This window comes from Marinobacterium weihaiense, from assembly GCF_019061305.1.
GTDB lineage: Bacteria > Pseudomonadota > Gammaproteobacteria > Pseudomonadales > Balneatricaceae > Marinobacterium > Marinobacterium weihaiense.
The window spans coordinates 1-57671 of sequence record NZ_JAHQZT010000004.1 but is presented as its reverse complement, the minus strand read 5'-3'; the positions used below and the strand labels follow the sequence as shown (position 1 = coordinate 57671).

Genomic DNA, 57671 nt, shown 5'->3' with positions numbered 1-57671 from the left:
CACCAGAACGGGTCAGCATGTCGGTGATTTCCAGAGCCTGCTCACCGGTATCCGGCTGTGACACCAGCAGTGCGTCCACGTCCACGCCCAGTTTCTCGGCGTAGGTCGGATCGAGCGCATGCTCGGCATCAACGAAGGCACAGGTCTTGCCCTGCTTCTGCGCTTGAGCGATGACCTGCAAGGTCAGGGTGGTTTTACCGGAGGATTCCGGGCCGTAAATCTCAACCACACGACCGAACGGCAGACCGCCGATGCCCAGTGCGATATCCAGCCCGAGCGAGCCGGTCGACACGGACGGGATGGCTTCACGGGGCTGATCCCCCATGCGCATGACGGCACCCTTGCCGAACTGACGTTCAATCTGTGACAGTGCTGCATCCAACGCTTTCTTTCTGTTTGCGTCCATCGGGAAACCTTTCATTGCCGAGGGTTAAAATACTGTATATCTGGACAGTATTATTTCACAGCCTGATCAAAATGCAACCTTTGCGACTCACCGTGGCAGGTAGGCCAACACCCCTTCCAGCGCCTGCTCAACTGCCTGTTGTCGAATGGCATCACGATCACCGCTGAAGAAGCTCAAACACGTTACCGTAGGATGCCCCGCAATCGCCCAGGCCAGCCAGACCGTCCCCACCGGCTTGTCCTCGCTACCGCCTCCGGGACCGGCGATCCCGCTGATCGCCACAGCAATATCGGCGTCACTGTTACGCAGTGCCCCTTCTGCCATTTGTGCCACGACCGGCTCGCTGACGGCACCGCTGCGTTCGAGCACCTCGGCTTCGACGCCGAGCATGCGCTGCTTCGCCGTGTTGGAATAGGATACGAAACCGCACTCGAACCACTCCGAGCTGCCGGCTACGGAGGTGACAGCCTGCGCGACCCAGCCGCCTGTGCAGGACTCCGCCGTTGCCACTTTCAGCCCCCGCGCCGACAGGGCTTCACCGACTTTCTGTGCCAAATTAATCATCTTGATGCTCCCGTGTCACGACTACGCAGGCCGTGCTCTTTGCCGTACAATCCTGCCATTAAACCCCCGAGCCGGACCCGATTCAATCCCTCGCAACAGGATGACTGCACCCGACATGTCTTCAGCAAGCAAAAGCACTCAGCACACCCCGATGATGCAACAATATCTGCGCATCAAGGCCCAGCACCCGGAGCAACTGCTGTTCTACCGCATGGGTGATTTCTATGAGCTGTTTTACGACGATGCCAAGAAGGCCGCTGCTCTGCTGGATATTTCCCTGACCGCACGCGGCAAGTCGGCCGGCGAACCCATCCCCATGGCCGGTATTCCCTACCACTCCGCCGAAAATTACATCGCCCGCATCGTCAAGGCGGGCGAGTCGGTAGTGATCTGCGAACAGGTGGGCGACCCCGCTACCAGCAAGGGCCCGGTTGCACGTGAAGTGGTGCGCATTGTCACGCCCGGCACTCTCAGTGATGAAGCGCTGCTGGATGAATACCAGGACAACCTGCTGATGGGCGTGGCTCGCCAGGGTAACCGTTACGGCCTGGCAATGATCGACGTCAGCTCCGGCCGCTTCAGCCTATTCGAGGTGGACAACGACGACGCCCTGCTGGCTGAACTGGAGCGCCTGCGCCCGGCTGAACTGCTGTATCCGGACGATGTCGCCATGCCGGATGCCTTGTGCCAACGCCCGGGTGCCCATGCCCGCCCGCCCTGGGACTTCGAGGCCGATACCGCCGAGCGCCTGCTGTGCGAGCAGTTCAATACCCGTGACCTGAACGGTTTCGGCTGTGACCACCTGAAACTGGCCATCTGTGCCGCCGGTTGTCTGCTGCAGTATGCCCGCGACACCCAGCGCAGCAGCCTGCCGCACATCCGCCGTTTGCAGGTCGAACAACACGACGAGGCCGTGATCCTCGACGCCGCCACTCGCCGCAATCTGGAACTGGACCTGAACCTGTCGGGCGGTCGCAGCAACACTCTGGCCTCGGTTCTGGACCGGTGCCGCACCCCGATGGGCAGCCGCCTGCTGCGCCGCTGGCTGCACCGCCCGCTGCGTGATCGCGCTGCGCTGGAGGCCCGCCAGGATGCCATCCGCTGGCTGCTGCGCCCGGACTGCAGCGACGGTATCGCTGAACAGCTCAAACCGATTGGCGACATGGAACGCATACTGTCCCGCGTTGCCCTGCGGTCAGCGCGACCCCGCGACCTGGAGCGCTTGCGCAATGCACTGGCCATTCTGCCGTCACTGCAGCAGTTGCTGGCCCGCAATGACTCGGATCGCATCCAGGCACTGGCCACCGGCATCGCCACTTTCCCCGAACAGGCCGACCTGCTCGCCCGCGCCATCATCGATGCCCCACCGGTGGTGATCCGCGACGGTGGCGTCATTGCAGCGGGCTACGATGCCGAACTGGATGAGCTACGCGGCTTGAGCGAGAACGCCGGCGACTTCCTCCTGCAGCTGGAAGCTCGTGAACGCAGCCGCACCGACATTGCTACCCTCAAGGTGGGCTACAACCGGGTGCACGGCTACTATATTGAAGTCAGCAAGGCTCAGGCGATCGACATGCCGGCTGAGTATATCCGTCGCCAGACACTGAAAAATGCCGAACGCTTCATCACCCCGGAGCTGAAGGCATTTGAAGACAAGGCACTGAGTGCCAAGAGCAAGGCACTGGCGCGCGAAAAGCAGCTGTACGAAGCGCTGCTGGAGCAATTGGCTGCCGACCTGGCTCCGCTGCAGGAAAGCGCCGCCGCCCTGGCCGAGCTGGATGTGCTCAACACCCTCGCCGAACGCGCCCTGAGCCTGGATTACCAGCGCCCCCAGCTGGTGGATGCCCCTTGCCTGAATATCGAGGGCGGTCGTCACCCGGTGGTAGAAGCGGTGCTGGACGGTCCCTTCGTGGCCAACGACCTGACCCTGGATCGCGACCGCCACATGCTGGTCATCACCGGCCCCAACATGGGCGGCAAATCCACTTACATGCGGCAGGCGGCGCTGATCACGCTGCTGGCCCATATCGGCAGCTATGTGCCGGCCCGTGCGGCCACCATTGGCATTGTCGATCGCATTTTCACCCGCATGGGCTCCTCCGATGACCTAGCCGGCGGCCGCTCTACCTTCATGGTAGAGATGACCGAAACCGCCAACATTCTGCATAACGCCACTGAACGCAGTCTGGTACTGATGGATGAAGTCGGCCGCGGCACCAGCACCTTCGACGGTCTGTCACTGGCCTGGGCCTGTGCCGAATTTCTGGCCCGCGAGGTGAAGGCCTTCACGCTGTTCGCCACTCACTATTTCGAGCTGACAAGCCTGCCAGAACGTGAAAACGGTGTCGCCAACGTGCACCTGACCGCGGTCGAGCACAACGACCACATCGTGTTCATGCATGAGGTTCAGGAAGGGCCGGCCAGCCAGAGCTACGGCCTGCAGGTCGCCCAGCTGGCCGGTATTCCGGCCGGCGTGATCAGCAGTGCACGAGACAAGCTGGTGCTGCTGGAGCAGGATAGCCGCGATCAGGGCGAGAAGGTCACGCGCAACCCCGAGCCAGCCCGAGTCCAGGAACCGGAGACACCTCAACAGGCTGACCTGTTTGTCAGCTATCAGCCGTCGGCAGCCGAGCGCCAGCTGCAGGAACTGAATCCGGATGACCTGAGTCCGCGCCAGGCTCTGGAGCAGTTGTACGCCCTCAAGGCACTGCTGACATGAACGCGCGCAAAGGCCGTTGCGCGCACTATACTGCACTCAGACCGACGCCAATGGGAGGCTGAACGATGACTTACATCGTCACTGACAACTGTATCCGCTGCAAGTACACCGACTGTGTCGAGGTCTGCCCGGTGGACTGTTTTTACGAGGGACCGAACTTTCTGGTGATTCACCCGGACGAGTGCATCGACTGCGGCCTGTGCGAACCTGAATGCCCCGCCGAGGCCATACTGCATGAAGACGACCTGAGCCCCGAGCAGGACCGCTTTTATGCCCTGAATGCGGAACTGGCCGAGGTCTGGCCCAACATTACCGAACGCAAGGCACCGCTGCCGGATGCCGAGAAATGGGACGGCGTGCCGGACAAGCTCCAATACCTGGAGCGCTAAACCGGCACGCCACCGCACGGGTGCAGACCTGCTATTGCAGCAGGTCTTCGCCGGTCAGTCCGTTCTTCTCGACGATCTCACGCAGCTTGCGCAGCGCTTCGACCTGTATCTGGCGGACCCGCTCGCGGGTCAGGCCGATCTCCTTACCGACCTGTTCCAGGGTACTCATTTCGTAGCCGCGCAGGCCAAAGCGACGTGACAGCACGTCGGCATGCTTGTCCGGCAGCATGTCGAGCCAGCGATTCAGGTTGCCGCTGATATTGTTGTTTTGCAGCAGAGTTTCCGGGTCGGCCGCCTCCTGATCGGCAATCGTCTCCAGCAGGGGCTTGTCCGCCCCCTGCCCCGCCGGCACATCAACCGAGCTGACGCGCTCGTTGAGCCCCAACATGCGCTCGACATTGGCTACAGGCTTGTCCACCAGCGCCGCGATCTCTTCCGCCGTGGGTTCGTGATCCAGCTTCTGCGCCAACTCGCGGGATGCCCGCAGGTAGACGTTGAGTTCCTTGACCACATGGATCGGCAGGCGGATGGTGCGGGTCTGGTTCATGATCGCCCGTTCGATGGTCTGACGAATCCACCAGGTGGCGTAAGTGGAAAAGCGGAAGCCACGCTCGGGGTCAAACTTCTCGACCGCACGAATCAGGCCTAGGTTGCCCTCTTCGATCAAGTCCAGCAGGGTCAGACCACGATTGATATAGCGCCTTGCTATCTTCACCACCAGGCGCAGGTTGCTTTCAATCATGCGCTTGCGCGCCGCTTCATCGCCCCGCAGCGCCTTGCGCGAGAAGTACACTTCTTCTTCTGCACTGAGCAGTGGCGAGAAGCCGATCTCGTTCAAGTACAGCTGGGTGGCATCCAGCGAACGCGCGTTGACCAGATCCTTGTGAGCCATGGACCCCCGACCGCGCCCGCTATTGATGAATTCGGGCACCTCGTCCGCGTCATTGGCGTCAGTCTCGGTATCCTCTTCATCCTCAAGGTGTTCAGCAGAATGCAGCTCCTCCGTTTGCTGCTCGTCATACTCGCTGCTCTGAGCAGAGTAGCGAATCTCTTTACCTACGGTTTCCATCATCTTCACCCCCAGGTAGTCGGAACAGACGGTTCTGCTCCGCTTCGCTCCGGTTATTATTGTTATTACCGCTTCGGCAAGTAGCCCAACGGATCAACCGGATTGCCGTCACGCCGAATCTCGAAATGCAGCATCGTTCGGGTGGCGCCGGTCTTCCCTATTTCGGCTATTTTTTCACCAGCTTTAACCTTATCACCCTCGCGCACGAAAATGCGACTGTTATGTGCATAGGCACTCAGGTAGCGTTTGCTGTGATTGATGATCACCAGATTGCCGTATCCGAGTAGACCATTGCCCGCGTACACGACGTCGCCCGGCGCCGCAGCCTTGACGGCATCCCCCTTGCGACCGGCAATGTCGATTCCCTTGTTGGCCGGCTGACCACGACCGAAGGCCTGTACAATCCGACCCTGATAGGGCCATTGCCACTGTACCGCCGTGCTGGATGACGCACCGGAAGTAGAAGAAGGACGACCGGGCGGTTTGGCTGCCGGTGGCGGAGCTGGCCGTGACGCTGGCTTCGGCATCGCTGCCACGGGCTTGTCGGGGCCGACAGTTGCGGATGGGCGGGAAGACAAACGGGCGGGGGGGCGCAAGCGCAGTCGCTGTCCCGGGTAGATATAGTCCTGGCTGCGGATACCGTTCCAGCGGGCAACCTGACGATAGTTCAGGCCATAACGGAAGGCGATGGAGTATAAGGTATCACCGCGACGAACCTTGTAACTGGAGGGTGCCGGCCCCTTGACGCGCGCACCCAGAGAGCGCTCGTCAACCGGCGCATAACCGGTCGAACAGCCACCCAGCAACAAAACCAGGCAGGTCAGCACAAGCAGCAGACTTTTCGGCACTCCTGCCCTCCACTATCAGCCCTGCCGGCGATCCATAACCACTCCCAGCAGCGCTCCCAGCAGCATCAGTGCCAGTGCTGGCCACAGCCAGGCACTGAGGCCGGTCAATACTTCATAACTCCCCGGCAGCAGGTTATCCTGCAACAGGGGCACTTCACCACCCTGGCTGTCGATGGTGTAGGAACGAGTATATTTCCACGGCCACACCTTGTTCAGCGAGCCCAGCATGAAACCGCCCAGCAGTGCCAGAGTCAGCATGCGCTGATGGTGGAACGCCCAGCTCAAGACTCGTGAAAAACTCAACAGCCCGACCACGCAGCCGCCGGCAAACAGCAGCAGCGTGAACCATTCCAACCCTTTGATCGCTCCCATGATCGGCGCATACATACCCATCAGCAGCAGAATGAAGCTGCCGGAGATGCCCGGCAGAATCATGGCGCAAATGGCAATCATGCCGGCCAGGAACACCATCAACGACGTCGCCTCAACCATTCCCGGGGCCTGCTCGGTGATGACGAAAGCCAGCAGGGTACCGCCAAGGCAAGCAGCTACCAGGTTGGTATTCCAGCCACGGACATGACGCAGGACACTCCAGGTCGAGGCCAGGATCAACCCGAAGAAAAATGACCACAGCAAGATCGGGTAGGTGTCCAGCAAGTAGAGTACCAGATGCGAGATGGATACCAGGCTAAGCAGAATGCCGCTGAACAGTGCCAGAAGAAAGTTGCCATTCACATACCGCCAGCAGGATAGCAGCCCTTCACTGAACAGGACCCGAATTGCTTCCGGGTTGAACTGTTTCAGGGTATCGATCAGCTCTTCGTAAATACCGGTAATGAAGGCGATGGTGCCGCCCGACACACCGGGTACGGCATCCGCTGCTCCCATCATCATGCCTTTGCCGGCCAGCAGCAGATAGTCCTTTTTACTTCGCACGCAGCATCCTCATCCATCAGCGTACCGTGCCACCCAGCAGGGGCACAAAACGCACGCTTTCCAGTACTTCAGTTTCGAACCCGGCTTCGCTGGTCCGGGTAATGCGTTTCAGGGTCTGATGCTCATCCCCCACGGGAATCACCAGCCGCCCGCCCACGGCCAACTGTTGCAGCAATTCATCCGGCACCTCGCGCGGCGCCGCTGTCACCAGGATGCCATCAAAGGGCGCCTTGTCCGGCCACCCCATGCCACCGTCCGTGTGACGCAACATGATGTTGTGCAGCTTGAGCCGCTGCAGACGCTTGCGGGCACGTTCCTGCAGCGGCCGGATGCGCTCGACACTGAACACTTGATCCGCCAGGCGTGCCAATATGGCCGTTTGATAACCGGACCCGGTCCCCACCTCAAGCACGCTGTTCACCGGACCCGCCTCCAGCAGCAGTTCCGTCATGCGCGCCACGATATAGGGCTGAGAGATGGTCTGGTTGTAGCCGATCGGCAGGGCGGTGTCTTCGTAGGCACGATGGGACAGTGCCTCGTCGATAAAGATATGCCGGGGTATGTCGATCAGCGTATTGAGCACGTCCTCGTTGAGAATGCCCTGTTCGCGCAAGCGCTGCGCCAGGCGCTCGCGGGTGCGCCGAGACGTCATGCCGATCCCCTGCAGGTCCATATCGATCACATCAGATCCTCCAGCCACTCGCCCAGGTTGTCCATGCCGGAATAATGAGTCATATCGATCTGCAGCGGCGTGACCGATACAAAGCCGTTTTCCACCGCATAAAAGTCGGTCCCGGGCTCGTCATCCGCAGCCGCGCCTGCACCGGCGATCCAGTAGCGGGTTCGGCCACGGGGATCCTGCACCTCGACCGGCGGCTCGGCGCCATGACGATGTCCCAGGCGGGTGACATGAATGCCCTTGATTTGCTCCAGCGGCAGATCGGGCACATTGACGTTCAGTACCGTGCGCGGCGCCACCACCAGGCTGTCCAGCTTGCGCAGCAAAACCGCCACGACTTCAGCCGCCGTTTCGTAATGCTGCGGATGAAAACTGTGCATCGATACGGCGATGGGCGGCAGACGACAGTGACGTCCTTCGGTGGCCGCAGCAACCGTGCCGGAATAAAGCACGTCATCCCCCAGGTTGGCGCCGGCATTGATCCCGGACACCACAATGTCCGGCTTGCGGCCATCCGTAAACAGCCCCGAGCCGCCCAGGTGGACACAATCGGTCGGAGTACCGTTGATACCGTAATAGCCGCTGCTGTGGTGATGGGCCTCTAGCGGGCGGTCCAGTGTCAGTGAGTTGCTGGCACCGCTGCGGTTACGGTCGGGGGCAACCACACAGGTAGCATGATCTTCGGCCAGTCGCTCGGCCAGGATTGCCAGTCCCGGTGCATATACACCGTCATCATTGGATATCAGAATCTGCATGTCGGTTCTTCTTGGTTATGTCGACTCGTTGGCGGCCTGGGTCCATTGGCACAGTTCACGCAGCACGCTGGTGGCAAAGGCTCCGGCAGGCAGTTCAAAACTCAGACACCACTGGTCTTCGGCTTCCGCTTCAGCGTGCAGACCCTGCGGTAACAGACGCAGGGCTCGCCGCTCCTGATTCAGCCCCAGGCCAGCCAGCCCTTCACACATGGATTCCCAAGGGGCCAGCACCGCGTGTTCGAAGTCCCGCGCCTGCGCCTCGGTCATCAGCTCGCCGCGCCCCCACATGGGACCGGTCAGATGCAGTTCGCCTCTGGCCAAACGCTCGCCAAGGTCCGGTTCGTCATTGGCCACGAAGCAGCTCTGGCGACCGTTCAGCATGAGTACATCCCCGGGCAGTATGCTGTCCCAATGACCCTGCTTGATACGGGCGCTGATGATCTGGTTGAACAGCCAAGACCGCAGGGCAGAAATGTACAGCCCCTTCTTGTGGCGTTGACGCTCGTGCAGGGTACCTGCCAACAGCGCCCGGCCCTTGACCAGATTACCACCATCAATGCCGAAACGCTGCTCGCCAAAATAGTTGGGCACGCCGGAGCGCACCTGCTGCAGACGCGCAGCAAAATCATCTGCCTGACTGAGCTTGCGCAAGCGAATCACGAAACGGTTGCCGGCCAACGCTCCCAGGCGCAGCTTGCGACCGTGGCGCACGGTGCGTAACACTTCGATGGTCTCGCCGCCGAACAGCGACCAGTTCAACGTACGTCCGATCGGCAGGCGCACACTGAACCACTGTTCGGTGACGGCATGGCGATCCTTTTTACCGGCATAGCCTACATCGCGCGGACTGACCTGACAAAAGCGGGCCAGCTGACGGGCCACCCAGTCGGTATTTTCACCAGTCTTGCGAATATATAGAAACAGGTGCTCGCCCTCGCCGTCAGGCTCAAAGGGCAGGCGCTCGAACACCTGAAAATCGTCCGGGGTCGCACGCAGCAGTGCCCGGGAATGTGGCTCGCCATACAGCCAGTTACAGGCGAGATCTGGATTCAACGTCTGGGAGTCTCCGGCTCGGGTTCAATTAGCTGATAGAAGGTCTCACCTTCACGAATCATGCCCATTTCACTGCGGGCACGCTCTTCCAGGGCGGTGAGTCCCTGCTTGAGGTTCTGAACTTCGGCCTCGAGGCGCCGGTTGCGTTCGGTGAGCTGCTGATTGGTCTGCTGCTGTGCCTGGATCTGTTCTTCCAACTGCCAGACCTGACGCAGGTTGGCCTCTCCCAGCCACAACCGGTACTGTAACCCGCCCAGCATGACCAATAATATCAACAACACCCAGCGATACACGCATTCACCTCTTGCAGCGGCACCCCAAAGTCAAAAAAGGGGGCTCAGAGCCCCCTTTTTATCACATTTTCAGAGAGACCTCGAAAAACGGCTTCGCAACTCACCGATCACCTCGACCGGTGCGGATGCACCCGCATGTCTGCGGGCCGCACTTTACGTTTCTCAGGTCTCTGTCAGGGCTCAGGCCTGACCCTTGATCTCTTTCAGACCGTTGTAGACCGCACCTGCGCCCAGCTCTTCGGCAATGCGCAGCAGGCGGTTGTACTTGGCTACACGGTCGGAACGGCACAGAGAGCCGGTCTTGATCTGGCCAGCCGCAGTACCTACCGCCAGATCAGCGATGGTGGTATCTTCGGTTTCACCGGAGCGGTGCGAAATCACCACCGTGTAACCGGCATCCTTGGCCATCTTGATCGCGTCCAGCGTCTCGGACAGAGAGCCGATCTGGTTGAATTTGATCAGGATGGAGTTGGCGATGGACTTGTCGATACCTTCCTTCAGAATCTTGGTGTTGGTCACGAACAGGTCGTCACCGACCAGCTGTACCTTGTCACCGATCTTGCGGGTCAGGCTGGCCCAGCCGTCCCAGTCGGATTCGTCCATGCCGTCTTCGATGGAGACGATCGGGTAGTTTTCGCACAGCTGCGCCAGGTAGTCGCCAAAACCTTCGGCATCAAACACCTTGCCTTCACCGGCCAGGTCGTACTTGTCGTCCTTGTAGAACTCGGAAGAGGCACAGTCCAACGCCAGGGTCACGTCGGTGCCCAGCTTGTAGCCGGCCTTGTCGATCGCTTCCTGGATCACCACCAACGCTTCTTCGTTGGACCCCAGGTTCGGCGCGAAACCACCCTCGTCACCGACCGCCGTGTTCAGGCCACGGGCCTTGAGGACCGCTTTCAGTGCGTGGAAGATCTCGGCACCACAACGCAGCGCATCCTGGAAGTTGTCGAAGTTCACCGGCTGAACCATGAACTCCTGGATGTCGACGTTGTTGTCGGCATGCTCGCCACCGTTGAGGATGTTCATCATCGGCACCGGCATGGAGAACTGACCGGCCGTACCGTTGATCTCGGCGATATGGGCGTACAGCGGAATGCCCTTCTCGGTTGCAGCCGCCTTGGCTGCCGCCAAAGAGACCGCCAGAATGGCATTGGCGCCCAGGTTGGACTTGTTCTCGGTACCGTCCAGCGCCAGCATGGTGTCATCCAGTGCACGCTGATCGGTGGCGTCCAGACCGGTCAGGGCTTCGCGAATCGGGCCATTGATGGCGGCAACGGCCTGCTGAACGCCCTTGCCCAGGTAACGGGCCTTGTCGCCGTCACGCAGTTCCAGCGCTTCACGGGAACCGGTAGACGCACCCGAGGGTGCGCAGGCTGTGCCCATCACGCCGGATTCCAGGATAACGTCGGCTTCGACGGTGGGGTTGCCACGGGAGTCCAGAACTTCGCGTGCCTTGATATTCGCAATCTGAGCCATTGTGCTTATGTCTCCAGTTAACTCGTAAAAAGGTTACTGCTGCGCCTGACGTGCCAGGGCGGCCTTGATAAATCCGGTAAACAGGCCGTGACCGTCACGCGGGGTCGAGGTGAATTCAGGGTGGAACTGACAGGCCACAAACCAGGGGTGATCCGGCGCTTCCACCACTTCCACCAGCTCACCATCAACAGAACGACCAGTGATTTTCAGGCCGGCCTCTTCCAACAGCGGTACGTAGTTGTTGTTCACTTCATAGCGGTGACGGTGACGCTCACGCACCTCGGTGCTGCCATAGGCCTCGGCCACCTTGGATCCCTCGGCCAGGTGACAGGTCTGGGCGCCCAGACGCATGGTGCCGCCCAGATCGGAATTTTCGCCGCGCACTTCCACTTCGCCGCTGCGATCGGTCCATTCGGTGATCAGGCCGATGACCGGGTGCGCCGACTGCTTGTCGAATTCGGTGGAGTTGGCACCTTCGAAGCCGGCCACATGACGGGCATATTCGATTACCGCGACCTGCATGCCCAAACAGATGCCCAGGTAGGGCACCTTGTTCTCACGGGCGAAGCGCACCGCTTCGATCTTGCCCTCGACACCGCGCTCGCCGAAGCCGCCCGGTACCAGAATGGCGCTGTAGCCTTCCAGAATCTGGCTGCCTTCGCGCTCGACACGCTCGGAGTCGATGTAGTCGATCTTCACCTTCTGGCGCAGGGCAATGCCAGCGTGGGAGATCGCTTCAATCAGGGACTTGTAGGCATCCAGCAGTTCCATGTACTTGCCGACCATGGCGATGGTGACTTCGCCTTCCGGGTTGAGGAAGGCATCGGCCACACGGTTCCACTCGCTCAAATCGGCCGGCTTGCAACTGATGCGGAAGCGTTCGGCAACAATCTCGTCCAGGTGCTGTTCCCACAGCATGGCCGGAATATTGTAGATGGTGTCGGCATCCGGCAGCGAGATGACCGCGCGCTCGTCCACGTTGGTAAACATGGCCACTTTCTTGCGTGAAGACTCGTCCAGCGGCTGCTCGGAGCGGCACACAAGGATATCCGGCTGGATACCGATGGAGCGCAGTTCCTTGACGGAGTGCTGGGTCGGCTTGGTCTTGGTCTCGCCGGCGGTGGCAATATACGGCACCAGCGTCAGGTGCATGAACATGGCGCGGGACGCACCCACTTCCACCTTCAGCTGACGCACAGCTTCCAGGAACGGCAACGACTCGATATCGCCCACGGTACCGCCGATCTCGACCAGCGCCACGTCGGCATCACCAGCACCTTCGATTACGCGGCGCTTGATTTCATTGGTGATGTGCGGAATCACCTGCACGGTGCCGCCCAGATAGTCGCCACGACGCTCCTTGCTCAGCACGTGCTGGTACACGCGGCCGGTGGTGAAGTTGTTGCGCTTGCTCATGGTGGTGCGAATGAAGCGCTCGTAGTGACCAAGGTCGAGGTCGGTCTCGGCGCCATCATCAGTTACAAAAACTTCACCGTGCTGGAAGGGGCTCATGGTGCCCGGGTCCACGTTGATATACGGGTCCAGCTTGAGCATTGTAACTTTGAGGCCACGGGCCTCGAGAATAGCCGCCAGAGAAGCTGATGCGATGCCTTTGCCCAAAGAGGACACAACACCGCCTGTGACGAAAATATAACGCGTCATGCGGAACCTGTCAGATCGAGATGTTGGGGAGGAGAAAACGTACTCAAGATGGGGTTGCAGCTTAGCAAAAAGCGCCCCCTAGGACAAACCAAAAGCGTCCCAATGCGGCATCAATCCATTTTCGATCCAGCCTTCCTCGCACAGGCACACGCCCGGCACGGCCACAATCTCCTGCTGCCGATATAAAAGCGGCTGCAACGGACGCTGCCAGGGCGGCACGCCGGCTTCCTGCAGCAGCTGCTTGAGACGCACCGAGCCGCCCCGCCCCAGTGGCCGCAGGCGCTCGCCACCCGCGCGCCCGGCCAGTGCGAGCCTGTCGCCCGGCACCAGCCCGCGTGGCGCCGGTAACCAGCTCAAGCGTCCCTGAGGCAGCTGCAGGGGCTCGCCTACACGCACATCGGCAGGATTCAACGACGGCGGCAGCGGGTCCGGCAACAGATACACACGCCGCCGATACCGCCGCAGCTGGTATCCCTGCAGACGCTCCACCGGATCCGCATCCGCCGCCGCCGACATCAGAGCGGACACCAGCGTCAGCAGACGGGTACGGCTCAGCCTGAGTCCGGTGACAGCATGAATCCAGTGATGCATCAGGTTGCGCTGACGCGGTGCCGACAATGCCTGCAGCGCATCCAGATCGAGCTGCCCCGCCGCCACCTGGCAATGGCGTCGATCCTCCTCGGCACGCTCGCGCAGCAGCAGATCAGCATCCTGCATCAGTGCGGCGGTATCCCGACAGCGCTGATGCAGGCTCGGCCAGCGCTGCAACAGCTGCGGCAGCACCCGCAGCCGCAGCCAGTTGCGATCATAATGATCCTGAGCGTTGGTCGGATCCTCCACCGGCTGCAGCCCCAGCTCGGCCGCCACCTGTTCCAGCCGCGCCCGCGGCTGTGCCAGCAGCGGGCGCACCAACCGCGCTTGCCCCAGAGGGCGGGTTTCGGGCATCGCAGCCAAGCCTGCTACACCGGCACCGCGCAGCAGGCGCAACAGCAGTGTTTCCGCCTGGTCATCGGCGTGCTGTGCCAGCAAAAGGCAGTCACCGGGTTCAAGCAGCTGCTCAAAGGCCCGGTAGCGTGCGGCCCGTGCACTGGCTTCAGAGGCCGAAGCGGGCGTGACCTGCACCTGGGTCAACGGAATGGCCAGGCGTCGGCAATGCAGGCGGCAGTGTTCGGCAAAATCGGCAGACGCGGGCTGCAGCTGATGGTCAACATGCACGGCTATTAACGGCTGCGGCAATTGCAGACGCGCGCAAAGTTCAAGCAGGAGGGATGAATCGAGGCCGCCGCTGAAGGCAATCACCCAGCGACGGACATCGGGCTCGGCCGCAAGGCGTGCCGCCAGCGCCGCAAGCAGATCGGGCAGCAAAGGCGCTGCCCGGAGAGGATCAGTCTTCGAAGACACCGTAGGACATCAGGCGCTCGTAGCGGCGCTCGATGAGGGCTTCCGTTTCCAGTTCGGACAGACGATCCAGGGTTTCCAGCAGATGCTTTTTCAGGTTAGCGGACATCAGTTCCGGGTTGCGGTGGGCGCCGCCCAGCGGCTCGCTGACCACCTGATCGACCAGCCCCAGCTCATGCAGGCGGTCGGAGGTGATGCCCATCGCCTTGGCGGCATCGGACGCGCGCTCGGCACTTTTCCACAGGATGGAGGCGCAGCCTTCCGGCGAGATCACCGAGTAGGTGCCGTACTGCAGCATCAACAGCTCGTCACAAACACCAATCGCCAGTGCACCACCGGAACCGCCCTCACCGATGACGGTGGAGATGATTGGCGTGTTCAGCTGCGACATCTTGGCCAGGTTGAAGGCGATCGCCTCGGACTGGCCTCGCTCTTCGGCGTCGATGCCCGGATAGGCCCCCGGCGTATCAATGAAGGTCAGCACCGGCAGCTTGAAACGTTCGGCCATTTCCATCAGGCGCAGTGCCTTGCGGTAGCCTTCCGGACGCGGCATGCCGAAGTTGCGACGTACCTTTTCCTTCACTTCACGGCCTTTCTGGTGACCGATCACCATTACCGGACGCCCTTCCAGTCGGGCCAGACCGCCCACGATGGCGGCGTCGTCGGCAAAGTGACGGTCGCCGTGAATCTCATCGAAATCGTCAAAGATGTGCTTGACGTAGTCCAGCGTGTAGGGGCGCTGCGGATGACGCGCGATCTGCGAAATCTGCCAGGCGGACAGATCCTTGAAGATCGACTCGGTCAGGCTGCGGCTTTTTTCCTGCAGCTTTTCCAGTTCATCGCTCAGGTTGAGCCCCGCCGTGTCCTCGTTGACATGGCGCAGCTCACTGATTTTGGCTTCCAGCTCGGCGATCGGCTGTTCGAAATCCAGATAGTTCGGATTCATGCGTGTCTGCTTCTGTTCAGTAACATGGGGCCCAAAGGCACGAAAAAATATGCGACGATTCTACCGTCTGCAGGCGCGGATCACCACCCTGTTCAGTCGTAACAGAGGCGGACGGCGTCGTTGCCGAACTGTTCCTTGAGCTGCAGCAGCAGGTCATCGGTGGGCGCCGTTGCCCACTGCGGATCCAGCCACAGGCGGGCCTGGGCGTCCTCACGGCGGTAACACAGCGCCACCGCCAGGCTGACCAGCGGACTGCGGTGCTGCTTCAGGGTGTCTTCCAGCTGACGGCGCTGCCGCGGCCCCAGTTGGTGCTGGTTGCAGCGGATCTCGACACACCGGGCCGACTGGGCACGCACCTGGGCCATGCTGGACACCTTGCTGCAGCGTACCTTCAGGCCGCCGTTGTAATCGTCCTGGGCCACCTCGCCCTCGACGACCAGCACGGCATCCTTGTTGATCAGGCTGCGCGCCGCCTCGTAGGTATCGCCAAACAGGGTAACCTCCATGCGCGCGCTGCGGTCATCCAGAGTCAGGAAACAGAGGTTGTCTCCCTTTTTGGTCTTCTTGAGGCGCATGTCCACCACCAGCCCGGCCATTTTCTGGCTGCTGCCACGGCTGGGCTGCAACTCTACCAGCTTGCGGCTGACCAGATGCTTAAGCTCCGACTCGTATTCATCAATGGGATGCCCGGTCACATACAGCCCCAGGGTGTCCTTCTCGCCCTGCAGCCGCTCCTTGTCGGTCCATTCGCGGGCCTTGCCGAATTCGGCATAGGGGTCCGCAGGCGTATCGGCCTCCACCGCGCCGAACATGTCCATCATGCCGGCATCGGCATTGCGGGCACTCTGGTCCGCCGCCTTGAGCGCGGAGCCGATGGCTTCCCAGAGCACGGCCCGGGAGGGGCCGAGACTGTCGACGGCACCGCAGCGCACCAGTGCTTCCAACACACGCTTGTTAAGACGTCCGGCACCGACGCGCTCGCAGAAATCGAACAGATCCTTGAACGGGCCGCCCTCCTTGCGCGCCTCCATGATAGCGCCGACCGGGCCTTCGCCCACCCCCTTGACCGCCCCCAGACCGTAAACTACCTCATCAGCATCATTGACGGTGAACATGTAGTCACTGTCATTGACGTTGGGCAGACGTACGGTGAGGCCCATCTGGCGGCACTCTTCAATGAAGATCACCACCTTGTCGGTGTTCTGCATGTCCGACGACAGCACCGCCGCCATGAAGGCCGCCGGGTAGTGCTGCTTCAGCCAAGCCGTCTGGTAAGACACCAGCGCATAAGCGGCCGAGTGCGACTTGTTGAAGCCGTAACCGGCAAACTTTTCCACCAGGTCAAAGATGTTGCCGGCCAGATCCTTGTCGATCCCCTGGTTGGCGCAGCCTTCCAGGAAGATGGCCCGCTGTTTGGCCATCTCTTCGGGTTTTTTCTTACCCATGGCACGACGCAGCATGTCCGCGCCGCCCAGGGTGTAGCCCGCCATTACCTGAGCGATCTGCATCACCTGCTCCTGGTACAGGATGATCCCGTAGGTGGGCTCCAGTACCGGCTGCAGGCTGTCGAGCTGATAATCCGGGTGCGGCCAGGCCAGCGGGGCCCGACCGTGCTTGCGGTTGATGAAGTCGTCCACCATGCCCGACTGCAGCGGCCCCGGACGGAACAGGGCCACCAGCGCAACGATGTCCTCGAAGCGGTTCGGCAGCAACCTGCGGATCAGGTCCTTCATGCCGCTGGATTCCAGCTGGAACACGGCAGTGGTCTGGGCGCTTTGCAGCAGCTTGAAGGTCGCGGGGTCTTCAAGGTCGATCGTTTCGATCTCAAGTGGACCTTCGCCCTGCTTGGCACGCTTGTGATTGATGGTATCCAGCGCCCAATCGATGATGGTCAGGGTGCGCAGCCCCAAAAAGTCGAACTTCACCAGCCCGGCTTCTTCGACATCGTTCTTGTCGAACTGGGTCACCAGCCCCTGCCCTTCCTCGTCACAGTAGGTCGCGGCAAAGTCGGTTAGCTTGGTCGGTGCGATCACCACCCCGCCGGCGTGCTTGCCAACGTTACGGGTGATTCCTTCCAGCTTGTAGGCCATCTCCATGATTTCTTCGGCTTCTTCGCTGCCGTTGACGAAATCACGCAACCCCTCTTCCTGCTCCCAGGCCTTGTTCAGAGTCATGCCGACCTCGAACGGGATCAGCTTCGACAGGCGATCGGCCAGACCGAACGGCTTGCCCTGTACACGCGCCACGTCGCGCACCACCGCCTTGGCGGCCATGGTACCGTAAGTGATGATCTGCGATACCGCATCGCGCCCGTATTTCTGTGCCACGTAGTCGATCACCTGGTCACGGTTGTCCATGCAGAAGTCGATATCGAAGTCGGGCATGGAAACACGTTCCGGGTTGAGGAAGCGTTCGAACAGCAGATCGTATTCGAGCGGGTCCAGGTCGGTGATCTTCAGTGCATAGGCCACCAGCGAGCCGGCACCGGAACCACGCCCCGGCCCCACCGGGATGCCGTTGTCCTTGGCCCACTTGATGAAGTCCATCACGATCAGGAAGTAGCCGGGGAAGCCCATCTGGATGATGATATCCAGCTCGAATACCAAGCGTTCTTCATAGGGCTTGCGCTTGTCCTGATAGTCCGGCGCATCCTTGTCGAGCAGGAAGTCGAGACGCTCTTCCAAGCCTTCCCAGGACACCTGCCGGAAGAAGTCGTCCATCAGCATGCCTTCGGGTACCGGGAAGCGCGGCAGGTAGTAGGTGCCCAGTTCGATGTCGATGTTGCAGCGGCGGGCGATCTCGACACTGTTTTCCAGTGCACTGGGAATATCGCTGAACAGCTCCGCCATCTCCTCCGCCGTACGGAAATACTGCTGGTCAGAGTAGTTGCGCGGGCGCTGCGGATCTTCGAGCGTGCGACCGAGGTTGATGCAGACACGTGCCTCGTGCGCCTCGAAGTCCTCCTGCTTGAGGAACATCACCTCATTGGTGGCCACCAGCGGACAGCCGGTCCGCGCCGCCAGATCCACGCTGGCATGCACCAGAGCCTCGTCTCCGGCACGCCCGGTGCGCTGAATCTCGAGGTAGAAACTGTCCGGAAACACCTGCTGCCATTCCGCCAGTACCGCCTCGGCCTGCGCACTGTCATCGTTGAGCAGGGCGCGTCCCACTTCCCCCAGGCGCGCGCCCGAGAGCGCGATCAGACCTTCGGACTTTTCCTTGACCCATTCCTTCTGCACCAGCGCCCACTCGGGGATGATGTTCTGCCCTTCGGCATAGGCCCGCGAAACCAGTTCCATCAGGTTGCGGTAACCCTGACCGTTGCGCACCAGCAGAGTCAGCCGGAACGGCTCGCCTTCCGGGTCGGCCGGGTTCTGCACCCAGAGGTCAACACCGCAGATCGGCTTGACCCCGGCGCTCAGTGCCGCCTTGTAAAACTTGACCAGTGCAAACAGGTTGGTCTGATCGGTCACCGCTACGGCCGGCATCCGCTGGGCCGCCGCCGTCGACACCAGCGGCTTGATTTTCACCAGACCATCGAACAGGGAGTATTCGGAGTGCACCCGCAGGTGAATGAAACCAGGATCAGACATTTTCTTCTCGCGCCAGACGTTCTCTTACCGGGCGAAAGCTGCGCCGGTGTTCAGGCAAGGGGCCCAGTGTGTCCAGTGCCGCCAGGTGTTCAGGCGTCGGATAGCCCTTATGGCGGGCAAAACCGTAATCGGGAAATTCGCGGTCCAGTGCCAGCATCTGTCGATCACGTTCGACCTTGGCCAGGATCGATGCCGCCCCTATGGCTGCTACCCGGGCATCCCCCTTGACTACCGGCTCGGCTGGACAGGGCAAGGCGGGGCAACGGTTGCCGTCGATCAGAGCATAATCGGGCGCCACGCCCAGACCGGCGACAGCGCGCTGCATGGCCAGCATAGTGGCATGCAGGATGTTGAGCTCGTCAATCTCGGCCGGAGAAGCAGAGGCCACATACCAGGCCAGCGCACGCTCCTTGATCAGCGGATACAGCTGCTCCCGCTTTTTCTCGCTGATCGCCTTGGAATCCCCCAGCCCTTCGATCGGGTTGTTGGGGTCCAGAATAACGGCCGCCGCCACCACGTCGCCAATCAGCGGGCCGCGGCCGACCTCGTCGACACCGGCCACACGGCCATCGGGACAAAAATCGAATTCAGTTGCCTGCACGGCGCGCCTCCAATAGTTCCTGCACCGCCTCAGCCGCCCGCTCACTGGCATTCTGGCGCAGCTGTTCGCCGATGATGCCGAATACCCGCTGCAGACGCCGACGGTAACTTTGATCTTCCAGTGCCCGCAGTACCAGCGGTCCCATCACTTCGGGCGTGACACGGTCCTGCAGCACTTCAGGCACCATTTCTTCATCGGCCAGCACGTTGGGCAGCGAGATCCAGCGGCTTTTGATCATGCGCGAATAGATGCGGTAGGTCAGACCCGCCATGCGGTAAGCCACCACCATCGGCTTGCGCAGCAGACAGGCTTCCAGCGTGGCGGTGCCCGAGGCAATCAGGATGGCATCGGCCGCCGCCATGACCTCGCGCGACTGCTGCAGCACCAGCCGCAGGTTCAAATCGGCGAACTCGTCCCGAATCAGGGCTTCCAGCTGCGCATGGCGGCGGGCATTGGCAGCGGGCAGAATGAACACGAGCTCGGGGCGCTGCTGCTGCAGCCAGCGGGCCGTCTGCAGAAACGGTCGCGCCAGATACTTGATCTCGCTGCCGCGGCTGCCCGGCAGCAGAGCCACCAGCGGTGCGCCATCAGCCGGGCGCTGATGCGCCTGAACAGCCGCCATGTCCAGCTGCGCCGGAATGATGTCGGCCAGCGGGTGGCCAACAAAGCGCAGGTTCTGCTGCGTCGGGGCGTACACCTCGGCCTCGAACGGGAACAAGGTCAACAGCAGGTCTGTGCTCTGCTTGATCTTGAAGATGCGCTTACGCTTCCATGCCCAGACCGACGGGCTGACGTAATGCACGGTGGGAATGCCGGCCTGTTTGAGTGCCCGTTCCATGCCCAGGGTGAAGTCAGGGGCATCGATGCCGATGAACACGTCGGGCGGATTATCAATGAAGTGGCGCACCAGGCGCTTGCGCGCGCGCAGCAACTCGGGCAGGCGCCCCAGCACTTCCACCAGTCCCATCACCGACAGGCGCTCCAGTGGGTACAGCACGGTGCACCCCTGGGCCTGCATCAGCTCGCCGGCAATGCCTTCGAATTCAGCCTGTGGATAACGTTGCTGCAAGGCCTGTATCAAGCCTGCTCCCAGAATGTCGCCGGACGCTTCGCCCGCCACGATACCGATACGCAGAGGTCGCATGTCCACCTCAGCGAATGATGCCGCGTGTCGACGTCTCGAGCGAGTCAATCAGCAGCTGTACGGACGGCTGGAGCCGTGCCATGTCACGCAACTCCTGCAGCGCCTGCTCCACCGTTAGTCCCTGGCGGTAGATGACCTTGTAGGCGCGACGCAGGGCACTCAGGGCATCGGCATCAAAGCCGCGCCGGCGCAACCCTTCCAGATTGATGCCGTGAGGCTTGGCCGTGTTGCCCGTGGCCATGACATAAGCGGGAATATCCTTGAGCACAACGGTGCCGGCGCCGCACATGACGTGCGCGCCGATGCGACAGAACTGGTGCACGGCGGTAAAGCCACCCAGGATGGCATGGTCACCGACATGTACATGCCCGGCCAGCGCCGTGTTATTGGCCAGAATGATGTGGTCGCCGACCATGCAGTCATGCGCCACATGTGCGTACGCCATCAGCAGGTTGTGGCTACCGATGCGGGTCAGGCTGTTGTCCTGGACCGTACCGCGGTGGATGGTGCAACCTTCGCGGATAACGTTATGGTCCCCGATCTCCAGACGAGTCGGCTCACCGGCATACTTCTTGTCCTGGCAGTCCTCACCCACGGTGGCGAACTGAAAGATCTGATTCCCTTCACCAATACGTGTGGGCCCCTTGATCACCACATGGGAGGCGATCTTCGTGCCGGCACCGATTTCAACATCCGGTCCGATCAGGGTCCATGGGCCCACTTCAACGTCGTCGGCCAGGCGGGCCGACGGATCAACAATGGCTTGCGGGTGAATCAATGTCACACCTTTCTGTCTGCACAGAGAATGGTTGCGCTGCTGACGGTATCACCGTCCACGCTGGCGCGCACATCAAATTTCCAGATACCGCGACGCTCGGAAATAACCTTGGCTTCCAGCTGCAGCTGGTCACCCGGCACCACGGGACGCTTGAAACGCAGGTTGTCCGCCCCTACAAAATAGTAAATGGAACCGTCTTCGGGGCCCTTGTTCATGGTTTTGAAGCCCAGAATACCTGCCGCTTGCGCCATCGCCTCGACAATCAGAACCCCCGGCATGACCGGGTGGTCGGGAAAGTGCCCGTTAAAGAAAGGCTCATTCACTGTCACATTCTTGATTGCGGTGATCGATTCACCAGGTTCCAGAGCCAAGACCCGGTCCACCAGCAAAAACGGGTAGCGGTGGGGCAGGTATTTCCGGATCTCTTTAACGTCCATCATCTGTTTGACCTTCTGTAGAATAAAGTTCGACAGCCTGTTCGAGTTTACGCACCCGCCGTGCCAGCTCATCGAGCTGACGGAAACGAACCACATTACGCTTCCATTGCTGGTGGGGTTCCAGGCCGGTGCCGGAAGAGTAGACACCGGGATTGGCAATCGACTTGCTGACCAGTGACATGGCTGTCACATGGGTATCATCAGCGATTTCGAGGTGGCCGGTAATCCCGGACATCCCGGCTATCGTACAACGCTGGCCAATTTTAGTGCTTCCGGCCACGGCGGTACAGCCCGCAATCGCGCTATCGCGCCCAATGACGACGTTATGCGCAATCTGAATCTGGTTGTCCAGCTTGACCCCGTCTTCGATACGGGTGTCATCCAACGCACCGCGATCAATGGTCACGCCGGCACCGATCTCGACCCGGTCACCCACAACCACGCCCCCCAACTGGCAGATTTTCTCCCAGCCGTTGGGGGTGGGTGCAAAACCGAAGCCATCGCTGCCCAGCACCGCCGCACTGTGGATCAGCGTTTCGGCGCCCAGGCGCACATTCGGGTAAAGGGTTACGTTGGCTTCAAGGCGGGTTCGAGGACCGATATGGCAATCACGTCCGATGACGCAGCCGGGGCCAATAACCACACCGGAAGCCAACCGTACCCCAGGTTCGATGACCGCCTGGGCACCGATCTGAGCATCAGTCGGCACCTGCACATCTTCGGCAATCACGGCCGAGGGGTGCACGCCGGCGGCAACGGCCGGACGCCAGTCGAACAGCTGACTGGCCCGGGCAAACGCCAGATAGGGGTCCTCAACCAGAATTGCGGCCACAGGGCACTCATCAAGATGACGTGCGGAAACCAATACTGCGGTCGCACGCGTGGCGCGCAGCTGCTTGAGGTAACGGCCATTGGCAAAGAAGGACAGCTGGCCCTCACCGGCCGACTGCAGGGTCGCCAGTGAACAGACCGACGCTTCCGCCTCGCCATGCAGCTCACCACCCAGGGCGCCGGCCAGCTCCGCCAGTGTAAAACAGGTGGTGCTTGTCATGAATGTTTACTGCTTGTTGAGCAACTGGGTGACGCGTTCAGTCAGATCGGCACTGTCGGCGGTATAGACCGTCGCCTGCTTGGAAATGACCACATCAAATTTCTCGTCTTCAATCAGCTGACGAATCACCTTGTCCAGACGCGGACGCATTTCGGCGATAAAGGCCTGTTCGCGCTCGGCGCGCTGCTGCTGCATCGCCTGACCACGACGCTGGTACTCGGCAAAGGCTTTCTGGAACTGCATGCGCATCTGCTTGATGTCGTCTTCCGAGGCCAGGCCCGCGTTCTTCTGCAGCTTGTCACGCAGTTCACGCGCCTGCTTTTCCAGCTCAACCAACTGTTTCTCGTCGTCGGCGAACTCCTTTTTCAGCTCTTCACGGAAGCTTTTGGCTGCATCGGATGTCAACAGCGCCTCTTCGACGCCCAGCACAGCCACGTTCTGGGCCAGTGCCTGAGTGCTGAACAGCATGGCGCCCAGCGCAACAGCGCGAGTAAAACGTTTCATCATATCTCCTTAGAAGGTCTGACCGAGCGCAAACTGGAACACTTCGGTATCGTCATTTTCCTTGTCATTCAGCGGCATGCCCAGTGACATGGACAATGGACCGATCGGGGTCAGCCAGCTGATGCCCATGCCCACCGAGTAACGCAACTCGCTGAGGTCGACATCTGCCGAACAGTTTGCCTGGCTGCTGTAGCAATCGGTGGAGTAGACATTGCCGGCATCCAGGAACACCAGGCTGCGCCAGGCGCTCTTGTCCTCGAAAAACGGTACCGGGAAAATCAGCTCGGCGCTGCCGGTCAGCATCAGGTTGCCGCCAAAGGGGTCGCCTTCATCGCCCGGCTCACGGGGGTCGCCCGAGTCCAGCGGACCCAGCGAGTTGTTAGCGAAACCGCGCACGGTTTTCAGACCGCCGGCATAGAAGTGCTTGAAGAAGGGATAGTTGTTATCCCCCAGGCTGTCACCGTACCCGGCTCGGCCGCGCAGGCTAAAGACCCAGGTTTCATCATCGTTCAGCGGCTGATACCACTTGTTGTTGTACTGGGCACGAATGTAGGACAAATCGCTGCCCGGCACGGCCATTTCGATACTGGCGCCCTGAGCATAGCCACGGGTCGGGAAAAAGCCGCGGTTGAGTCGGTTGTCGCTCCAGCCGGCTGTCAGCTTCCAGTTCAGGAAACTGTCACCCTCTTCCTTGATGAACTCGGTCACCTCGGCGGCCGTGCTGTCATAGGTATTGAGCTGAATGAACTCGACATCACCACTGAAGCTCAGGCGCTGATAATCATCGATCGGATAACCGAAGGTGACACCACCACCCGCCTCGTCAGCGGTGTAGGAACTGATATCATCTTCCTCGTAGTCACGCTCGCGGTAATAGACATTGAAGCCGCGGCTCACACCATCGACGGTGTAGTAGGGATCCAGGTAGTTGAAGCTGTATTCAGTACGGGTCGAGCTGTTGGAAATATTGAAGCCGACTTTCTTGCCGCTGCCGAGGAAGTTGTCCTGCTGCACGCCGAGGTCGAGAATCAGGCCGTCGTTCTGGGAGAAGCCAACACTGGCCGTAAATTGACCGGACTGCTGCTCCTCGACCGAATACTCGAGATCAATCTGATCGTCGGTGCCCGGTACCGGGCGCGTTTCCACATTGACCGACTTGAAGTAACCGGTCTTGTCCAAGCGCACCTTGGAGCGTTCAATGTCCTGGCTGGAAGCGATTCCCGCTTCCATCTGCTCCAGCTCGCGACGAATCACTTCGTCGCCCGTGCGGGTATTGCCCTTGATATTGATGCGGCGTACATAAGTGCGCTTGCCCGGCTCGATGAAATACTTGACCGAGACGGTATTGTCATCATGCTGCTCCGGTACCGGGCTGACATTGGCGAACATGTAACCTTCGTCACCGAGCAGGCGCACCAGACGCTCCTGGTTAGCCGTCATGGTCTTGCGAGAAAACACCTCGCCTTCGGCCACATTGACCTCCTGCTGCAGCACATCAGCCGGCAGCACCATGTCGCCAGCGACACTGACATCGCGCACACGGTACTGCTCACCTTCGGTGATGCCGATGGTGATATAGACCTGCTGCTTGTCCGGCGTGATCGATACCTGGGCGGAATCAATATTGAAATTGATGTAGCCGCGATCCAGATACCAAGAGCGCAGACGCTCAAGGTCACCGGTCAGCTTTTCCCGGGCATAACGGTCACTTTTGGTATAGAACGACCAGAAGTTGGGCAACTTGAGCGAGAACAGATCCTTCAGTTCGGCATCATCGAAAACCGTGTTGCCCACGATATTGATGTGCTGAATGGTCGCGACCTGACCTTCCTGAATATTGATATTAAGCTGTACGCGGTTGCCGGACAACGGCTCGACATCGGTACTGATATTGGCACCATAGCGCCCTTGGGAGGTGTAGACACGCAGCAGATCAAGGCTGATCTGGTCGAGCGCGGCGCGGCGGAAGACATCCCCTTCCTGCAAGCCGGATTGCTTGAGACCGTTGAGGAGATCCTCTTCCTTGATCACATCATTGCCTTCGATGTTAATCAAGGCAACCGAAGGGCGCTCCTTGAGCTTAAGCACCAGCACATCACCGTCACGCTCAGCCTGAATGTCGGCAAAATAGCCGGACCTGAACAACTCGCGCACGGCATCGGAGAGCTGGTTCCGCCGCAATTCGTCACCTGCGGCGACCGGAAAGTTGCGAAACACGATGCCGGGTTCAACCCGCTGCAATCCTTCCAGACGAATATCGTTGATCTCAAAGGGAAGCGAGGCAGCTTGCGCCTGCGCCGTCCATAGCATCGATACGAAAAACAGACCCAGCTTGCGTTTCATGCAGTACTTCTTACGTTAGTGTGCCGACTGATAGGAAAACTGGCTCAGATCAAAAGAGCCGGACTATGTCATTGATGATCGCCAATGCCATTAAACTGAATAGCAAGGCCATGCCAATTCGCAGCCCCAGCATCTGCACTTGCTCACTCACCGGGCGTCCGCGCACCAGCTCAACCATGTAATACAGCAGATGCCCTCCATCCAGCATCGGGATCGGCAACAGATTGAGCACGCCGAGGCTGATGCTGAGATAGGCCAGAAAACTGATAAACGACTCCAGACCGGAAGCCGCCGAAGTCCCCGCCACTTTAGCAATGGTTATCGGGCCACTCAAGTTTTTTACCGAGATCACTCCGGCGATCATCTTGCCGATCGAATCCAGCGTCAGACCGATCATCTGCCCGGTCTTGTGCACACCGTTGGTCAGCGCTTCGACGGGACCATAACTCAAGGTGCGCTGCATGGATTCGGGCACATTGACCGGTGCCACACCCGCACCAATATAGCCCTGCACCTCACCGGCAGCGTTTTCACGCTGCCCTGGCGTCAGTGTCAACGCCTGCTCGCGCCCTTCCCGTTCGACCACCAGGGCCAGTGCACGCCCCGGCGCCGCCTGTACCTTTTCCACCAGATGCATCCAGCTGTCAATAGGCTCACCATCCACGCTCAGCACCCGATCACCACTTTGCAAGCCATCCCTCATCGCAGCACCATCGGGCAGCAGCTGCCCGATGCGTGCGGGAAAGTCCGGCTGCCAGGGCTCAAGCCCCAGGGCACTCAACGGCGACTGGCGCTCCAGATCCACATACCAATTACTGATGGGCACCTGATAACTGTGGGCAAGACCACGGGCCGGCTCCCCCAGGAGCAACTCAACGCGCCCGCTCTCGCCAACGCGCGATGCCAAACGCAGGTTCACCTCATTCCAGGAACGCACCGGGTGACCATCCACCTCGAGCACTTCATAGCCGCTGTCGACACCCGCACCGGCCGCCGGCGACCCCGGTGTAACGCCCCCCACAACCGGCACGACCACGCTGATACCGGACATGAACAGAAACCAGTACGCCAGCACGGCAAAGGCAAGATTGACCACAGGGCCTGCCGCCACAATGGCGATGCGCTGCAAGACCGGCTTGTTATTGAAGGCCTGATCTTTCAGTGCCGGCGGCACCTCACCCTCGCGCTCGTCAAGCATGCGCACATAACCGCCCAGCGGAATAGCCGCGACGGCATACTCGGTCCCATCACGTCCCCGACGCAGCCACAACGGCTTGCCAAACCCCACCGAGAACCGCAACACCTTGACACCACAGCGCCGCGCCACCCAGAAATGCCCCCATTCATGAATGGTAACCAGGACTCCGAGTGCAACTAGCGTCGCCAGCAAGGTCTGCAGCAGTTCCATAAGCGGGTTCAGACTCCGTTGAGGAAATAAAGGCCGACCAGAAACACGGGCGCGGCCGCGGTCAGGCTGTCAATACGGTCGAGAACGCCGCCATGCCCCGGCAGCAGGGAGCCACTGTCCTTGATGCCACGTTCGCGCTTGAGCAGGCTTTCAAACAGGTCGCCAAGCACCGAAACCAGGCCGGTCAACAGGGACAGCAGTACCAAATAGACTGACTGCGGCAGGGAAAGTTCAAGCCCCACCGAAAAGCCCAGTCCCGCCAGCACGCAGGCCAGCAGCCCACCGACCGCTCCCTCACGGGTCTTGCCGGGGCTGACGGCCGGCATCAGCTTGTTGCGCCCCCAGGTCTTACCTGCAAAGTAGGCACCGATATCGGCCCCCCATACCAGCACCAGCAGCAACAACAGCCAGATTAGTCCCTGGTCCAGCTCACGCAGGGCTACCAGCGCGTGCCAGGATGGCACCAGCACCAGCCCGCCCATCAGCAGCCCGGATAGCGGCCCGCAGTGTCGCGCCGACTGCGGGTAGTGGCGCACCAGAAACAGCGCTAGCAGCCAGAATACCAGTGCTGCGGCCAGCACCCAGGGTTGCAGCGGTGCAAGGGTGGCGACCAGCGCCATGCCGCCAGCCATCGACAACACATAAAGCAGACGGTTCGGCGCCTTAAGGCGACACAGGTTGCCCCACTCCCAGCTGCCATACAGAAATATGGCCGCCGCCACCCATTCAAAGGCGTTCTGCGGCAGCAGAAACAGCGCGGCCAGCGCCAGCGGCGCCAGCAGCAGCGCCGTCAGGATTCGTTGTTTCAACACGTTTTGTCCGCCTCCACCTGTTCACTGGTACGTCCGAAGCGGCGCTCGCGCGTCAGGAACGATTGAATCGCGGCCAGCATTTCGGGCTTGCCGAAATCGGGCCAGAAGGAATCGTCGAAATAGAATTCAGTATAGGCACACTGCCAGATCAGAAAATTGCTGATCCGTTGCTCGCCACCGGTGCGAATACACAGGTCAGGCGGCGGCAGATCTGCCAGGGATACCTGCTCGTTGAACAAGGTTTCATCGATATCGGCCGGATCCAGGTCACCATCGGCACAGCGCCGTGCCAGCGCCTGTGCTGCCTGGACGATATCCCAGCGGCCACCGTAGTTGGCCGCTATATTCAGAGCCAATCCGGTATTGGCCGCCGTGCTGGCCTCAGCCTCACGAATGCGAGCCTGCAGTGCCGGGCTGAAACGACTCAGATCACCGATCACCCGCAGGCGAATGTTGTGCCGCGCCAACTTGCGCACTTCGCGCTCCAGCGCATGCATGAACAATTGCATCAGCCCTTTCACTTCCAGTGCCGGCCGCTTCCAGTTCTCGCTGCTGAAAGCAAAGAGGGTCAATGCCTCGACCCCCTGCTCGACACAGCACTCGATCACCGCGCGCACACTGTCGACGCCGGCCTTGTGCCCCGCCAGGCCCGGCAGCTTGCGCGCCTTGGCCCAGCGATTGTTGCCATCCATGATGATCGCAATATGACGCGGCAAGTCACGTCCCGGCGGAATAGTCAGTTGCTGATCAGAAGCCATGCAGATCCGTCGCGGGACCCAGGCCCCGCTTATCAGTTTAGATTTCCATCAGGTCCGTTTCTTTCTGAGCCAACAGGCTGTCGACTTCGGCGACAAACTTGTCAGTCAGCTTCTGCACCTGATCTTCACCGCGACGGCTGTCATCTTCAGTGATCTCTTTTTCCTTCAACAGATCCTTGATGTCACCGTTGGCGTCACGACGGATGTTGCGGATGGCAACACGCGCATTCTCGGCTTCGGTACGCGCCTGACGGATGTAGCCCTTGCGGGTTTCTTCGGTCAGTGCCGGCATCGGCACGCGGATCACATCGCCATTGGTGCTCGGGTTGAGCCCCAGGTCCGATTTCATGATTGCCTTTTCAATGTCACCGACCACCTTTTTTTCCCAGGGGATAATGGTCAGCGTACGCGCGTCTTCAACGGACACGTTGGCAACCTGCTGGATCGGCACATCAGAACCATAGTAGGAAACCGTGATCGAATCCAGGATGCTCGGATGGGCACGCCCGGTACGAATTTTCTTGAAGTTCTCGACCAGGGCATCGATGCTTTTCTGCATGCGGCTGCCCGCATCGCTCGCAATATCATTAATCATCGTTTTCTCCAGCTGTCTCGCCGCTATCAATCAGGGTTCCTTCGTCACCGCCGACCACCAGGTTTACCAGCGCACCGTGCTTGTTCATGTTGAACACGCGCACCGGCATATCATGATCCCGGGTCAGGCAGATCGCTGTCATGTCCATCACACCCAGCTGCTTGTCCAGCACCTCGTCAAAACTCAGGTGCGTGTAGCGGGTGGCCGCCGGATCCTTCATCGGGTCCGCGGTATACACGCCGTCAACCTTGGTCGCCTTCAGTACCACGTCAGCTTCGATTTCGATGCCACGCAGACACGCCGCCGAGTCGGTGGTAAAGAAGGGATTGCCGGTGCCGGCGGCAAAAATCACCACATCGCCCTGGTTAAGATAACGCATGGCGTTGCGACGGTCATACTGATCCACCACACCGCTCATGGGAATGGCCGACATCACACGGGTGGCGATATTACAACGTTCCAGGGCATCACGCATGGCCAGGGCATTCATGACCGTCGCCAGCATGCCCATATGATCACCGGTGACCCGGTCCAGGCCCGCTGCGCTCAGCGCCGCGCCCCGAAACAGGTTGCCACCGCCGATCACCATTCCGACCTGAACACCGATACCCACCAGCTGCCCGATCTCGAGCGCCATACGATTCAACACCTTGGGATCGATCCCGAAGTTTTCATCACCCATCAGGGCTTCACCGCTCAGTTTCAGCAGGAGCCGCTTGTATCTGGACTGTTTTTCAGGGGCTGGCATGATTTGTCTCCGCGCAGACGAAATGGCAAAAAGTGTAGCAGGAATACAGGCGACTGGGCGCGGAAGCGCCCAGTCGAAGGGGTGTAGCCGGATCAGCCTTTCAGCTGTGCAGCCACTTCAGCAGCGAAGTCGGTCTGCTCAACTTCGATACCTTCACCCACGGCAACGCGGACAAAGGATACAACGTCAGCACCGGCTGCCTTGACCATCTGGCCAACGGTCTGCTCGGGGTTCTTGACGAACGCCTGCTCGACCAGGCTGTTTTCAGCCAGGAACTTCTTGATGCGGCCACCCGCCATCTTTTCCTTGATCTCCTGCGGCTTGCCTTCCATATCCGGCTGCGCCATGATGATGTCTTTCTCGCGCTGCAGTTCTTCTTCCGGCATGTCTTCCGGACGGGCAACACGCGGGTTTACAGCCGTCACGTGCATGGCAACGTCACGCGCCACTTCTGCTTCACCACCGCTCAGGGCAACAATAGCCGCCAGACGGTTGTTGCTGTGCACATAGGCATCCACGTTGGCGCCTTCAACCAGCATCAGGCGACGTACGGAGATGTTTTCGCCAATCTTCTGCACCAGCGCTTCACGGGCCGATTCCAGCTCGCCTTCCATCAGCGCGGCAACGTCGGTCGCCTTGTCAGCGAACGCTTTTTCCAGAACCGTGTTCACGAAGCTCAGGAAGTTGTCGTCACGCGCTACGAAGTCGGTTTCGGAGTTGACTTCAACCGCCAGCGCGTAGCTGTTGTCATCAGCAACCTTGACAGCCACCACGCCGTCAGCCGCAGTACGGTCGGCTTTCTTGGCGGCTTTCATGCCGGAAGACTTGCGCAGATCATCGATCGCTTTCTCGATGTCACCTTCAGCTTCAACCAGTGCCTTCTTGCACTCCATCATGCCCAGGCCGGTGCGCTCACGCAGTTCTTTTACCATCGCTGCAGAGATGTTCGCCATGTCGCGGTCCTCTTGTTTAATCGCTTAAAATCAAGTTCAAAAAAGGGGAGCCAGGCCCCCCTTTCACAAATCCAGACAAGCCTAGGCTTGCCAGTTGTCAGTGCAGTTACTGAGCCGCTTCTTCAGCGTCAACTTCTACGAACTCACCCGCTTTGGCTGAAGTGCCTTCGACACAGGCATCAGCAACGGACTTGACGTAGATCTGGATGGCACGCAGAGCATCGTCGTTACCCGGGATAACATGGTCAATGCCGTCCGGGTTGCTGTTGGTATCAACCACGCCGATCACCGGGATGCCCAGCTTGTTGGCTTCGTTGATGGCGATGCGCTCGTGCTCAACGTCGATGACGAACAGCGCATCCGGCAGGCCGCCCATGTCCTTGATACCACCGATGGACAGTTCCAGCTTGTCCATTTCACGGCTGCGCATCAGGGCTTCTTTCTTGGTCAGCTTTTCGAACGTACCGTCCTGAGACTGAGCTTCCAGGTCGCGCAGGCGACGGATGGACTGACGGATGGTCTTGTAGTTGGTCAGCATACCACCCAACCAGCGGTGGTTGACGTAAGGCATGCCAGCGCGAGCGGCTTCCTCTTTGATCACTTTTGCGGCGGCGCGCTTGGTGCCGACGAACAGGATCTTGTTCTTGTTGCTGGCCATGTTCTGAACCACATCCAGGGCATTATTCAGTGCCGGCAGGGTGTGCTCCAGGTTGATGATATGGATTTTGTTACGCGCACCAAAGATGAACTTGGACATCTTCGGGTTCCAGTAACGGGTCTGGTGACCGAAGTGAACACCTGCTTTCAGCAGATCGCGCATTGAAACTTTAGCCATTGTGGTCTTTCCTCTAACGGGTTATAACCTCCACATATCCCATCGCCCAACCGCAAGGCGGCACCCAGGACGCATGTGACGATACGTGTGTGTTTTGGTTGATAAATTCAGAGCCGCATCAGGCGCCTCTTTCGGGAGCGCGATTTATATCATAGCAGCCATCGTTTTTGAAGCATCCTTTGGCCCGAGAGGCCGCTTTCGGTACAATGGCGGGCACGGATCCTGGCCGCCCCTGCGCACCCCTCTCACGGGTGTCTGACATGCGCGCCTTTCACCCAGTTTCGAGAAGCACAGACCTATGACCATCAAGATCAAGACTCCGGAAGAAATCGAAAAGATGCGCGTGGCAGGCCGCCTGGCCGCCGAGGTGCTGGAAATGATTGAGCCTCACGTCAAGCCCGGCATCACCACCAACGAGCTCAACCAGATCTGCCACGATTACATCGTCAACGAGCAGGGCTGCACGCCGGCACCGCTCAATTACCACGGTTTCCCCAAGTCCATCTGCACCTCCGTCAACCAGGTGGTCTGCCACGGCATCCCCAATGACAAGAAGCTGAAAAACGGCGATATCATCAACATCGACATCACCGTCATCAAGGATGGCTATCATGGCGATACCAGCAAGATGTTCTATGTTGGCGATGTCGCGCCTCACGCCAAGCGCCTGTGTGAGATCACCCGCGAGTGCATGTTCAAGGGCATCGAACAGGTTCGCCCCGGCGCGCGCCTGGGCGATATCGCCGCCGTTATCCAGCAGCACGCCGAGAGCAATCACTACTCGGTGGTGCGTGAATACTGCGGTCACGGCATCGGTGCCGAGTTCCATGAAGATCCTCAGGTGCTGCACTACGGCAAGGCCGGTACCGGTGAAGAATTGAAGGAAGGCATGATTTTCACCATCGAGCCGATGATCAATGCCGGCAAGCGTCATGTGAAGCTGAACAAGCGTGATGGCTGGACCGTTGAAACCACCGACCGCCGCCTGTCCGCCCAGTGGGAACACGAAGTACTGGTGACGGCGGACGGTTACGAGATCCTGACCCTGCGCCAGGAAGAAATGTCCAACTGAAATCGATGAGAGCACCGGCATGACGCGTACCGCTCAACCGCTAGCAGCCGCCCCTGAACTGTTCGACAGCCATCAGGTTCAGGCCCGCCTCGATACCGGCGAACACTCGGTCATGAAGGTGCTCAAGACCTCACTGCGCGAAGCCCAGGCCCGCATGGACGAGGCCTTTCGCCAGGGCGAGGATATTCGCCGGCTGGTATACGGCCGCGCCTGGGTGCTGGACAGCCTGCTGCAGATTGCCTGGGAGCAGTTCGACTGGCCGGCCAGCCACCAGGCATCGCTGGTTGCGGTCGGCGGTTACGGCCGCGGCGAACTGCACCCCTTCTCGGACGTCGACATCCTGCTGCTGTTCGACCAGGTGGATCCCGAAGACTGGCAGGACAGTATCAGCGGCTTTCTGACCCTGCTGTGGGACATCAGCCTCGACCTGGGCTCCAGTGTACGCACCATCGGGCAGTGCTACGACGAAGCCCGCAATGACATCACCATTGCCACCAACCTGATCGAGTCCCGCACCATCTGCGGGGATCCGGCCCTGCAGCAGGAGATGTACGACCGGGTCACCTCGGAAGGCGCCTGGACCGACCAGGAGTTCTTCAAAGCCAAGCTGGCCGAGCAGAAGGAACGCCACGAGAAGACCAATAACACCGAGTACAACCTCGAGCCCAACCTCAAGACGTCCCCCGGCGGCCTGCGCGATATCCAAACCGTGGGCTGGGTCGCCAAGCGCCACTTCGGCGCCACCTACATTCGCAACCTGGTCGACCATGGCTTCGTGACCGAATCCGAGCTGGACACCCTAAACAAGGGCGAACTCTACCTGTGGACGGTCCGCTATGCCCTGCACATGCTGAGCAAGCGCCGCGAGGACCGTCTGCTGTTCGACCACCAGCGTACTCTGGCCGCCTATTTCGGCTACGAGGACCAGGAAGGCAGCCTTGCCGTCGAACAGTTCATGAGCAAGTACTACCGAGTCGCCATGGCGATGTCCGAGTTCAACGACATGCTGCTGCAGCACTTCGATGAGGCCATTCTGCGCATTGATGACGAACAGAGCATCCGCCCGCTGAATAACCGCTTTCAGGTGCGCAACGACTACCTGGAAACCGTCTATGACAAGGTGTTCGAGCACCACCCCTTCGCCATCATGGAGCTGTTCGTGTTGATGGCTCAGAACCCGGGCATCAAGGGGGTGCGCGCCACCACCATCCGACGGGTACGCGACCACCGCCACCTGATCGATGATGAATTTCGTCACGATATTCGCAACACTTCGCTGTTTATGGAGCTGTTACGCTCCCCGGAGGGCGTCTCCACCGAGCTCAAGCGCATGAACCGCTACGGTATCCTGGGGCGCTATCTGCCCGAATTCGGCCGCATCGTCGGCCAGATGCAGCATGACCTGTTTCACATCTATACCGTGGACGCACACACGCTGAAAGTGATCCAGAAGATGCGCCAGTTCCGCCACCATGAATACCGTGAGCAGTTCTCCATTGCACACCGTATTGTCAACCAACTGCCCAAGATCGAACTGTTGTACATCGCCGGCCTCTACCACGATATCGGCAAGGGCCGTGGCGGCGACCACTCCGAACTGGGCGCCGAGGATGTCGTCGACTTCTGCCGTCGTCATCACCTGGGCAAGTGGGACACACATCTGGTGGCCTGGCTGGTACGCAACCACCTGAAAATGTCGATGACTGCCCAGCGCCGCGATATTTCGGACCCCGAAGTCATCCACGATTTCGCTATGGAAGTGCGTGACTTGGTGCATCTGGATTACCTGTACGTGCTGACCGTGGCCGATATCAACGCCACCAACAACACTCTGTGGAACAGCTGGCGCGCAACCCTGCTGCGCCAACTGTACATGGACACCAAGCGCGCCCTGCGCCGCGGTCTGGAAAACCCGGTCAACAAGGAAGACCGTATCGAGCAGGTGCAGCACGAAGCGATGCTGCTGCTGTCACGCAAAGGACTGGGGGAGCGCGAGGTGCTGGACTACTGGGCGCTGCTCGGTGATGACTACTTCCTGCGCGAGGATGCCCACAACATCGCTTGGCATACCCAGGCCATCCTCGAGCACGGCGACAACCCGCTCCCTCTGGTGCTGATCCGCAAGACCTCCTATCGAATCTTCGAGGGCGCCACCGAGATCTTCATCTACAGCGAAGACTTGCCCACCCTGTTCCCGGCTACCGTGGCCGCCATGGACCAGCTCAACCTGAGTATTCAGGATGCCCGCATCATCCTCACCGACCACGGCCGTACCCTGAACACCTACACCGTGCTGACCGAGGACAACCAGCCGCTGTCGGAAAACCCGGAGTACCTGGCCCATATCCAGCGCCACCTGACCGAAGAGCTGGACGACCCCGAAGACTACCCTGAAATCATTCAGCGCCGGGTACCGCGCCAGTTCAAGCTGTTTACCACGCCGACACGCCTGACACTCAGCAATGATCCGGTGGCACAACAGACCGTGCTGGAGGTCATCACGCCCGATCGCCCCGGCCTGCTGGCGCGTATCGGCCGCATTTTTGTCGAGTATGATATTTCAGTGCGCAAGGCCAAGATTTCCAGTATCGGTGAGCGTGTGGAAGACTTTTTCTTTATCACCGACAGCGACAATCAGCCCATCAGCGACCCGGAGCTGTGCCGGCGCCTGCAAAATGCCATCTGCCAGCAGCTGGATAAGCATATGCACTAGCCGGCGCGTGGAACCTGAAAAAAACAACTGTAAGCTTATGGCAACACGTTATTTTTTGTTAAAGTACTGCTTCTGGACACCGATACAATAACAGGACACTGGTCGTGCCAGTTTCCCACTGCTTCATGATTAAGGAAGAACCCGGCTATGAAGAGAGTTTTCAAGGTTTCAGCCGTTGCGGGCCTGGCACTGGCAATCGGCGGTTGTGCACAGCACTACAACCCCTGCTGCGGCTACTCTGACACCTATGCGGTCACCTCGCCTGCGACCTACCAGGTTGTCAAAACACCGCGTACCTGTGGCGGACCCGCCTGTGTCAATGATGTGCTGGTAATCAGCGTCAACGGGTACGGCGCTCCCAAGTCGACCTTCGAGAATCTGGCACAGCGCCGCCTGATGGCCATGCGTGCATCCGAACTCGATGCTTACCGCAAGATCGCGGAGCAGGTTTCCGGCCTACATATCATGGGTGATACGCGCGTCGATGACTTTGTCGCCAACCGTGACCGGCTGCGTTCATACATCAACAGTTTCGTCCAGGGTGCCACGATCACCAATCAGGAATTTGAAAGCGACGGCATGGCAATCACGACCATGTCTCTCAAGATCAGTCGTAGCCAGATGCGTCGCATCATGGAAGAGGAGCGCCGCTGGCACGCCAATGGCGGCCACCTGCCCTCCGGAGCCGCTTACCACCATACCGGGTTTGCCCCGCGCTACTGACCATACCGTGGCAGCATGGCTGCCCGACCTTGAGGAGACAGTAAGGGCATGCTGAAGTCATTCTGCACGGCCATGCTGCTGGGGTTGACGACCCTGGCATCCGCAACCGCGGACGCCGCTGATACCTACAGGGTCAAGCGCGGCGACAGCCTCTCGTCCATCGCCGCACGGGTGCTGGGCAATGCCGAACGCTGGCGTGAAATCTGGTCTCTGAACCCGCAGATACGTCGGCCGGCCGCACTAGAGGTTGGTGAACAGCTGCAGCTTCCCGGCCGGCAATCCGTGCCCGCCGCTGACAGCAGCTCCTGGCAACCGGCCCCACTAACCGCCCCGGATGCAGCACAGGCCATGGCCCTGGATCTTATCCGCAGCGGCCATATCAAACGGCTGCGCGCCAACTATCGTCTGCTGGACAGTACCCGTCTGACGAATCTGCCACGCGTATACGCCTGGCGCTCAGAGGCGGACGGGCAGTATGTATATCTACACCGGGGCAGCTCCATGGCCGAACCGGTTCAGGAATACGGCCTATTCATCAGCAGTCTGGAACCCAGTAGCCCCCGTTTCGTTGAACTCAGCCGCATCGGCAGGGCCGAACCGGTCATGCAGCATGGCAACAAGACCCGCCTGAGAGTCACCGAAAACCATGCTGACATGAGCACCTCGGTTCTGCTGCTGCCCCTGCAACCTGGCAACACAACCTTGACCCCCGCGTATCCGCAGCGACCGGTGGAAGCACGTATTCTCAAGGCGCTGTATGAGCATGCCGGCGGCTATCGACTGGTGCTAGACCAAGGCACCACGGCCGGGCTGAAGCCGGGCCACCTGCTGCAGTTTTACCGTCAGCCGGAACAGCCGGGCGGCTGGGCCATGATCATCGATGCTACCCCAACCGGCAGTCTGGCACTGGTACTCAGTGCTCGCCAGGTGCCGGCCGCAGGCGACGTGTTGCGCTAGAGCGATTCAGCGCTCCGACAGCCTGACCGGCACGCCGTGCCGAAAACGTACACACACCAGTTCCCGTGACAGCCGATGGCCCGCCCTCAGACGCAGGTTGCCGGTCTCGCCCTCGAAGTAGCCGGACTGCCGCCCCTGCAGCTGTGACAGCGCACGGTAGACCGAACCGGCATCCATGCCCAGGGCAAAGAAGCGACTCGATGCCCCCTGACCCGCTCGACTGCGCAGTCGCCAAGGCATGTCACAGAAGCGCACCCCTTCCAGATCACGGTCACGCCGGGCATCCGGCTCACCGCTGTAGATGTGGGACAGGGCATAGACCGGCAGCGCCTCCAGCCCGTGGAAATCCAGCATCGGCTGCACCAGCCGCCCGGCCGCCGGCCGCGCAATCAGCAGCACCGCGTCGGCATCCTGGCGCGGGCGCGGGCGCCGTTCCAGTTCGCCCCCCAGCCGCGCCTGTAACTGCTGGCCACGTGCCTCGCTGGCGCGCACGCCGAGATACTCGGCCAGCTGCGCATCCAGAGCATGCGGCGACTGGCGGTAACGCAAGGGCGGCAGCAGGTGCAACGCCGCAGCCGCGGCCTGCTGCTCGAGGCGGGCCAGCAGCGGCTCGACCCAGCGTGCATCCGCCGGCGCCAACAGCAGCACCCGCCGCCGCCCTTCACGTTGCATCAACGCCAGCAACTGCTCCAGTTCCTGATCGGACGCCAGATCCAGCTGGACCCCGTTGAACCCCGGCTGCGTGCGGTTCAGCGCCAGCACCGCTACCGGCAACGAACCATCGAGCTGTTGACTCAGGGGTAGACGCATGGGACCCACCAGCAGGTCCAACCGGTCCTCGCGGGCCCGGTCGCGAATAAAGACCTTGATATCCGTCGCCAGTTGCGTGCTGTCATACACATGCAGTTCTGGTACCGCATACCCCTGGCGCCGATCCCAGTCCAGGGCCGCCCGCATACCTGCCAGCACCTCCTGTCCCTGTGTCGCCAAGGTACCGCTGAGAGGCAACAGCACCCCCATCCGCTCGATCCGCGCCGGCAATGACACCGGGGCGGCTGCGGATCCCGCGCCCAGCTGCGGCAGCCAGCGCACCGCCGGATGGTGAAACCACTGTTGCCGCCAGACCTGCAGCACGGCCTCACGCTGCGCCGGCCGTGCCAGACGCACCTGGCGCGCCAGTTCGAACCAGCCCTGCTCGAAATAGGTGTTGTCCGCCTGACTCAACTGCAACAGCCGTGCCGTGGGCAGCTGCTCCAGCCCTGACCAGATCATCGCCAGCTGTGCCGCATCGACCCGGGCATCGGCCGCATTCATCTGCTGACGCAGCGTTGGCTGACGCAGCGTTGGCTGGTGCTGTGCTGACGACTGTCCCCACACTGGCGACCACCCCAGTAGGATCAGCAGGGCAGCCTGCGCCGCCCATGCCGCCCACCTACTTGCCTTGACTGCCATCCGGTGTTTTTCCTCGCCGCTCACCGCTACAATCGATACATACCCGACAGGCCTGTGGATATAGATCGATGAAATACTTTTTCCTGCTGTTACATGTCCTGCTGCTGATCCTGCTGCCGCCCACCGCGGCCGCGATAACCGTCGAAGCTATCGGTCAGGCACCCTACTCGCGACAGGACCCCGGGCTATCCCGCCAGCAGGCCCTGCAACGGGCCATGGAGCAGGCGTCGATCCAGGCCGCCTCCTGGCTCAGTGGCACGCGCCAGGCCCGGAACGGCATGCTGGATATCGACACGGTCAGGTTACGCAGTATGGGCAAAGTGAGCAATGTGCGCGTGATTGACGAAAAGGTCCAGGGTGGCCAGATCAGTCTCACCATTCTGGCGGACGTGGATGTAGGAGCCGAATGCCATGATAGCCGCCGCGAGACCGCCTACCGCAAATCACTGGCCTTCACCCACTTCCCGCTGGAGCAACCGGCCGACGCCAACGATGGCGCCTTGCATGAAATCCAGCAAGGCATGGCCACGCTGCTTGCCTATCAGCTGCGCCAGAGCAGCACTTTTAACGCCCTTGATGCCGGCCACCTGAATATCATCGGCACCCCGACCCAGGCCCCGGTACGGCTATTGCCGGAAGGGACCCTCACCACCCTGCTACATGACAGCGAGCAGCACCGGGTGCAATATCTGGTCAGCGGTGTCATCCGAAGCCTGGCGGCACATCATGCACCCGGCCCGCAGCAGCCCAATGTGCTGGTTGATCTCTACCGTCAACACGCCCCCGAGCACGGTTACCATCAGCGTGATTTCGTGCTCGACCTGTTCATTCACGACGCCTTCACCGGCAGCCTGGTACACCAGCAACGCTACCACATGACCGCTGACTGGAATGCCGATAGCCACGACAAGGTCGGTTTCGGCACCCCGCGCTTCTGGCAGCAACCCTTTGGCCAGCAGCTGCGTGCGGTGATTCGCACGGTCAGCAATGACATTCAGCAACAGCTGATATGCGAACCCTTTACCGCACGCATCACCCGTACCCGTGACAAGACCGTCTGGATTGGAGCCGGCAGCCTGGATGGCCTCAAAACCGGTGATCGCCTCAGTGTCTATCGCCGCCTGACCCACTATGACAGCCAGATGCGGCCGGAATACGAGCTGATCAATACCGAACACAGCCTCACGCTGACCCGAGTACAACCCACTCAGGCACGGGGCACACTGGATGCCGCAAGTGAAACGCTGAACATTCAGCAGGACGATATTGTAATTGCGCATTGACGCGCTTAGTCTTGATCCCTTTGATCATCTGTGACAGGAGTGAAACACCATGCAGAGCGGACTCTTTACCGAACTGGAGAACAAAATTGAAGGACTGATCGAAGAGGTCGAGCTGCTGCGTCTCGAGGTCAGCGAACTGCGCCAGACCAAACAGGCGCTGGAAGACGAACAGTCCCAGACTGAACAGAGCCTGCAGCGCGTGCTGGGCAAGTTCGATCGCCTGAAGGACAGTGAAAGCCTCTGATCGGCTTGCTCCGGGCAGCAAAAAGGGCACCCTTGGGTGCCCTTTTTGCGTAGATCACGGCGCGATTTAGCGCTGGGTACCGCGAATCTTGATTTCCACACGGCGGTTCATGGCACGCCCGCCGGCTGATTCGTTGCTGGCGATGGGATAACGCTCGCCCAGTCCGCGCGCATCCAGGCGCAGGTTGCTGACGCCCACCGATGATAAATAGCGTGCCACGCTGTTGGCACGACGCTCGGACAGCTGCTGGTTGTACTCGAACGAACCGGTCGAGTCGGTGTAGCCCTCGACCGCCACCTGGGTGCGGTCGAATTTCATCAGGACCTTGCCCACCGAGTCCAGAACCGGATAGAACGACGGCGAGACACGGTCACTGTCGGTAGCAAAGGTGATGTTGCCCGGCATGATCAGGCGGATGTCATCGCCGACACGCTCCACGCGCACGCCCGTACCTTCCAGCTCCTGACGCAGCAGCATTTCCTGACGGTCCATGTAGTAACCGACACCGCCACCCACGGCACCACCGATGGCTGCCCCTGCCAGCGCACCCTTGCCACGATCGTCATCATTGGCAGCGGCGCCGATCACGGCACCGGCCAGCGCACCCAGGCCGGCTCCCTTGGCGGCATTGGATGTCTTGGACTGCTGCGTGTAGGGATCCAGCGTGGTACAACCGCCCAGCACCATGGCACTCATCGCTGTTGCCAGCATCAGTTTTTTCATGTTTCCTCCTGAATTCAGCTACCGGCACAGCTGTGTGCCGACACAAACGCTGTCTATTTATCCCAGCATAGCTGAACGAGCCATGAAAATCAGTGACGCTCCCACGAGACAAACCCGCTCCACAGCGCTGGTCAGCATCGACTTCAGGCGATAAAATGCACTGTTATCCTTTACTGTCATCCGCGTCACCACCCCGAGGAGTTTCTTTTGTCTCAGCTGCCTGTCATTGTCGGTTTCGGTGGTATCAGCCCCGCTGGTCGTTCGTCCTTTCATCACGGTTATCGTCGCCTGATCCTGGATCAGCTGGACACGCACAGCCGGCAGGAAACCCTGACTGATCTGGCCACCCTGAGCGGGCTGGCCGAGTACGACAATGGCCAGTACCGCCTGAGCCAGAATGACAGCCTGTTCAGCCGTGATGCGCTGGCAGCCGCCATTGAACAGCAGGTGTGCCAGAACACCCTGATCCGCCGTATCCACCCGGACTGGTTTGACGTCAATGCGGTCATGTTCAATCGCCCGGCCACAGCCAAGAGTGGTGAGAGTCCGCTACGCTTTCGCCTGCGCAACCGTCACCTGCCGCAGGTGATCCCGGACAACTGGACCCTGACCGACCTCGGTGGCGGCCAGACCGAAGTCAGCGTGGATGGCAGCTGCGACCTGATTTTCCCTGACAGCAAGACCGCGCTGGTACAGAGCGCCGGCATGCTGCCGACCGGTTTCGAACCGGGCAAGCTGTATCAGTCGCGTAATCATCCGCGCGGCCTGCAGATGGCCGTCTATGCCGCCTCCGATGCGCTGCGTTCGGTCGGCATCGACTACGACAGCCTGCTCAACCGCCTGGCACCGGACCAGATTGCCGTCTTTGCCAGTAACTCCATCGGTCAGCTGGACGACCTGGGCTTTGGCGGCCTGACCAAGTTCCCGGCACTGGGCAAGCGCACCACCTCCAAACAGATGCCGCTGGGCTATGCCCAGATGCCGGCCGACTTCATCAATGCCTATCTGCTGGGCAATGTCGGCACTACCGGTGGCGCCCTGGGTGCCTGTGCTACCTTCCTGTACAACCTGCGCAGCGGCGTGGACGCGATCCGCAGTGGCAGCTGTAAACTGGTACTGGTCGGCGGCAGTGATGCACCGGTCACTCCGGAAATCATCGAAGGTTTCCGTGCCATGGGCGCACTGGCTGAAGACAAGCAACTGATGGCACTGGATGATCTGGCGGAGCTGGCCGAACAACACTACCGTCAGGCCTGCCGCCCCTTCGGCAATAACTGCGGCTTCACCATGGGTGAATCCAGTCAGTTCCTGGTACTGATGAGCGATGATCTGGCCCTGGAACTGGGCGCTGACATTCACGGCGCCGTTGCGGATGTGTTTGTGCATGCCGACGGCCACAAGAAATCGATCTCGGCACCGGGTATCGGCAACTATATGACCCTGGGCAAGGCGGCATCACTGGTCGGCGACCTGCTGGGCGAAGAGTCACTGCGCCAACGCAGTTTTGTACAGGCTCACGGTACCAGCACACCGCAGAACCGGGTGACCGAATCTCATGTAATCAATGAAACGGCCAAGGCGTTCGATATTCCCGCCTGGACCGTGAGCGCGGTTAAGGCATACCTGGGACACTCTCAGGGCACAGCCGGTGGCGATCAGCTGTTTGCCTCGCTCGGGGTCTGGAAACACGGCATCGTACCCGGCCTGACCACCACCCCGGCCATTGCCGATGATGTTCACGCCAGCCACCTCAACCTGCCGTTGCAGCACCTAGAAACCGGTGCTGATGGTATGGACTCGGTGCTGATCAACGCCAAGGGTTTTGGCGGCAACAACGCCAGTGCCGCAGTGCTGGCACCGCACGTGACCGAACAGCTGCTGACACGCCGCCACGGCGAGACCGCCATGACCGCCTGGCGCCAGCGCCGCGAACAGGTGCGTGAACAGGCCGAGGCGTACAATCATTCGGCCATTAACGGTCTGGCTCGACCGATCTACCGCTACGATTACAATGTGCTGACCGGTGAAGACCTGCAGATCAGCGCCGACGCGATTCGCCTGCCGGGCTACGCACAGCCGATCTCGTTGAAAGTGAACAACCCGTACAAGGACCTGTGCTGAGCACCCGTCTTCTGTCCCAAGGCCAAGGCGCACCGGATAGGGTGGCGCCCAACACTGACCCATACAGGATGTTGCCATGAAGCGTTTGAGTCTGCTCACTGCCGCACTGGCGCTGGGAGGTTGCGTCAACCTGTCCGGCGCCCTCAAGGATGATTCCGGCGCCGACGCCTACTACACACTGGATACGCGCTACTATCGCTTTTGTCGGGGCATGACCCCGAACTGCCAGGACCTGACTTCGATCGTCTCAGTCCGCGCTCAGCTGCGTCCCATTGAGCATATCTACGGTCGGGCCGTTCAGGGCCCCAACTACCCGACCGACCTGGCGCGCATGATCATCGACCCGCCCGACGGCAGTTACACCACCGAAGCCATGGGCAGCGATGGTCGCTATATCCGCGTTCCGATCAACCGCCACACGGATACCGTCTGGAATACCCTCGACAGCGCCTACGACAGCATCTATCGCTGATCCGGCAGGCGCAGCAGCTGCTGCGCCGTGCGGCTGGTCGCCTCGGCGACCGCCTCCTGCGACAGCCCGCGCCATTGCGCAATCAGAGCCGCCACCTCGGCCACACGTGAGGGTTCGTTAGGCTGATCCGGATACCCCGCCAGCGGCATGTCAGGGGCATCGGTTTCCAGCACCAGCCACTCCAGCGGTAACGCGGTCGCCAACCGCCGCAGCTTGCGCGCCCGTGCATGGCTGAGTGCCCCGCCAAACCCCAGCTTGAACCCCAGCCCGGCATACGCCCGTGCCTGCTGTTCGCTGCCGGAAAAGGCATGCACGATGCCTCCCCGCGGCAAGTGCACCTGCCGCAGCCGTTTCAATACCTGATCATGCGCCTTGACCACATGCAGCAACACCGGCAGGTCGTGCTGCCGTGCCAGCTGCAGCTGCTGCTCAAACAGAGGCAGCTGCACCGCCGGCGCAGCCTGCCCCGGCCGAAAATCCAGCCCGATCTCGCCCAGCGCCACCACCTCAGTCTCATTCAGCACCTGTGCCAGTTGTGCCAGCGCCGCCGTGACATCATGGGAAAAGCAGGGGTGCAGCCCCAGCGCGGGATGCAAGCCGGGAACCGTCGCACACAGATTCAGCACACGCTGAAAGTTATCCACAGCAATGGATGGCACAACGATCTGCCCGACACCCGCCGCCTGCGCCCGGGCCTTCACGGCATCAAGATTGGCCATCAGGTCGGGAAAGTCGAGATGGCAGTGAGTATCGATCAACATGGGGAGAGTATGGCACATGTCTTCATCAACCAGCGATGTCATGCCCTCTGACACGGCGTCACCCCGTCCACGCGGCCTCGCCGACACCTTCAATGGCGCCAGGCTGTCAGCCGGCAACAGTACCACGGCCACCGCGACATCCTGCCACCGTCATGCCTTGACCACTAAGCCGACCGACAGGGATATATTCATGGCGTCTCGGCGAGTAAGCAAGGCAGGCAGCAACACGGACCATGGCACAGCTGCCTTGCAAGGTGTGCAACCGCTTCAGTGCTCACGCGTTGCGCGGAAGCGGATATCCGGCCAGCGCTCTTCGGTCAGGGACAGGTTGACCCGGGTCGGTGCCAGGTAGGTCAACAGGCCGGCGCCGTCGATTGCCAGATTGTCGTAGCCCTTGCGGCGAAACTCATCCAGCATTTTCTGATCATCACACTCGACCCAGCGGGCCGTCTGCACGCTGATCGGTTCATAGAGGCAGTCCACCTTGTACTCGTCCTTGAGGCGGAACACTACTACCTCGAACTGCAGCTGACCCACCGCGCCCAGAACCAGGTCGTTGTTTTTCAGCGGCTGGAACAGCTGTACGGCTCCCTCTTCCGACAGCTGCTGCAAGCCCTTTTGCAACTGCTTCATCTTCAGCGGATCGGTCGGGCGGACGCGGCGAAACATCTCCGGTGCGAAGTGCGGAATCCCGGTGAACTTCAAACTTTCGCCGGCGGTGAAGGTATCGCCGATCTGGATGGTGCCATGGTTGTGCAAGCCGATGATGTCACCGGACCAGGCTTCTTCCACGTTCTCGCGGTCACCGGCAATGAAGGTCACGGCGTCCGCAATGCGCACATCCTTGCCGGTACGCACGTGCTTCATTTTCATGCCACGGCTGTAAGAGCCGGAGCAGATGCGCATGAAGGCGATGCGGTCACGGTGTTTCGGGTCCATGTTGGCCTGGATTTTGAAAACGAATCCGCTGAAGGCTTCCTCGTCGGCCACCACGTCGCGGCTCTCGGTAGCGCGGGCCGGGGGCGCTGGTGCCCACTCGACAAACTCGTCCAGCATCTCCTTGACGCCGAAGTTACTCAGGGCCGTACCGAAAAACACCGGTGTCATCCGACCGGCCAGGTAGGCGGCCTGATCCCATTCGTGACAGGCGCCCTTGACCAGCTCAATCTCGTCCACGAAATCATCATATTCGTCCTCCAGCAACGCCCGCGCCTCGTCGGAGTCCAGCCCCTGGATACGCTTGTCTTCCGGCAGTGTATGCCCCTGTCCCGGGGTGAACAGATGAATAGTATCGGTATACAGGTTGTACACGCCCTTGAACCACTTGCCCGACCCTATGGGCCAGTTGATCGGTGCCGCCTCGATCTTGAGGACTTCTTCGATCTCATCCAGCAGCTCGATCGGATCGCGAATGTCGCGGTCCAGCTTGTTGACGAAGGAGAAGATCGGCGTGTCGCGCAGGCGGCAGACATCCATCAGCTTGATGGTCCGCTCCTCGACACCCTTGGCGCCATCGACCACCATCAGGGCCGAATCCACGGCGGTCAGGGTGCGATAGGTATCCTCGGAGAAATCCTCGTGCCCCGGTGTATCCAGCAGGTTGACCACGCGCTCCTTGTACGGAAACTGCATCACCGACGAGGTGATGGAGATACCGCGCTGCTGCTCCATACTCATCCAGTCCGAGGTAGCATGACGGTCGCTGCCGCGCCCCTTGACGGTACCGGCCACCTGAATCAGCTGACCGAGCAGCAACAGCTTCTCGGTGATGGTGGTCTTACCGGCATCCGGGTGAGAAATGATGGCAAAGGTGCGGCGTTTGGATACTTCCTGCGTGATCGCTGTGCTGGGCATCAAATAGGTCTTCTGCTTGGACACGGGGCCTAAACGCCCCGAGGTTAATCGGAAATGGCGTCTATTTTCGCTGATCAGGCCAGGTTACACAATGCACCCGCCCTACTTCCACAACTCGGATACCGGTGTCTCGGGGGAGAACCGATCCGCGACCTGTGCCAGCAGCAGCTCACCGCAGGCGATGGCATCGGTCAAGGCGTGATGGGGGCGGTAATAGGGCAAATGATAGCGCTCCCGGCTCTGCGCCAGCCGGATGGATATCGGCTTGTGACCGAATAACCGGGCCCAGAAACTTACCCGCCTGCGCCGGTACAGGCGCGCCTCCAGCTCCATGGTATCGATCACCGGAAACTCGATACCCTCGCGAATGCGGGCTTTCAGTGCCGAGTTGAGGAAGGCCCGTTCGATACCGCGATGGTGCACCACCACCACCTTGCCCTGCAGCTGGGCCAGCAACTCATCCAGGATACGCATCAAATCCGGTGCTTCCTCGATCTCCGAATGGGTGATGCCATGTACCACCACCGATTCGCTGCTCAGCGTCGCCCGCGGCTTAAGGACCCAGTGACGGGCCTGACCGCAATAGATGCGTCGGCTGTTCATTGGCACCAGACCGATGCTAACAATCCCGCTCTTGCGCGGGTCCAGTCCGGTGGTTTCAAAATCCACCGCCACCATCGGCACGTCGGACAGCGGCGTCTCGGGGGCTACCACCCCGGCCCCATAAAAGGCCTTAAGCGCCGGATGGCGGGCCGTTGTCGCCAAGCTGCGGTAGCGTTCGGCCCAATCGGTCGTGACCGTATCCTGGCCATCCAGCGAAGGCTCATTCTGCAGCTTGCTCTTGTCCAGATAGAACATCAGTTGCTGCGCCCCGGTTGATAGCGGTACTTGAGAAACTTCTGCGCATTGGACAGGATCTGAAACGCATCCTTGAGATTCTTGCGTTCGAAGTCGGACAGGTTCTCCGGCTCGATGTTATTGTCCGGCGCATTGCCCGCCTCCAGATCCAGAGCCTGGTGGCGAATGCGCACCATGGCGATCAACTCCAGAGCATCCCGCAGGTCCGGCCCGCGGCCGCGCGGCAGCAGCTCGGCGTCGATGATATCCTTGAGGCGGTCAAAGGTGTTGCGCTCGCGGGATCCCACCGCCAGCGCATGCACCCGCACCAAGTCCGCCAACGGCGCCGTGCCCCGCCGTTTCATATTGATCGAGTTGCTATGGCGACCATCGGTTTCCATCACGAAGTCCTTGAAGAAGCCCAGCGGCGGTGTACGCCTCAGTGCGTTGCGAGCCATGCAGGCCAAAAAGCGCGGGTTGCGACGCGCCTTGCGCCAGATCAAATCGTTGAGCATGTTGGCCCAATACGCCTCGCCCCATACCCCCTCCAGGTCGAAGAAAATCGAACTGTTGAGTAATGACTCCGGCGTCGGTTTTTCAATCCAGTCATTGAAATACTGCTCCCATACATGCAATGGCTGGCGCCATTTCTGGTTGGTCGCCATGATATTGCCGGTACAGTAGGTATAGCCGCAGGCATCCAGTCCGTCACAGACAAAGGTGGCCAGTGCTTTGAAATAGTCATCGTGCAGTTTGGGGTCAAAGCGGTTATCCAGCACCATGGCGTTATCCTGGTCGGTCACGATCAACTGTTCTTCTCGCGCCATGGAGCCCAGCGCCAGGAAACAGTAAGGCACCGGCGGCGGTCCCAGCTTTTCCTCACCCAGCTCCAGCAGGCGCTGCTTAAAGCTGCGCCCGATGACCGACATCGCGGTACCGATCATCTGCGAGTTGGCATCCTCATTGACCATGCGCGTGAAACAGGCACTGACATCGGAACGCAGGGCAACCAGCTCCTCCACGCTCTGGGCCCGGAAGATGCTGCTGACCACGAACAGGCTGTTTTGCGACTCGTAGCGGATGATGTCCGACAGTGCGATCACACCCATCGGCTGCTGGCGCTTGAGCACCGGCAGGTGGTGCACGTTATGGCGCAGCATCAGCAGCATCGCCTCGAACACGAACTGGCCATGTTCCACCGCGATCAGCTCGGCGGTCATGATCTCGGTCACCGGCGTCTCGAACGCCAGTCCTGGTGTAATCAGGCGATTACGCAGATCCCGGTCGGTGATGATGCCCACCACCGGCTGTGCTTCGGCGGTCTCGTCCAACACCAGCACCGAAGACACGCCCTCTTCGGTCATGCGCATGGCCGCGTCACGGGCACTGGCAGTGCGCGGCAGGGTGACGGCATCCCGAATCACCAGGGTCTCGATCTTGGCCGTCATCAGTTCGTTGGCATCCTCGCGGCGCCGGGCAACGGCCTGGCGCAGGCGCGTGCGGTCCTCCACTTCGACAATGTCGGCAAAGGCCTCATTACCATCAAACAGCTCGTTAAACAGCGCCTCCGGGATCATGTATACCAGGGTATCTTCCAGCGCCATGATCGGAAAGCGCACCCGCCCGTTGCGCAACAGGCCAAACTCGCCGAAGAACCCCCCCTCGCTGAGACGGTTGTACAGATCGCCGTTGCGCCGGTAGATCTCTACCGCGCCGCTGCGGATGACGTACCAGTCGTGAATTTCCTCGCCAAACTCCAGCACCTGGCTGCCTGCCTTGAAGTAGGCAATTTCCACCTGTGCAGCCACCTGCTGCAGCTGCTCGTCCGACAGTTCCGTGAACGGCTGGTGCCGCCCCAGGAACTCGGCTATTTCTATCTGTTCCGCGTGCATGGCATCCACCCTGTCAGTGCTTGAACGAAAACAGGCGGAGTGACGCGAGTCAGCTCCGCCTGTGGCGCAAGGGGCGTGTGGTTACGCCCGCGGCTCTGAAGCCAGCCCCTTGATCATCGAGAAGGCCGCCATCAGCAGCACCAGCGTAAACGGCAGGCCGGTCGACACAGCCATCGCTTGCAGGGCCGCCAGGCCGCCGCCCAGAATCAGGGCGATAGCCACCAGGCCTTCAAAGGTGCACCAGAACACGCGCTGCGGCGTTGGCGCATCGACCTTGCCACCGGCCGCGATTACGTCAATGACCAGCGAGCCGGAATCCGAGGAGGTCACGAAGAACACCATCACCAGCACGATGGCTATGAACGAAGTGATCTCCGCCAGCGGCAGAGCATCCAGCATGGTGAACAGGCGCAGCGGCAGATCCGCATCCTTGATGGCGGTATAGCCCTCGCTGAAGTGCAGATCAATGGCAGTACCACCGAACACCGTCATCCACAGCACGCACGCGGTGGACGGCACCAGCAGCACCGCGATCAGGAACTCGCGTACGGTACGGCCGCGGGAAACGCGCGCAATGAACATGCCAACGAACGGGCACCAGGAGATCCACCAGGCCCAGTAGAAGGCGGTCCAGCCGGAAACGAAGTTGACGTCTTCACGCCCGACCGGATTGGACAATTCGGGCAGGAAGCTCAGATAGGCCACCAGGTTATCGAAGAAGCCGGTCATCAACAGCAGCGTCGGCCCCACAAAGATCACGAACACCAGCAACAGGATCGCCAGAATCATGTTGATTTCGGACAGACGCTTCACGCCGGCGTCCAGGCCTGCCAACACCGATACCAGCGCAATGGCCGTGATGCCGATGACCAGCAGAATCTGCGTGGTATCGCCCATAGGTATGCCGAACAGATAGTTCAGACCGGACGTTGCCTGAGAGGCACCGTAACCCAGCGACGTGGCCAGGCCGAACAGAGTCGCCAGTACGGCCAGAATGTCGATGATATGGCCCGGCCAGCCCCAGACACGCTCACCCAGCAGCGGATAGAACACCGACCGAATGGTCAGCGGCAACCCCTTGTTGAACGAAAACAGGGCCAGCCCCAGCGCCATGACGGCGTAAATCGCCCAAGGATGCAGCCCCCAGTGGAAAATGGTGGCCGCCATGCCCAGCTGGCGAGCGGCTTCGGGGTCATTGCCGGCGGCCCCCAGCGGCGCCCAGTCGGTGCGTAGACCGTCTTCACCAACGCTGACACCACCGAAGGAGCTCAGCGCATGCGACATGGGCTCTGACACCCCGAAGAACATCAGACCTATACCCATGCCGGCCGCAAACAGCATGGAAAACCAGCCCAGATAACCGTAATCGGGCTGGGCCTCGGTACCGCCCAGACGAACACGTCCCAGCGGCGTCACGATCAACACCAGACAGATCACCACGAAGATGTTGGCGGCGCTGATGAAAAACCAGTCAAGATTGCCGGTCAGCCAGTTGCGCAGACCGGTAAACAGCGGCTCGACCTGATTCTGGAAGGCCAGTGTCAGAATGACAAAAGCCACCACGGCCAGGCCGGAAATGGCAAACACGCGGTTGTGGATATCAAGCCCGAACGGGCCCACATTGACAACAATGTTATCCTGACCGATCTGATAATCCGTATCGATAGGATTGACATCGCCATCGGGGATCATAGGATCTTTATTATCAGCCATTATGGACTGTCTCCCTCAGGTTGGGTGCGGTGTACACCCGGTCGGCGCACTACAGGGGGGCAGTCGACGACCGGCTCTACTAACAGTATGTTGGATCAGGTGCGACTTTCGCAAGTTGCTGATTCGCGACAACCGGCCTGCGACACTGTGTCGCAGCCTTAACGCGCGCCGCACACCGTTATACTGACGCCTTCATTTGCCACCCGCCCGGAGGTCCCGCCCTGAACGGCTTTCACGCACCCCTGCTGCAGCTGACCTACATCCGTACTCTGGTGCTCCTGATGCAGGGCTGCGCCCTGCTGTTCGGCACCTTCGTGCTGCATCTGAGCCTGCATGGCTGGCTGCTGGGCTCGGTCCTGGCCGGCCTGCTGCTGCTCAACCTGATGACTTTCGCCCGTCTGCACTCGCCACTGCCGGTGACCGATCTGGAGCTGTTCAGCCAGCTCTGCGCCGATGTGGTGCTGTATGGCTGCCTGCTGTATCAAGCCGGTGGCGCCACCAACCCGTTCATCTTTATTCTGCTGGTGCCTCTGCTGATCACGGCCGCCACGCTGCCCAAGCGTTTCACCCTGCTGATGGCGCTGATGGTTGTCAGCCTGTACAGCATTCTGCTGCGCCATTTTGAACCCCTGATTACACCCGGCGATAGCCACCAGCACCGCCTGCTGAACCTGTTTGATCTGCATATTACCGGCATGTGGATCAACTTCCTGTTTACCGTGCTGCTGGTGACCTGGTTCATCAGCCGCATGCAGGCCTCGCTGCAGACCCAGCGTCAGCATCTGCAACAGGCACGCGATCAACGGTTGCAGGATCAGCAGTTGCTGTCGCTGGCCACCATGGCTGCCGGGACCGCCCATGAACTGGGTACCCCACTGGCCACCATGCAGGTGACCCTGCGGGAGATGGCGCTGGATCACCCGCAGGATGCGCAGTTGCAGGAGGATATCCAATTGCTGCAGGAGCAGGTCGAACGCTGCAGTCAGCGCCTGCAGCAGATGAGTCACAAGGTACGCGATGCCCGCCAGGGAGATGGACCGGTGCCGATCCATAATCTGCTCACGGAAGTCCTGGAAGAGTGGAGCCTGATGCGCCCGGATGTCAGTTATCGGTTCGACAGCACTCCGGCCATACAGGCACACATACAGGGATCCACGGCACTGCGCCAGGCACTGCTGAATCTGCTCAACAATGCCGCCGACGCCGCGCCCGATGACATCGACATTCGGCTGGACTGCCCGACACCTCTACAGGCACGGCTGCGCATCCATGACCGCGGCCCCGGGTTACCGCTGGAACAGGCCGACCGTCTGGGACAGCCGTTTGTCACCACCAAGGGCCGTGGCCTGGGCATCGGCCTGTTTCTCACCACCTCGACCCTGGCCCGCCACCAGGGCGAAGTCCGTCTGTATAATCACCCGGAAGGCGGTACGTTGACCGAAGTCTGCCTGCCGCTGCTGCCCGAATCAGAGGAGCCCGAATGATGCAGGAACGCTTCCTGATCGTCGATGATGACCCTACATTCACCCGTGTTCTGGCCCGCGCCATGACCCGGCGCGGCTACGATGTCTGCGTGGCTCGTCATGTGGAGGAGGCTGTGCAGAAGGCGCAGGCAACACCGCCCGACCTGGCCACGGTGGATCTGAAAATGGAGGGCCCTTCGGGGCTAACACTGTTGCCCGAGCTGCGGGCCCTGAACCCGCAGATGAAGATCCTGGTCCTGACCGGCTATGCCAGCATCGCCACCACCGTGGATGCGATCAAATCCGGTGCCGACAACTACCTGCCAAAGCCTGCGGATGCCGACCAGATCCTGCGCGCCCTGGGTGTGGATCAGGAGACGCCGACCCAGGAGACCGAGATTCCGGAGCAGCCAATGTCGGTCAACCGCTTGGAATGGGAACATATCCACAAGGTGCTGCACGAACATGACGGCAACATCTCGGCCACGGCACGGGCACTGGGCATGCACCGCCGCACTCTGCAGCGCAAGCTGTCCAAGCACCCGGTACGGCGTTAGTAGCTGTGGATAAGTGTCATTGTTCGTCGATGTACAGGCGGGCGTCGAACGTGCGAATCCAGTCCGGGTGAAAGGCCATCATCGCGGTCATGATGATGCCGTTCAGCAATCCCTCCGGGAACATGATCAGCGGCAGGAAGCGCACATACTCCAAATAGATCTTGCCCCAGGGGTATACGCCGTCGAACCAGAGCAGCAACGCCATCACCATGCCGGCCGCAGCCGTCGCCACGCCAGCGCCGAAAAAGGCACACATGAACAGGTAAACAAAAAAGTTGCGCGGCAGTTTGGCTTCCACCAGCCGCAGCACACCGATGCTGGCCAGTGCCGGCACAATCACGGAACAAAGCACGTTGACACTGAAGGTGTCCCAGCTTTCATGACCGATCACCGTCATCCCCAACAGGGCCAGGGTGCCGGACAGGATCGCCAGATCCCAGCCGAACATCAGCGCCAGCGTGGTCATACCCAGAAAATGAATGCCCAGCCCCGGCGACACGCCGGCCCGCATGGTCCACATCAGCATCAGGCTGACAGTGGCGCCGAACAACAGATGCTGCAGACGCCGCTCGCCGGCGAGCACCGGCCACGGGGCCGAGCGCAGTGCCAGCAACAACATCAACAACGAAAACAGCGCCGCTGCCCACAGCCAGCCGCCACTGATCAGTCCCTGAGTCAGACTCATGTGTCTACCTGTTCAGTTGACCCGCATCGCCCGGGCGCTCGCAACCAAACAGCAAGGCATCCTCACGGCCAACCTCCAGCGGGTAATAGTCCTTGCGCCGACCGGTTTCATGCCAGCCGGCCCGATGATACAGCTGCTGCGCCGCAAGGTTCGAGGCCCGAACCTCCAGAAACAGCTGACGCGTCCCCTGCTGTTCCAGCTGCGTCATCGCATGGTTCAGCAACGCCAGGGCAATGCCGCGTTGGCGCGCGGCAGGCGCACAGGCGATGCGCAGCAGTTCAGCTTCGTCCAGCACCCGGCTGAACAGGCAATAGCCCAGAAGGGTATCGCCTTCCCGGGCCAGCCAGGCTGCCGCACCCTGCCCCTCCAGCGCCTTGTGCCACCAGCGGACGGCGAAGGCATCGCCGGCGAAGCACTCAAGGTCCAGCGCTTGCACCGCGTCCAGATCCGCCGGTTGCAGCGGTGTCAGGCTCAGCATGCGTCGGCGGCTCCGGGCAGGCGCCGCAAGGGCTGCAGATCGCGCCACACTTCGGCTTTACGCTCGGGCAGACGCAGCAGTTCACTGAGGCTGAGGGTGACCAGGGCCTGACGCCCCTCGGCCAGCGGCAGCCACTGACCCTGGCACTCGTCCAGCACCCGCTCGGTATCCACCACCCACTGCAGGGCGGCTTCGCCCAGCAGCAGAACATGCCGGATCTCGGGCTTGAACTCCAGGGTACGCTGCAGCTTGTGCCGCGCGGCGCGGCGCGCTTCTTCCGGCCCCTGGTCCAGCGTCTTGCTGGCCAGCATGGGCCAGGGCAGCATGAAGGGCGCTGACAACGCCTGCTCCGCCGGCAACCCCAGCGCACGGGTCATGCCCTGCAGCAGTCGCTTGTGCTGGCGACTGAAGCCGTCGGCATGGTGCGGCGGCAACGAATCGATGATCAGCAGATCCGCACACACCAGGTACGCCAGCTTGAAGCGCGGTGCCGGCTCCAGCGCCGTACGCGGCCCGACCGTACGCGGCCCGACCGTCCGCGGCCCTGCGGCCACCGGTGCAGCCGTAGCGGCTGGTTTGGGCGCGGGCACATCCACCAGCGTGGCCGTATCAATGCCACTGCCGGCCGAACGCGGAGATGCGGAGCGTGCCTGCGGGCCCGATGACGACTTCGCCACCGGTGACGCAGGCGTCGAGACGGCTGCAGGCGCGTCCACGTGTTCGGCCGCATGAAAGCCGGCCACCCAGTCCGGCGAGGTGGCGGCCCCAGGCAACGGCTGCCGGGGCAACCAGCTGTCGATGCCAATCGCCTCCAGCCACTGATGACGCTGCTGCTCCTGAGCCTGTAACGACATCAACGCCTCTTATACCTGCGGGTGTGCTTTCTGAATGTTGGCATCCAGCATGTTCAGCGCATGGATGTAGGCCTTGGCCGAGGCGATGATGATATCGGTGTCGGCACCCAGACCATTGACGATACGACCAGCCTTTTCCAGACGTACGGTCACTTCGCCCTGGGAATCGGTGCCGCTGGTGATGGCATTCACCGAGTACAGCTGCAGGTTGGAGCCGGACTGGGCCACCTGTTCCAGCGCCTTGAAGGCCGCATCGACCGGGCCGCTGCCGGAAGATTCGACAGAGTGCTCTTCTCCATCCACGGATACCACCAGGCTGGCCACCGGGGTTTCGCCGGTCTGGGAGGTGACGTTGAGACTGCTCAGGCGGTATTTTTCATGACCGGCGGAGGCACGAGCATCGCTGACCAGCGCCACCAGGTCGTCATCGAAGATCTCGCTCTTCTTGTCGGCCAGCTCCTTGAAGCGGGCAAAGGCGGTATTCAGCTCGGCATCGGACGCGAAGCTGGTGCCCAGCTCTTCCATGCGGGTGCGGAAGGCGTTGCGACCGGACAGCTTGCCCAGCACCATGCGGTTGGTATTCCAGCCCACATCTTCCGCGGTCATGATCTCGTAGGTTTCGCGGTGCTTGAGTACGCCGTCCTGATGGATGCCGGACTCGTGCGCGAAGGCGTTGGCACCGACGATCGCCTTGTTCGGCTGCACCGGGAAGCCGGTGACGCTGGACACCAGACGCGAGGCCGGCACGATCTGGGTGGTATCGATGCCGGTGGTCAGACCCAGCACGTCCTGACGGGTACGCAGCGCCATCACGATCTCTTCCAGCGAAGCATTACCGGCACGCTCGCCCAGACCGTTGATGGTACATTCCACCTGACGGGCACCGGCACTTACTGCCGCGAGCGAGTTGGCCACCGCCAGACCCAGGTCGTTGTGGCAGTGTACGGAGAACACCGCCTTGTCGGCGTTGGGAATGCGCTGAATCAGCTGGGCGATGGTGTTGCCGTATTCCTGGGGCACCGCGTAGCCCACGGTATCCGGGATGTTGATGGTGCGGGCACCGGCATCGATCACTTTCTCGATGATGCGGCACATGAAATCCAGCTCGGAGCGGCTGGCGTCTTCCAGCGAGAACTCCACGTCGTCGATCAGGTTACGCGCACGCGTAACCGCCCGCACCGCGTTTTCAACCACCTGATCCGGCTCCATCTGCAGCTTGTACTGCATGTGGATCGGCGAGGTGGCGATAAAGGTGTGGATACGGCCGGAGTTGGCGCCGCGCAGGGCCTCGCCGGCGCGGTCGATATCCGCATCCAGGGCACGGGACAGGGAGCAGACGGTGCTGTCCTTGATGGTATCGGCGATGGTTTTCACCGACTCGAAATCACCGGGGCTGGCAATGGCAAAGCCCGCTTCGATCACGTCTACGCGCAGCTTTTCCAGCTGCTTGGCAATGCGCAGCTTCTCGTCACGGGTCATGGACGCGCCCGGGCTCTGTTCGCCATCACGCAGGGTGGTATCGAAGATAATTACGCGGTCATCATTGCGGCTCATGCTCACTACTCCCGTCGGGCCCGGACCGCTCCTGTCCGGGTGTGGATAAGTCTGCCTTGGGGTCACAGGTGGAAGGCAGCTGAAGATAGGCTTATTGTATCACCAAGCTGCAACTGCCAACACGCATCATGACAAGGAGCCAGGACCATGAATGCCACCCGTTTTGACCAGCTGATCGACCGCCGCGCCACGTCCAGCGAGAAATGGGAAAAATACGCCGACAGCGAAATCCTGCCGATGTGGGTGGCCGATACCGACTTCATGGCGCCGCAGCCGGTGATCGACGCCCTGCACCAGCGCATCGACCATGGCGTGTTCGGCTACACCTGCACCCCGCCGGAGCTGAACCGGCTGGTGATCGAACGCATGCAGGCGCTGTATGACTGGCACATCGAGGCCAACGATCTGGTCTGGCTGCCCGGCCTGGTCTGCGGCCTCAACCTGGCCTGCCGTACGGTGGGCGAGAGCGGCTCGGCGGTGATCACCCCGGCCCCGGTGTACCCGCCGTTCATGTCGGCACCGCGCCTGTCCGACCGCAGCCTGATCAAGGTGCCGCTCAAACGCGGCGAGGACCGCCGCACGCTGATCGACCTGGACGCGCTGGAAGCAGCAATCACCCCCGAGGCGAAACTGCTGCTGTTCTGCAACCCGCACAACCCGGGCGGTACCCTCTATCGCCGTGAAGAACTGCAAGCCCTGGCCGAGATCATCATCCGCCATGATCTGATCATCTGCTCCGATGAAATCCACTGCGACCTGATTCTGGAACCGGGCCTGACCCATACCCCCATCGCCTCACTGGGCGACGCCATCGCCGCCCGCACCATCACCCTGATGGCGCCCAGCAAGACCTACAACATCGCCGGCCTCGGCTGCTCCTTCGCGGTGATCCAGAACCCGGAACTACGCCAGCGCTTCCAGCGCGTGCGCAAGGGCATCGTGCCCGACGTCAACCTGCTGGGCTACACCGCCGCCCTGGCCGCCTACCGCGACGGTGACGAATGGAACCGCGCCCAGCTCAACTACCTGCGCACCAACCGCGATTACCTGGTGGAAGCGATCAACGCCATCCCGGGACTGAAGCTGGACCCGATCGAAGCCACCTACCTGGCCTGGATCGACGTCTCCGCGGCCTGCCTGGATAACCCGCCCCACTTTTTCGAGCAGGCCGGGGTTGGCCTGTCACCGGGCCGCGACTTCAGTGATGACCGTTTCATGCGGCTGAATTTCGGCTGCCCGCGCGCGCGGCTGGAGCAGGCCGTGGACCGAATTCGGCGGGCGCTGCTGAATGAATTGCCGGCTTAAATATACGCCATTGCAGTCAATATAAATAAAAGGCGACATAGTCGCGATATATATACAAACCAAAACTAACGAATGTTTTAAATGACGCCATTAAAAGACAAAGCATGGGTGGCAGGGCGAGAGCGTGAACAAAAAGTAATCAGTTCAGTCTTTGAGCTTTCCTCCACCAAGGCATTTGTGATCAGATACTGGCTTTTGTGATGAC

At 60.8% G+C, this 57671-nt stretch carries 52 protein-coding genes (1 of these 52 running past the window's edge); 13 read left to right on the top strand and 39 right to left on the bottom strand.

Annotation, left to right across the window (positions count from 1 at the left end; genetic code table 11):
• Together recA and pncC are read right to left on the bottom strand one after the other, a co-directional pair.
• A protein-coding gene (recA, locus tag KTN04_RS04105) for a recombinase RecA (protein WP_217333947.1) crosses the window boundary here: on the bottom strand, positions 1-406 show its 5' portion. Its footprint begins 638 nt before the window's first position; 406 of the gene's 1044 nt are visible here — the first part of the coding sequence; the start codon lies at positions 404-406; its stop codon lies beyond the left edge, outside the window.
• 87 nt (positions 407-493) lie between these two features.
• The gene (pncC, locus tag KTN04_RS04100) at positions 494-970 is read right to left on the bottom strand and encodes a nicotinamide-nucleotide amidase (protein ID WP_217333946.1); all 477 of its coding nucleotides are present in this window, start codon (positions 968-970) and stop codon (positions 494-496) included.
• A gap of 115 nt (positions 971-1085) precedes the next feature.
• Between pncC and mutS the strand changes: the two genes are divergently transcribed.
• Both mutS and fdxA read left to right on the top strand, forming a co-directional pair.
• Complete coding sequence (gene mutS / locus KTN04_RS04095) at positions 1086-3689, top strand: DNA mismatch repair protein MutS (protein ID WP_217333945.1); 2604 nt, start codon at positions 1086-1088, stop codon at positions 3687-3689.
• A 65-nt stretch (positions 3690-3754) separates the two neighbouring features.
• The gene (fdxA, locus tag KTN04_RS04090; RefSeq protein WP_217333944.1) at positions 3755-4078 is read left to right on the top strand and encodes a ferredoxin FdxA; all 324 of its coding nucleotides are present in this window, start codon (positions 3755-3757) and stop codon (positions 4076-4078) included.
• Between the two features lie 31 nt (positions 4079-4109).
• Here fdxA and rpoS read toward each other — a convergent pair whose 3' ends face one another.
• The 26 genes from rpoS to rpsB form a co-directional block, all read right to left on the bottom strand.
• Positions 4110-5147: an RNA polymerase sigma factor RpoS gene (gene rpoS, locus KTN04_RS04085; RefSeq protein WP_217334078.1), complete on the bottom strand. Its 1038-nt coding sequence runs from the start codon at positions 5145-5147 to the stop codon at positions 4110-4112.
• Positions 5148-5212: 65 nt separating this feature from the next.
• Positions 5213-5995, bottom strand: coding sequence for a peptidoglycan DD-metalloendopeptidase family protein (locus KTN04_RS04080; RefSeq protein ID WP_217333943.1), 783 nt, complete (start codon positions 5993-5995; stop codon positions 5213-5215).
• A gap of 15 nt (positions 5996-6010) precedes the next feature.
• Entirely contained in the window at positions 6011-6931 is a 921-nt protein-coding gene (locus KTN04_RS04075; RefSeq protein ID WP_328515955.1) for a DUF368 domain-containing protein, read from the bottom strand.
• A 16-nt stretch (positions 6932-6947) separates the two neighbouring features.
• On the bottom strand, positions 6948-7583 hold the full coding sequence (locus KTN04_RS04070; RefSeq protein WP_217334076.1) for a protein-L-isoaspartate(D-aspartate) O-methyltransferase: 636 nt from the start codon (positions 7581-7583) through the stop codon (positions 6948-6950).
• A gap of 26 nt (positions 7584-7609) precedes the next feature.
• Positions 7610-8365 (bottom strand): 5'/3'-nucleotidase SurE, encoded by a 756-nt coding sequence (gene surE / locus KTN04_RS04065; RefSeq protein ID WP_217333942.1) that lies wholly within the window; start codon positions 8363-8365, stop codon positions 7610-7612.
• A gap of 15 nt (positions 8366-8380) precedes the next feature.
• The gene (truD, locus tag KTN04_RS04060; RefSeq protein WP_217333941.1) at positions 8381-9418 is read right to left on the bottom strand and encodes a tRNA pseudouridine(13) synthase TruD; all 1038 of its coding nucleotides are present in this window, start codon (positions 9416-9418) and stop codon (positions 8381-8383) included.
• Positions 9415-9711, bottom strand: a complete 297-nt coding sequence (gene ftsB, locus KTN04_RS04055) for a cell division protein FtsB (RefSeq protein ID WP_217333940.1) — start codon at positions 9709-9711, stop codon at positions 9415-9417. Before ftsB ends, truD begins: the two co-directional genes overlap by 4 nt.
• Before the next feature lie 180 nt (positions 9712-9891).
• Positions 9892-11187, bottom strand: a complete 1296-nt coding sequence (gene eno, locus KTN04_RS04050; RefSeq protein WP_217333939.1) for a phosphopyruvate hydratase — start codon at positions 11185-11187, stop codon at positions 9892-9894.
• A 33-nt stretch (positions 11188-11220) separates the two neighbouring features.
• Entirely contained in the window at positions 11221-12849 is a 1629-nt protein-coding gene (locus KTN04_RS04045; RefSeq protein ID WP_217333938.1) for a CTP synthase, read from the bottom strand.
• Between the two features lie 78 nt (positions 12850-12927).
• Positions 12928-14214, bottom strand: a complete 1287-nt coding sequence (tilS, locus tag KTN04_RS04040) for a tRNA lysidine(34) synthetase TilS (protein ID WP_217333937.1) — start codon at positions 14212-14214, stop codon at positions 12928-12930.
• A gap of 19 nt (positions 14215-14233) precedes the next feature.
• Positions 14234-15193: an acetyl-CoA carboxylase carboxyl transferase subunit alpha gene (accA, locus tag KTN04_RS04035; protein WP_217333936.1), complete on the bottom strand. Its 960-nt coding sequence runs from the start codon at positions 15191-15193 to the stop codon at positions 14234-14236.
• Between the two features lie 92 nt (positions 15194-15285).
• Entirely contained in the window at positions 15286-18786 is a 3501-nt protein-coding gene (gene dnaE / locus KTN04_RS04030) for a DNA polymerase III subunit alpha (RefSeq protein ID WP_217333935.1), read from the bottom strand.
• On the bottom strand, positions 18779-19387 hold the full coding sequence (gene rnhB / locus KTN04_RS04025; protein ID WP_328515954.1) for a ribonuclease HII: 609 nt from the start codon (positions 19385-19387) through the stop codon (positions 18779-18781). The genes dnaE and rnhB overlap by 8 nt, the downstream gene beginning before the upstream one ends.
• On the bottom strand, positions 19374-20531 hold the full coding sequence (gene lpxB / locus KTN04_RS04020; protein ID WP_217333933.1) for a lipid-A-disaccharide synthase: 1158 nt from the start codon (positions 20529-20531) through the stop codon (positions 19374-19376). The genes rnhB and lpxB overlap by 14 nt, the downstream gene beginning before the upstream one ends.
• A gap of 7 nt (positions 20532-20538) precedes the next feature.
• Entirely contained in the window at positions 20539-21309 is a 771-nt protein-coding gene (gene lpxA, locus KTN04_RS04015; protein WP_217333932.1) for an acyl-ACP--UDP-N-acetylglucosamine O-acyltransferase, read from the bottom strand.
• Positions 21310-21311: 2 nt separating this feature from the next.
• The gene (fabZ, locus tag KTN04_RS04010) at positions 21312-21749 is read right to left on the bottom strand and encodes a 3-hydroxyacyl-ACP dehydratase FabZ (RefSeq protein ID WP_217333931.1); all 438 of its coding nucleotides are present in this window, start codon (positions 21747-21749) and stop codon (positions 21312-21314) included.
• On the bottom strand, positions 21736-22797 hold the full coding sequence (lpxD, locus tag KTN04_RS04005; protein ID WP_217333930.1) for a UDP-3-O-(3-hydroxymyristoyl)glucosamine N-acyltransferase: 1062 nt from the start codon (positions 22795-22797) through the stop codon (positions 21736-21738). Before lpxD ends, fabZ begins: the two co-directional genes overlap by 14 nt.
• A gap of 6 nt (positions 22798-22803) precedes the next feature.
• Positions 22804-23301, bottom strand: a complete 498-nt coding sequence (locus KTN04_RS04000; protein ID WP_217333929.1) for an OmpH family outer membrane protein — start codon at positions 23299-23301, stop codon at positions 22804-22806.
• Positions 23302-23310: 9 nt separating this feature from the next.
• On the bottom strand, positions 23311-25644 hold the full coding sequence (gene bamA, locus KTN04_RS03995) for an outer membrane protein assembly factor BamA (protein ID WP_217333928.1): 2334 nt from the start codon (positions 25642-25644) through the stop codon (positions 23311-23313).
• Positions 25645-25693: 49 nt separating this feature from the next.
• On the bottom strand, positions 25694-27052 hold the full coding sequence (gene rseP, locus KTN04_RS03990) for a sigma E protease regulator RseP (RefSeq protein ID WP_217333927.1): 1359 nt from the start codon (positions 27050-27052) through the stop codon (positions 25694-25696).
• 8 nt (positions 27053-27060) lie between these two features.
• Complete coding sequence (locus KTN04_RS03985) at positions 27061-27864, bottom strand: phosphatidate cytidylyltransferase (protein ID WP_217333926.1); 804 nt, start codon at positions 27862-27864, stop codon at positions 27061-27063.
• Positions 27858-28622 (bottom strand): polyprenyl diphosphate synthase, encoded by a 765-nt coding sequence (gene uppS, locus KTN04_RS03980; RefSeq protein ID WP_217333925.1) that lies wholly within the window; start codon positions 28620-28622, stop codon positions 27858-27860. The genes KTN04_RS03985 and uppS overlap by 7 nt, the downstream gene beginning before the upstream one ends.
• A 37-nt stretch (positions 28623-28659) precedes the next feature.
• Positions 28660-29217 carry a ribosome recycling factor gene (gene frr / locus KTN04_RS03975; protein ID WP_217333924.1) on the bottom strand — a complete coding sequence of 186 codons (558 nt, stop codon included), beginning with the start codon at positions 29215-29217 and terminating at the stop codon, positions 28660-28662.
• Entirely contained in the window at positions 29210-29965 is a 756-nt protein-coding gene (gene pyrH / locus KTN04_RS03970; RefSeq protein ID WP_217333923.1) for a UMP kinase, read from the bottom strand. Before pyrH ends, frr begins: the two co-directional genes overlap by 8 nt.
• 92 nt (positions 29966-30057) lie before the next feature.
• Positions 30058-30918, bottom strand: coding sequence for a translation elongation factor Ts (tsf, locus tag KTN04_RS03965; RefSeq protein WP_217333922.1), 861 nt, complete (start codon positions 30916-30918; stop codon positions 30058-30060).
• Between the two features lie 106 nt (positions 30919-31024).
• Positions 31025-31753: a 30S ribosomal protein S2 gene (gene rpsB / locus KTN04_RS03960; RefSeq protein WP_217333921.1), complete on the bottom strand. Its 729-nt coding sequence runs from the start codon at positions 31751-31753 to the stop codon at positions 31025-31027.
• Positions 31754-32051: 298 nt separating this feature from the next.
• Here rpsB and map point away from each other — a divergent pair, with 298 nt between their 5' ends.
• The 4 genes from map to KTN04_RS03940 all read left to right on the top strand — a co-directional run bounded on the left by map (position 32052) and on the right by KTN04_RS03940 (position 37218).
• A complete protein-coding gene (map, locus tag KTN04_RS03955; RefSeq protein ID WP_217333920.1) occupies positions 32052-32825 on the top strand; it encodes a type I methionyl aminopeptidase in 774 nt (257 codons plus the stop codon).
• A gap of 19 nt (positions 32826-32844) precedes the next feature.
• On the top strand, positions 32845-35538 hold the full coding sequence (locus KTN04_RS03950; protein ID WP_254262364.1) for a [protein-PII] uridylyltransferase: 2694 nt from the start codon (positions 32845-32847) through the stop codon (positions 35536-35538).
• Between the two features lie 147 nt (positions 35539-35685).
• The gene (locus tag KTN04_RS03945; RefSeq protein ID WP_217333919.1) at positions 35686-36261 is read left to right on the top strand and encodes an LPP20 family lipoprotein; all 576 of its coding nucleotides are present in this window, start codon (positions 35686-35688) and stop codon (positions 36259-36261) included.
• A 48-nt stretch (positions 36262-36309) separates the two neighbouring features.
• Positions 36310-37218, top strand: a complete 909-nt coding sequence (locus KTN04_RS03940; RefSeq protein WP_217333918.1) for a LysM peptidoglycan-binding domain-containing protein — start codon at positions 36310-36312, stop codon at positions 37216-37218.
• A gap of 6 nt (positions 37219-37224) precedes the next feature.
• On the opposite strand, the gene KTN04_RS03935 is transcribed toward KTN04_RS03940, so the two are convergent.
• Positions 37225-38670 (bottom strand): penicillin-binding protein activator, encoded by a 1446-nt coding sequence (locus KTN04_RS03935; RefSeq protein ID WP_217333917.1) that lies wholly within the window; start codon positions 38668-38670, stop codon positions 37225-37227.
• Between the two features lie 68 nt (positions 38671-38738).
• Between KTN04_RS03935 and KTN04_RS03930 the strand changes: the two genes are divergently transcribed.
• On the top strand, positions 38739-39953 hold the full coding sequence (locus tag KTN04_RS03930) for a flagellar assembly protein T N-terminal domain-containing protein (protein ID WP_217333916.1): 1215 nt from the start codon (positions 38739-38741) through the stop codon (positions 39951-39953).
• A 49-nt stretch (positions 39954-40002) separates the two neighbouring features.
• Positions 40003-40197, top strand: a complete 195-nt coding sequence (zapB, locus tag KTN04_RS03925; protein ID WP_217333915.1) for a cell division protein ZapB — start codon at positions 40003-40005, stop codon at positions 40195-40197.
• Between the two features lie 66 nt (positions 40198-40263).
• On the opposite strand, the gene KTN04_RS03920 is transcribed toward zapB, so the two are convergent.
• Positions 40264-40920, bottom strand: coding sequence for an OmpA family protein (locus KTN04_RS03920; protein WP_217333914.1), 657 nt, complete (start codon positions 40918-40920; stop codon positions 40264-40266).
• 207 nt (positions 40921-41127) lie between these two features.
• On the opposite strand from KTN04_RS03920, the gene KTN04_RS03915 reads away from it, so the two are divergent.
• Both KTN04_RS03915 and KTN04_RS03910 read left to right on the top strand, forming a co-directional pair.
• Positions 41128-43041 (top strand): beta-ketoacyl synthase, encoded by a 1914-nt coding sequence (locus tag KTN04_RS03915; protein WP_217333913.1) that lies wholly within the window; start codon positions 41128-41130, stop codon positions 43039-43041.
• Between the two features lie 76 nt (positions 43042-43117).
• The gene (locus tag KTN04_RS03910) at positions 43118-43513 is read left to right on the top strand and encodes a hypothetical protein (RefSeq protein WP_217333912.1); all 396 of its coding nucleotides are present in this window, start codon (positions 43118-43120) and stop codon (positions 43511-43513) included.
• Here KTN04_RS03910 and KTN04_RS03905 read toward each other — a convergent pair.
• From KTN04_RS03905 to KTN04_RS03885, 5 genes are all read right to left on the bottom strand, one after another.
• Positions 43504-44406 (bottom strand): TatD family hydrolase, encoded by a 903-nt coding sequence (locus KTN04_RS03905; protein ID WP_328515953.1) that lies wholly within the window; start codon positions 44404-44406, stop codon positions 43504-43506. The two genes, KTN04_RS03910 and KTN04_RS03905, sit on opposite strands and share 10 nt — an antisense overlap.
• 135 nt (positions 44407-44541) lie before the next feature.
• Positions 44542-46128 carry a peptide chain release factor 3 gene (locus KTN04_RS03900; RefSeq protein WP_217334073.1) on the bottom strand — a complete coding sequence of 529 codons (1587 nt, stop codon included), beginning with the start codon at positions 46126-46128 and terminating at the stop codon, positions 44542-44544.
• A 102-nt stretch (positions 46129-46230) separates the two neighbouring features.
• On the bottom strand, positions 46231-46986 hold the full coding sequence (locus KTN04_RS03895) for a 3'-5' exonuclease (protein WP_217333911.1): 756 nt from the start codon (positions 46984-46986) through the stop codon (positions 46231-46233).
• Positions 46986-48857, bottom strand: a complete 1872-nt coding sequence (locus tag KTN04_RS03890) for a DUF294 nucleotidyltransferase-like domain-containing protein (protein ID WP_217333910.1) — start codon at positions 48855-48857, stop codon at positions 46986-46988. The genes KTN04_RS03895 and KTN04_RS03890 overlap by 1 nt, the downstream gene beginning before the upstream one ends.
• Positions 48858-48938: 81 nt before the next feature.
• Complete coding sequence (locus KTN04_RS03885) at positions 48939-50570, bottom strand: BCCT family transporter (RefSeq protein ID WP_217333909.1); 1632 nt, start codon at positions 50568-50570, stop codon at positions 48939-48941.
• Positions 50571-50851: 281 nt separating this feature from the next.
• On the opposite strand from KTN04_RS03885, the gene KTN04_RS03880 reads away from it, so the two are divergent.
• A complete protein-coding gene (locus KTN04_RS03880) occupies positions 50852-52054 on the top strand; it encodes an ATP-binding protein (RefSeq protein ID WP_217333908.1) in 1203 nt (400 codons plus the stop codon).
• Positions 52054-52590, top strand: coding sequence for a response regulator transcription factor (locus KTN04_RS03875; RefSeq protein ID WP_217334072.1), 537 nt, complete (start codon positions 52054-52056; stop codon positions 52588-52590). The genes KTN04_RS03880 and KTN04_RS03875 overlap by 1 nt, the downstream gene beginning before the upstream one ends.
• Positions 52591-52606: 16 nt before the next feature.
• On the opposite strand, the gene KTN04_RS03870 is transcribed toward KTN04_RS03875, so the two are convergent.
• From KTN04_RS03870 to KTN04_RS03855, 4 genes are read right to left on the bottom strand one after another with little or no spacing between them, the layout of a single operon-like run.
• Positions 52607-53275: an energy-coupling factor ABC transporter permease gene (locus KTN04_RS03870; protein ID WP_217333907.1), complete on the bottom strand. Its 669-nt coding sequence runs from the start codon at positions 53273-53275 to the stop codon at positions 52607-52609.
• 4 nt (positions 53276-53279) lie between these two features.
• Positions 53280-53753 (bottom strand): ribosomal protein S18-alanine N-acetyltransferase, encoded by a 474-nt coding sequence (gene rimI / locus KTN04_RS03865; protein ID WP_217333906.1) that lies wholly within the window; start codon positions 53751-53753, stop codon positions 53280-53282.
• Positions 53747-54607 carry a uracil-DNA glycosylase family protein gene (locus KTN04_RS03860; RefSeq protein ID WP_217333905.1) on the bottom strand — a complete coding sequence of 287 codons (861 nt, stop codon included), beginning with the start codon at positions 54605-54607 and terminating at the stop codon, positions 53747-53749. Before KTN04_RS03860 ends, rimI begins: the two co-directional genes overlap by 7 nt.
• A 9-nt stretch (positions 54608-54616) precedes the next feature.
• Positions 54617-56161: a 2-isopropylmalate synthase gene (locus tag KTN04_RS03855; protein WP_217333904.1), complete on the bottom strand. Its 1545-nt coding sequence runs from the start codon at positions 56159-56161 to the stop codon at positions 54617-54619.
• Positions 56162-56308: 147 nt separating this feature from the next.
• Between KTN04_RS03855 and KTN04_RS03850 the strand changes: the two genes are divergently transcribed.
• Positions 56309-57466, top strand: coding sequence for a MalY/PatB family protein (locus KTN04_RS03850; protein WP_217333903.1), 1158 nt, complete (start codon positions 56309-56311; stop codon positions 57464-57466).
• Positions 57467-57671 lie beyond the last annotated feature (205 nt).

Excerpts from the sequence above, each read along its gene's own strand:
- pncC (WP_217333946.1), bottom strand. The coding sequence starts at position 970 with ATGATTAATTTGGCACAGAAAGTCGGTGAAGCCCTGTCGGCGCGGGGG.
- mutS (WP_217333945.1), top strand. The coding sequence starts at position 1,086 with ATGTCTTCAGCAAGCAAAAGCACTCAGCACACCCCGATGATGCAACAA.
- fdxA (WP_217333944.1), top strand. The coding sequence starts at position 3,755 with ATGACTTACATCGTCACTGACAACTGTATCCGCTGCAAGTACACCGAC.
- rpoS (WP_217334078.1), bottom strand. The coding sequence starts at position 5,147 with ATGGAAACCGTAGGTAAAGAGATTCGCTACTCTGCTCAGAGCAGCGAG.
- KTN04_RS04070 (WP_217334076.1), bottom strand. The coding sequence starts at position 7,583 with ATGACGTCTCGGCGCACCCGCGAGCGCCTGGCGCAGCGCTTGCGCGAA.
- surE (WP_217333942.1), bottom strand. The coding sequence starts at position 8,365 with ATGCAGATTCTGATATCCAATGATGACGGTGTATATGCACCGGGACTG.
- eno (WP_217333939.1), bottom strand. The coding sequence starts at position 11,187 with ATGGCTCAGATTGCGAATATCAAGGCACGCGAAGTTCTGGACTCCCGT.
- KTN04_RS04045 (WP_217333938.1), bottom strand. The coding sequence starts at position 12,849 with ATGACGCGTTATATTTTCGTCACAGGCGGTGTTGTGTCCTCTTTGGGC.
- accA (WP_217333936.1), bottom strand. The coding sequence starts at position 15,193 with ATGAATCCGAACTATCTGGATTTCGAACAGCCGATCGCCGAGCTGGAA.
- dnaE (WP_217333935.1), bottom strand. The coding sequence starts at position 18,786 with ATGTCTGATCCTGGTTTCATTCACCTGCGGGTGCACTCCGAATACTCC.
- lpxB (WP_217333933.1), bottom strand. The coding sequence starts at position 20,531 with ATGCGACCTCTGCGTATCGGTATCGTGGCGGGCGAAGCGTCCGGCGAC.
- fabZ (WP_217333931.1), bottom strand. The coding sequence starts at position 21,749 with ATGATGGACGTTAAAGAGATCCGGAAATACCTGCCCCACCGCTACCCG.
- lpxD (WP_217333930.1), bottom strand. The coding sequence starts at position 22,797 with ATGACAAGCACCACCTGTTTTACACTGGCGGAGCTGGCCGGCGCCCTG.
- KTN04_RS04000 (WP_217333929.1), bottom strand. The coding sequence starts at position 23,301 with ATGAAACGTTTTACTCGCGCTGTTGCGCTGGGCGCCATGCTGTTCAGC.
- bamA (WP_217333928.1), bottom strand. The coding sequence starts at position 25,644 with ATGAAACGCAAGCTGGGTCTGTTTTTCGTATCGATGCTATGGACGGCG.
- rseP (WP_217333927.1), bottom strand. The coding sequence starts at position 27,052 with ATGGAACTGCTGCAGACCTTGCTGGCGACGCTAGTTGCACTCGGAGTC.
- uppS (WP_217333925.1), bottom strand. The coding sequence starts at position 28,622 with ATGGCTTCTGATCAGCAACTGACTATTCCGCCGGGACGTGACTTGCCG.
- frr (WP_217333924.1), bottom strand. The coding sequence starts at position 29,217 with ATGATTAATGATATTGCGAGCGATGCGGGCAGCCGCATGCAGAAAAGC.
- pyrH (WP_217333923.1), bottom strand. The coding sequence starts at position 29,965 with ATGCCAGCCCCTGAAAAACAGTCCAGATACAAGCGGCTCCTGCTGAAA.
- tsf (WP_217333922.1), bottom strand. The coding sequence starts at position 30,918 with ATGGCGAACATCTCTGCAGCGATGGTAAAAGAACTGCGTGAGCGCACC.
- rpsB (WP_217333921.1), bottom strand. The coding sequence starts at position 31,753 with ATGGCTAAAGTTTCAATGCGCGATCTGCTGAAAGCAGGTGTTCACTTC.
- map (WP_217333920.1), top strand. The coding sequence starts at position 32,052 with ATGACCATCAAGATCAAGACTCCGGAAGAAATCGAAAAGATGCGCGTG.
- KTN04_RS03950 (WP_254262364.1), top strand. The coding sequence starts at position 32,845 with ATGACGCGTACCGCTCAACCGCTAGCAGCCGCCCCTGAACTGTTCGAC.
- KTN04_RS03945 (WP_217333919.1), top strand. The coding sequence starts at position 35,686 with ATGAAGAGAGTTTTCAAGGTTTCAGCCGTTGCGGGCCTGGCACTGGCA.
- KTN04_RS03940 (WP_217333918.1), top strand. The coding sequence starts at position 36,310 with ATGCTGAAGTCATTCTGCACGGCCATGCTGCTGGGGTTGACGACCCTG.
- KTN04_RS03935 (WP_217333917.1), bottom strand. The coding sequence starts at position 38,670 with ATGGCAGTCAAGGCAAGTAGGTGGGCGGCATGGGCGGCGCAGGCTGCC.
- KTN04_RS03930 (WP_217333916.1), top strand. The coding sequence starts at position 38,739 with ATGAAATACTTTTTCCTGCTGTTACATGTCCTGCTGCTGATCCTGCTG.
- zapB (WP_217333915.1), top strand. The coding sequence starts at position 40,003 with ATGCAGAGCGGACTCTTTACCGAACTGGAGAACAAAATTGAAGGACTG.
- KTN04_RS03920 (WP_217333914.1), bottom strand. The coding sequence starts at position 40,920 with ATGAAAAAACTGATGCTGGCAACAGCGATGAGTGCCATGGTGCTGGGC.
- KTN04_RS03910 (WP_217333912.1), top strand. The coding sequence starts at position 43,118 with ATGAAGCGTTTGAGTCTGCTCACTGCCGCACTGGCGCTGGGAGGTTGC.
- KTN04_RS03900 (WP_217334073.1), bottom strand. The coding sequence starts at position 46,128 with ATGCCCAGCACAGCGATCACGCAGGAAGTATCCAAACGCCGCACCTTT.
- KTN04_RS03895 (WP_217333911.1), bottom strand. The coding sequence starts at position 46,986 with ATGTTCTATCTGGACAAGAGCAAGCTGCAGAATGAGCCTTCGCTGGAT.
- KTN04_RS03890 (WP_217333910.1), bottom strand. The coding sequence starts at position 48,857 with ATGCACGCGGAACAGATAGAAATAGCCGAGTTCCTGGGGCGGCACCAG.
- KTN04_RS03885 (WP_217333909.1), bottom strand. The coding sequence starts at position 50,570 with ATGGCTGATAATAAAGATCCTATGATCCCCGATGGCGATGTCAATCCT.
- KTN04_RS03880 (WP_217333908.1), top strand. The coding sequence starts at position 50,852 with ATGCAGGGCTGCGCCCTGCTGTTCGGCACCTTCGTGCTGCATCTGAGC.
- KTN04_RS03875 (WP_217334072.1), top strand. The coding sequence starts at position 52,054 with ATGCAGGAACGCTTCCTGATCGTCGATGATGACCCTACATTCACCCGT.
- KTN04_RS03870 (WP_217333907.1), bottom strand. The coding sequence starts at position 53,275 with ATGAGTCTGACTCAGGGACTGATCAGTGGCGGCTGGCTGTGGGCAGCG.
- rimI (WP_217333906.1), bottom strand. The coding sequence starts at position 53,753 with ATGCTGAGCCTGACACCGCTGCAACCGGCGGATCTGGACGCGGTGCAA.
- KTN04_RS03860 (WP_217333905.1), bottom strand. The coding sequence starts at position 54,607 with ATGTCGTTACAGGCTCAGGAGCAGCAGCGTCATCAGTGGCTGGAGGCG.
- KTN04_RS03855 (WP_217333904.1), bottom strand. The coding sequence starts at position 56,161 with ATGAGCCGCAATGATGACCGCGTAATTATCTTCGATACCACCCTGCGT.
- KTN04_RS03850 (WP_217333903.1), top strand. The coding sequence starts at position 56,309 with ATGAATGCCACCCGTTTTGACCAGCTGATCGACCGCCGCGCCACGTCC.